The organism is Martinezella rhizogenes (assembly GCF_000799715.1).
Classification (GTDB): Bacteria; Pseudomonadota; Alphaproteobacteria; order Rhizobiales; family Rhizobiaceae; genus Rhizobium; species Rhizobium rhizogenes_C.
Window position 1 is genome coordinate 1,143,207 of record NZ_JUHG01000011.1, and the last position, 55,545, is coordinate 1,198,751.

Sequence of the window (55,545 nt, forward strand, 5' to 3'; positions counted from 1 at the left end):
GAGATATTCGCGGGTACCGAGCGCGTAGACGAGGCCGAGCAGCACGATGCTGGCAATCGCCGGCCGCAGTGGTGCGTAGGCACAAACCCTCTTGAAGGCGGCCGACGCCATATGGGAAATCTCGCTGAAGCAGCGTGCCATCAGCCCGAAGAGCACTCCGGCGATACCGACTTTCAGAAGCAGCAGCGCATCGAGGTGGAAGGTGCTGGACGGCGTGCCCGCCAGATAGGCGATGTGATACTGGATGTGCTCGATCCCCCAGGCATGGCAGGTCCAGTCGGCGGCGATCGCCGCCACAAGAGAAGGGATCAACGCTTCATATTGCATGCGACCGATGGTCAGCACTTCGAGCGCAAAAACTGCACCTGCGATCGGCGTGCCGAACACCGCGCCGAAGCCGGCGGCGATGCCGGCCATCAGCAAGATACGGACCTCCGCATGGCTCAGCCTGAAAAGCCTGGCGAAAGCGCTGGCGATACTGCCGCCGAGCTGCACCGCCGTGCCCTCACGCCCCGCCGAACCGCCAACCAGATGCGTCAATACGGTCGAGACCAGAATGAACGGCGCCATGCGCAGCGGCACGCCACCGCCAGGCTCATGGATCTGCTCGACGATCAGATTATTGCCACCCTCCGCTCCCCGGCCGAAGCGTTGATAAGCCAGCACCATCAGAAAACCTGCTGCCGGCATCAGGAATATCAGCCAGGGATGGTCGAACCGCGCCTGCGTCGCCCGATCGAGGCTCCAGAGAAACAGCGCACAGAGCGACCCGACCACGGCCGCCATCGGCACCACGAGGACGATCCATTTGAATATGCTGCGCAATTGCTGGAAACGATGATGAAAAAACTCGGATGCCGACATCAGTTCGCCCCTCCCGGAAGACCAGCGGCGGTCCTGACGGGGACAAGGATCATAAAACAAAATTGGGATAACAGCAGGATTGCGAGCACGACTCTACTCCTTCGCCCCACCGGGCACGTTGAGTAGGAGTCATCAGCTTCCCTGAAAATTCAGAGCAGCGGTTCGGCCACCATGGCCCGGCAGAAATCCATTACCGTTGGATTTTCCATACAGATAAGGAGGCGCCCCTGTCAATCCGGGCACCATTGATGAGGCCGCCCTTCAAACTGCTTTAGCGATCATTTCGATCGGCGCGATCAGGCCGCTGCCGACCGACATGCCGACATTACCCACGCGCTCCGCCGCCTTCGGCCCCATCAGTGCGCCGAGGCTCAGCGTCTGGCCGCCACCGGCGGCGCTGGCACGCATCTCCTGCGCCAGCCGGATCGCCAGCGCACTGCGATCCTGTTCGGACTCCACCGTGAAGCCGGCCTCCCCGAGCAGCTGGCGATAGGTTTCGGGCGTACAAACGAAGCTCGTCTCCGGCGTCATCGCCCAGGGCATAGGATAGGGCAGCTCGCCAGCGCGCATCTGCATGACCTCATAGACACCGAACCGGGCGCCGGGCTTCAGCACGCGCCGTGCCTCGGCAAACAGCCTCGCCTTATCCTCGATGTTCATGCCGACATGGATGAGCGTGGCGCGCTCGAAGCTTTGATCGGCGAAGGGTAGCGCCAGAGCGCTCGCCTGCCGGAACGACACTTGCATCGCCATGCCACAGCGCTCGGTCAGGACATTGGCAACCTTGACGAATTCATCGGTCAGATCGACCCCGGTGACGACGCAGCCATAGGCGCTGGCGATATAGCGCGCCGGCCCGCCAAGCCCTGACCCGATGTCAAGGAGCCGCATGCCGTCGATCAGGTCGAGATCCCGGGCAAACTCCCGCGTGGCCTCGCGCCGCCCGAGATGGAATTCGTCAACCCCGGCAAGGTCGTCGATGCTGAGATGATCAACATCCTTGCCGCTGGCGGCGAGCGCCGTAAGGATCGTCTCCTCCAGCGAGCCATGCGTATAATGGCTTGCAACCTTTTCCTCGGTGGACATAACCCCTCCTCCCGTGATCCCGTCTCCAGAACATCATGAGGGAATGCTGCGCCTGCCTCGGTACCGCGTCAAGCAATTGCGACAATACACCACCCCCTCAAGGAAACGGCCGCCCGAAGGCGGCCGCTTGAATATCGAAGATGGAGCAGAGGTAGCGTCAAACCTTCAGTTCGCGCCGCTCCGTTTCCGTGACCATGGCAAGATCCAGCACACGCTGCAAATTGGCCGCATGGCGGAAGCTCGGATCCTGCGGACTGCCAGTCATCACGGCGTCAGCGAACCGCTGATAATTGGTCAGCACCGGCGGCACTTCGATGACCTTCCATGTCGCCGTTTCCGTGTCGTCGCCCAAGCAACCGCGCAATTCCGAACCGTTGGGGCTATGATTGATCTCCAGACCGCCGCGCTCGCCATAGATGCGAAGCTTCAGTTCGTTCAGATGCCCCGTCGCCCAGCGGCTCGCATGCACGACGCCAAGCGCACCATTGGCGAAATCGACAGACATGGAGAAGCTGTCGTTGGCGTCGAGCGTATATTCGCCGATGCGCTCATCCGGTGCCTTGTTGAAGGTCTTCAGCCGAGCAAAAACATGGTCGATATCGGTCGCCGCGCCATAAGCGGCGAAATCGAGGATGTGGATACCGATATCGCCAAGGACGCCGTTCGAGCCATGCCCGGTGGAGAGCCGCCACAACCACTTGGATTCGCTGCGCCAATCGCCCCAGGCCCTGGAGACGAGCCAGCTCTGCAGATAGGAGGCCTCGACATGCTTGACCGTGCCGATCTCGCCCGAGATCACCATCTCGCGCGCCTTCTGCAACTGCGCAACATTGCGATAGGTCAGGTTGACCATGTTGACGACACCGGCCCGTTCGGCCGCCTCGGTCATTTCCAGCGCCTTGTCGTAATTCTCCGCCAACGGCTTCTCGCAGAGAACATGCTTGCCGGCGGCAAGCAGCGGCAGGGTCGTCGGATGGTGCGCCCTATCCGGCGTGACATTGGTCGCTGCGTCGAACTCGCCCCAGGCGAGCGCTTCGTCCAGCGACGAGAAACGGTTCTTGATATCGAACACATCGGCGAAGGCGGTCAGCCTCGTCGCATCGGTATCGACGGCGCCGACGATTTCGACACCAGGAATGCGGGCGAAGTGCTCGGCCTGGTTCTTCGCCATGCCGCCCGTACCAACAATGATAAGACGCATTTTATACCTCAGCGATAACCGGCTTCGCCGGCCTGGTGCAGTTTTGGACCACGCTCGACGATCGGCTCCAACGCCTTCTCGACCGGCACATTCGGTGCGTCATGGATACTCGCCTGCGTACCGAGCGGATTGTGCGCCCACTTGACGGAGTTGATCAGCACCTTCTGCACGGTGTCGTTGTGGTAGGTCGGATAAGTCTCATGACCGGGGCGGAAATAGAAGATGTTGCCGGCGCCACGACGCCAGGTCATGCCGGAACGGAAGACTTCACCACCCTGGAACCAGGAGATGAACACCGTTTCCAGCGGCTCGGGAACGGAGAACTGCTCGCCGTACATCTCCTCGTTTTCCAGCTCGAAATGCTCACCCAGGCCGGCGGCAATCGGATGGCGCGGGTTGATGACCCAAAGCCGTTCGCGCTCACCCGCTTCGCGCCATTTCAGCGCGCAGGGCGTGCCCATCAGCCGCTTGAAGATCTTCGAGAAATGGCCGGAATGCAGCACGATGAGACCCATGCCCTCCCAGACGCGCTTGGCGACACGCTCGACGATCTCGTCATTTACGGCGCCGTGGTCCTTGTGGCCCCACCAGAGCAGCACATCGGTGTCCTTCAGCCGGGCTTCGCTCAGGCCGTGTTCCGGCTCCTGCAACGTTGCAGTGGTTGCTTCAATACCGGCATCGGCATTCAGCGCCTTGGCGATCGTCGTATGCATGCCTTCCGGATAGATGTCGGCGACGACCTTGTTTGTCTGTTCATGAATGTTCTCGCCCCAGACGACGGCACGAATAGTCATTACGGCACTCCTCTAATACCATTGAGATTGAACAGGTTATGCGATCCAAAGCGCTTTGGGCAAGCGCCACTTTCGGGCCTCCATCAGCCCTTCCAGCGCAAGAGATAATGCGTCCGAAGCGATTTGACAAAGGCAAAAATCACCATGCGAAACACCTGTGTTTTCAGTGCGACACGGATTTTGAAAACAGGTTGACGACGAGCACGCCGGCGATGATCAGACCAAGCCCGATGATCGCCGCCAGATCGAGTTTCTGGCGAAAAAACACCAGCCCGACGGCGGAGATCAGCACGATGCCGAGCGCACTCCATATGGCGTAGGCAATGCCGACCGGGATCACCCGCAAGGTCACCGACAGACAATAGAAGGACGCGGCATAGCACAGCACGAGCACGATGGAGGGACCGAGCCGGGTGAACTGCTGCGACATCTGCAACGCCGTCGTGCCCATCACCTCCAGCACGATCGCCACCATCAGCACCGCATAGACGGATGCGTTCGCCATCAAACCCTCTCGATATCTCTTAAAGTTGCGTGAGCTCGATCAGTCGCTCGACCAGTTTCTCGCGGGCGCTCTCGTCCATCGCATGGCTGTCGAGCAGATCGGCGAGCCAGAGCCCATCGGTCGCCAGCCGCACGATCGCCGCATCGACTGAGGAGTCCGTGCCGACATATTCCTCGCTGCGTTCGCGCACCCAGTCGCGCCAGCGCTGCCGCAATGGCGGCTCGCTGAGCAGCACCATCGTCACCTGCGCCCAATCCTTCGTTTCCTCCGGCCGGTCGCGCAGCGCCAGGCAGGCGCGAAGATAGCCACGGGTGAAGCGTCCATGCGGCAGCGGATCGGCCCGCATCTCCTCCTCGATCGCCCGGTCCAGGCGCTCGATCAAACTGTCGAACAAGGCCTCCAGCAGCGTATTCTTGTTGGGGAAATGATGCAGCAATCCACCCTTGCTGACACCGGATGCACCCGAAACGGCGTCCAAGGTCACCGCCGTCATGCCCTTCTCCGACGCCAGCCGCGCCGCCACCTCCAGCAACTGCTGGCGGACGAGCAAAGGCTGCTTCTTTCTGTGGTGCGCCGTAGACATGGTGGCATAACATACCAGTTGGACGGTTTCGTCAATGCGCGGCGTGATGAGCGACATCGTTCTGGTCGAAAATCGTCAGCTTCGCCCCATCGACGGCAAAGGCGATCGGCGCGCCGCTGGTGATGGTCGTCATGCCCGGATCGGTGCCGATGATCTTCGAGCCGTCCTTCAGCCGGACGTGAACGAGCGACCGGTCGCCCAACCGTTCCACCGTCTCGACCGTGCCGGCAATATCGCCCTTGTCCGCCGCCGTCGCCACCAGATATTCCGGCCGGATGCCGAGCGTTAGTTCCGAACGCGCCATGCCGTTCAGCGGAACCGACGTCTTGATGATCGAGCCGTCAGCCAAGGTCGCCGTCGCAAAGCCCCCTGCCTCGCTGACATCGGCCACATTGACGAAGTTCATGCCGGGCGAACCGATGAACTGGGCGACATAGCGCGTTGCCGGTCGCGTGTAGATCTCCACCGGCGTCGCCACCTGTTCGATCTTCTTGTTGTTCAGGAGCACGATCCGGTCGGCAAGCGTCATCGCCTCGATCTGGTCGTGGGTGACGAAGACCATCGTTGCCCCCAATCGCTCGTGCAATTGCGCAAGCTCGACGCGGGTGCGATTGCGCAGACCGGCATCGAGGTTGGACAGTGGCTCATCGAACAGGAAGACATCGGGTTCGCGCACGATGGCGCGACCGATAGCGACACGCTGGCGCTGGCCGCCCGAGAGCTCGGACGGCTTACGGTCGAGCAGATGCGGCATCTCCAATATGGTGGCTGCGATGTCGATGCGCTTTGCGATCTCCGCCTTCGGCGTACCGATGTTTCTGAGGCCGAACGACATGTTGTCGCGCACCGTCATGTGCGGGTAGAGCGCGTAGGACTGAAACACCATCGACACGCCGCGTTCGCCGGGCGGAAGCTGATCGACCCGCCGCCCGCCAATCCAGACCTCGCCGCTCGTGATCGCCTCAAGCCCGGCGATCATTCGCAGCAACGTCGATTTACCGCAGCCGGAGCCGCCCAGGAACACGACGAATTCGCCGGGCTCGATCGTGAGATCGATATCGTTGAGAACCTGCACCGCGCCGAAATGCTTGGTGACGGATTTGATGTTGATTCCTGCCATTTTTCCTCCTCCGGAAGAATTGAACTTCGCCAGACCTGCCGTTTCCTGTCTTGTATCCGGCCCTCATGTGAATGGATCACTCGCGTGAGACCGTATGCATTGCGGCATTCGTCTATTTGACAGCACCAGCAGCCACGCCCCGCGTCAGGGTACGTTGGAAAATCAGGAAGAAAATCACCGTCGGCGTTACGCCGAGCAGCGAAGCCGCGGCAACCGCCGTCGGATCCTGCGTATTGGAGCCCGACAGGACACCCATGGCGACCGAGACCGTCTGGTTGTTGTTGGAGACCAGGAACACCAGCGGGATCAGGAACTCGTTCCAGGTCCAGATGAAGAAGAAGGTCGCAAGCACGGCAAGCGTCGGCCTGAGAACCGGCACGATCACCAGCCACAGGATCTGCCAGCGGCTGGCATTGTCGATCTGCGCCGCCTCGATGATCTCACGCGGGAATGTGGTCAGCACCGACGACAGGAGATAGGTACCAAAGGCAGTGTGCAACACGCCGACGATCAGGATTACCGATAGCATGGAATCGAACAAGCCAACCTGCTTGGCCATGTAGTAAAGCGGATAGATCAGGGCCTCCTGCGGCGCCATGATCGAGATCAGCAGGATCACCAGCAACACCCGTCCACCCTTCACTCGACCAATGCCGATGGCATAGGCGTTGAGGAGGCTGAGGACCACCGCGAGAATGGCGGTGCAGCCGCTGATCAGAATGCTGTTGAGGAGCTTGCGGGTGAAGTCGACATTGACCCAGAAGTTCTTGAGCGCCGTCAAGTCGAAGCTATGCGGGAAGGCAAGCGGACCATTGGCGGCATAGTCGGCCGGAGTCTTGATGGCGTTGAACGCCGCCAGGAAGAACGGAAACAGCGTGCCGCCAAGAGAGACGAACAGGATGGCGAGCACGATCCAGCGGGTAATGCCCTTCTTCCGGCGATGATCCGCCGGCGCATCCGATGCGATCGGGGTCGAAAGTGAAGCCGTAGCGGCCATCTCAGTGCCCTCCCTCTGTCTGTTTGGACTGCATGCGCAGGAAGAAGATACCGAGCAAGATGGTCACGACCGTTTGCAGTGTCGCGATTGACGCAGCGTAGCCGACACGGTTCGTGGTGAAGAAATGGTAATAAGAGAGGTAGGACGGCACCGTCGTCGCATTGTCCGGCCCGCCTGATGTCAGAACGTAGATCGGCGCGAACACCTTCAGGGCGGCAATCAGCGTCGTCAGAGCGACCACGAAAATCTCCGGCATCAGCATGGGGATGGTGATGTAGCGAAAGCGGCCGAACCAGCTGGCATTGTCGAGTTCGGCGGCCTCGTAGAGCGAGGGATCGACCCGCGCCAGCCCCGACATGAAGACCACCAGACAGTAGCCGACCTGAATCCAGACGATGACGGCCGAAACGGCCCAGAGTGCATAACTTGCGTCCCCCAGCCAGTTCTGCGCCATGAAATCGAGGCCGATCGCTTTCAGGACCGCGTTGACGATCCCGATCGGATTGAGGATCCACGCCCACAACACGCCGGCCGCGGTCAGCGGCAGGATTTGCGGCAGGTAAAATCCGGCGCGAAAGAAGCTCGACAAGGTCTCGCCAAACTGCGCGCTGATATAGTCAAATAGCACCGCCGCCAGCACCAGACCCAGAATGATCGGCACGATCGTCATCGAAATGATGAACAGGAGCGTATGCTGGATCGATCCCCAGAAGGCGGCATCCACGAGCAATCTCTCGTAGTTCTGAAAGCCGACATATCGCGGCGTCCCGATGCCTTTCCAGGTCGTGAAGCTGATCACGAAATTGGCGATCAGGGGGACAAGCACGATCAGAGCAAATCCCAGCATGCCGGGGAGTATATAAAGATAGTACCCCGCCCTGCCGGAGTTTTTGGACTTCTCCATCGCATTCCTCCAGTTCGAGACAGCGAAACGGCATCAAGCCGTCCCGCCGCTGCGAATTGCACCAGTACAGGGGTTATTGCGCTGCCTGCGCATCGTCATAAGCCGTCTTCAGGCGCTCGGCGAACTGCTCCGGCGTCGTCGAGCCGTTCACCAGACCGGTGGTCGCCTGGATCAGCAGCTCATAATAGCCGGGGACCGGCCAGTCCGGATAGAAACCGAGGCCCCCCTTGCCGGAAATCTCGTTGAAGATCTCGACATTGCGCTTGCCGACTTCGTCGGTGACGGTAGCCGGATCGGCGGCGATGGCGACACCACCGAGATTGGCCTGCAGGTTCTGGTTCTCCTTGCTCAAGATGAGATCGATGAACTCGTAGGAGAGATCCTTGTTCTTGGCGCCCTTGGGCACCATGAACAGGTTGCCGGTCGAAGCCGTGCTATATTTCGGGGTCGGAAAGACGAACTGGCTCCACTTGAAGTTCTTGATCGAGCTCGCGAAGTTGCCATTGTTCCAGGTGCCGCTGACGAACATTGGCGACTTGCCCGACGAGAAGAGGTTATCGGCACCGCCCGTGCCCTTCAAACCCGTCGAATCCTTGGAAATATAACCCTTGGCAACCCAGTCGACGATCTTCTGTGCCGCAAACAGGAAGGGCTTCGTGTCTAGCGGCGCCTTGAGACCCTGATAGTTCTTTACCCAGGTGTCGTCGGCCTGCGTCAGGGCCAGCGTATAGAGTAGGTGCTGTGCGTTGGAATCCACAGTGCCGTAGGCAAGCGGCGTTATGCCCTTCTGCTTGAAGGCGTCGAGCGCTGCTTCGAATTCGTCGAGTGTGGTCGGGACTTTCACGCCGTTGGCCTGAAACATGTCGATATTATAGAAAACCGAAACGAATTCGGCATGGACAGGAATGCCGATGATCGGACCGGAGCCATAGATGCCGTTTGCATCATATTTGCTGAGCTGGCTATTGGTTTCGTTGAGAATCTTATCCCAGCCCCGCGACTTGAATTGATCGTCGAGCGGCGTCAGCAGACCCTGCGAAGCAACGAGGCCTGCCGTGGCATTGCCCTTGTTATATTCCAGAAGATCCGGCGCCTGGTCCGAATTGAGGATGAGGCTGCCTGCCTTCTGCAATTGGTCGAAGGTCTTCTGTTCGAAATTGATCGTGACATCGGGATGCTTGGCTTTTAGCTCTTCGAGCGCCTTGGTCCACGCCTTGGCTTGCGAAGTATCCGGCAGTTCGAACCACCAGACGTTAAATGTCTTGCTCTGCGCTTGCGCGACGCCGGCAGCCAACAAGAGCGACATGCCGGCGGTGACCGCCAGCTTCGAAAACACGTTCATTATATTTTCCTCCACCATGCGAACCGTGACGATATCAATCCGACGGCATGGCTCGCGATGCCCGTCAGCACGTTCCTCTTTACTTTGCCCCTCGTCCGTTCATCGACGATGAGACGAACCGCTTGGATGTCGCAACGCTCCTCCGTTCCGATATCCGGGCCGGCTGGAGCATCGCGCGGCGGCGTGGCTCCAGCTCCCCGAATTAACGCACAACTCCGCCCCTAAATCGATTCAGATTTAGGGAGTGGGCACGCTATTCGACGAATTCGCCACCCCGGCTCTGCTTCAGATAGTTCAGGCCATGGATCTGACCAGTCATTTCAAGTTCATCGCGATAGACCGGATCATGCCAGCCTTCGATGTCGATCGAACCAGACCATCCCGCCAGGCGCAATTCGGAAATGATGTCCGTCCAGTTGCTGTCGCCGAAGCCTGGCGTGCGCATGAAGACGAACTTCTCCTTGCCGAAAATGCCGTGCTCCTTGATGACATCCCAGCGGATCGTCGCGTCCTTGCCGTGAACGTGGAAGATCTTTTTTGCCCATTTGCGGATCTGCGGCAGCGGCTCGATCAGATAGACCATCTGATGGCAAGGTTCCCATTCGAGGCCGATATTGTCGTCCGGCGTCTCGTTGAACATCAGCTCCCAGGCATCCGGATTATGCGCGATGTTCCAGTCGCCGGTCGCCCAGTTGCCGTCCATGGCGCAGTTTTCGAAGGCGATCTTGATGCCCTTGTCGGCGGCACGCTTGGCAAGCTCGCTCCATACTTGCTTGTAGCGCGGCAGGCTTTCGGTCAGCGGCTTGTTGCGGATGCGGCCGGTGAAGCCGGCAACGCAAGTGGCGCCGAAATGATGGGCGTTGTCGATGCAATCCTTCCAGCCCTGCAGCGTCTGCTGGTCCAGGTCGGAGGTTTCCAGCGGATTGCCGAACATTCCGAGCGTGGAGATGGTGATGTCCCGACCGCCGATGGCGTCGAGGCAGCGCTTGCCGAGCTCTGCCAGATTCTGGCCGTTGGTCGTCTGCCAGAAGAAGGGTTCGAAGCTTTCGAAGCCGTGATCGGCGATCCTGGCGATGCCCTTGGCGGCATCCTCGCTGGTCGCCTTGATCATCGTGCCGATGCGGATGGCCTTTGCCGGATTTGTCATGATTTCACTATCCTTATGCTTAGATTTCGATACGCCGGCCCGACTTGGCGCTTTCGATCGCGCCGAGGACCATGGCGAGGCTGTGAATATTATCGCTGCTTTCAGTCTCCGGCCGCTTGCCCGTCTTCACCGCGTCGATGAACGATGCGATGACGCTGGCGTGCCCATGCGTCTCGTCCTCATGCCGGGGGCCAGGAACGTCCACGGGGGTAAAGCCGTGCAGCAGGCCAGGCTCGTTACCAGCGACGGAGGCTTCGAAATGCTCTTCGCCGTCCCAGGTCAGCATGCCCTTGCTGCCTGTGAGCCGCCACTCGCTCTCCCAGCTCGTGCGCTTGCCCTCAGCGCACCAGGACCCGCGATAGCTGAAGACGACATCGTCGGAAAATTCGAACAGCGCATGCGCCGACGCGCCATGCCTGTACCAGGATCCGGCAGGATTCTTCTCGACGCAATAGACCGAAAGCGGCGTCTTGCCGGCAACGAAACGGGCAGCGTCGAAAGTATGGATCGCCATGTCGAGCAAGAGCACATTGTCCATTTCCTCGCGGAAGCCGCCGAAATGCGGGCCGAGGAAGAAATCGCAATGGATGCCAGTGAGCTCGCCGATCGCACCCTCCTCGACGAAACGGCGCAGACGGCGCACGCCGGAGATGAAACGGCGGTTCTGGATGATGGCGTGCACCTTGCCGGTCTTGGCGGCGAGGTCGATGAGGGCCGCCCCCTCCTCAAGCGAGGTCGCCATCGGCTTTTCGCTGAGGACATGGCAGCCGGCCTTCAGCGCCGTCGAGACGACGCCGAAGCGGGCGGCAGGGATGACGACGTCGAACACCAGATCGGCCTTCGTCGCCGCGATGACTTCGGCAAGGTCCGAACCGATGACGGCCTCTTCGAGACCGAACTCTTTCGCAAGACCTTCGGCGGTCGCCCGATTGAGATCGACCAGGCCGACGACCTTGATGGTTTCTGCAAGCGACGGCGTCGAGGCGATGGCCTTGAGCCAGCCTTTGGACATAGCTCCGCACCCGCACAAAATGGCGTTAAATTTCACGATTTCCTCCAGCGAACCGTGTCAAACTCCTCGTGACACATGTTCCGTAAACGTTTACGATCCTATGCGAAAAGATTTTCCTGTGTCAATAGAGGGAAGGCACTGAAATTGCGGCATGAAGGAAAATCGCAGTCGATGAAGGGAATTCGTCAGCTTGCCGACCATCTCGATATCTCCATCGGCACGGTGTCGCGGGCGCTGAACGGCAAGCCCGATGTCAACGAGGAAACCCGCAAGCGCGTGCTCGCCGCCGCCGAGGAACTTGGCTATGTCGCCAATCAATCCGGACGGGCGCTACGGCAAGGCACGACCAATGTCATCGGCCTGATGATCGAATCCAACAAGGACATCGTCGAGGACAGCGACAACTTCTTCCTCGGCGTGACCCGCGGACTACAGAGCGTGTTTGCGCGCCACAAGCTCGACCTAATCATGCTGCCCTGCCCCAGCGACGAAGATCCCTACGAGTATCTGAAACGCATGGTCGCAAGACGCGTCGTCGACGCCATGATCATCTCGGCAACGCAGCGCGTCGACAAGCGAATCGACCTGCTTTCCAAGGTGAAAATCCCCTTCGTATCGCTCGGCCGCAGCCAGTCGAGCGGCAACTCCTCCTGGATCGATCTCGATTTCGACGGCGTCGCCAATGCCGCCGTCGACCGGCTAGTGGCGCACGGGCATCGCCGTATCGCGATCGCCGCGCCATCGAACGATGTCAACCTCGGCTATATCTTTCTCGATGGTTACCGGCGCGCGCTCGACCGGCACGGGATTGCCTACGATCCTTCGCTGGTGATCCGGGCCAAGACCAGCGAACAGGGCGGCTATCAGGTCGGCCACGAGCTGCTGCAACTCGCCGATCGGCCGACGGCGGTGATCCTGATCTACGAGCTGATGGCGATCGGCCTTTACCGCCGGCTGAGCGAGGCCGGCATCGTTCCCGGCCGCGACCTCGCCGTCATCGGCTTTCGCGAGGAACCGCGCGCCAAATTCCTCCAACCGGCGTTAACCTGCTTCCGCATATCGCTGCGCGATCTCGGCGCAGAGCTTGGAGAAACCCTGCTTGCCACAATGCCGGCCTACGGCCATTTCTATCCCAACAGGCCCCGCACCATGATCTGGCCCCTGCAGCTCATTCCTGGCGAAAGCGACAGTTTTCGCCTGAAGGCAGAGTAGCGCCGAAACGCCGCATGGGTGAGATCTGCGATTGCGATTGGCCTTACGAGTTGCCATGTAGAGCATGGCGAACGGGAACCGGCATTTGAGCGAAGAAACCATCACACTTTACGAAGCGATCGGCGGCGACAAAACCGTGCGGGCGCTGACGACGCGCTTCTACGATCTGATGGATACTCTACCGGAAGCGGCCAACTGCCGCGCCGTGCATCCGCCGAGCCTCGAAGGCTCCCGCGAAAAATTCTATGAATATTTGACCGGCTATCTCGGCGGGCCGCAGCTCTATATCGAGAAGCGCGGCCATCCGCGCCTGCGCAGCCGTCATTTCGCTGCCGCCATCGGCCCCGCCGAGCGCGACGAATGGCTGCTCTGCTTCCGCCGCGCCATGTTTGAGACCATCGAAAACGAAAAGCTGCGGGCGATCATCTGGGAGCCCATCGAGCGCCTCGCTTTCCACATGCAGAACCGGGAATAAGAGAAGACATGAGCTTCAGCACGATAATCCGTCCGATCACCCTGTTTGTCGCCGGTATTCTCGGCGCCGCCGGCGTGGCGCTCGCCGCTGCCGCATCCCATGGCGGCGATACGCACTTCCTCGGCTCCGCCTCGACCATGTGCCTGGCGCATGCCCCTGCCCTGCTCGCACTCCACGCCGGCTATGACCGCATCCGTACCGCGCCGATCGCAATCGTGTTGCTCGGATTGGGAACGCTGATCTTCGCGGGCGATCTGGTCAGCCGCCATTTCCTCGGCAGCTCACTATTTCCCCTGGCCGCACCGACCGGAGGAATGGGCATGGTGGCGGGATGGATTGTTGTGGCGCTGGGAGCATTTTTCAGGAAAGGCGCGGCGGGAGCTTGAGGCGCCAAGATCTCCACCCCAGATAACAGGCAACAAGGCAATCGCGCAGAATACCACGCTTATATAGTTCACCTCATTGTAACTGCTCGATCAAGCCATTAACCTTTTCTTCAACCAGACGATCGAGCTTTATTCGGAAGCTATCATAGCGATCTTCGGGCACTCCATTTTCCAAGCATCTCGCCTCGTAAGCCAAAGCGAAATACGGGAACTGCCATATACTCTCCAACAATTGTCTCCGCTCACTACCAGAGTACTGTACGGGGTCAATTTGTCGGAGTGTTTCGAGAAGCCGCATCGCAGCAACCTCATTGAAGTGCATTGATCGAGCAAAATAGAAGAATCCCTCACCTTGCCATTCTCTGCTTAGCGCCTCTACAAGACTATTCATTGGTAGGGCTCTCCAGTTTTGAGATCCACGATCCGCCTCCCTAAGTGTAGATCGCCTCCAGCAATCTCGACCGAGATACAGACATGTTAAAACTGTAGTGTATTAAATTAAAAATACAACCAACGCGAAACCGAAAGTACGTTACGGTCCTAGCGCCGAAATGTCTCGCCTCTGATGAGATTCGTCAAACCCCGGCAACCACATTAAATCCCTCGAACTGTGGCGGCCCCCAGTACAATGCCTTGTTACTGCCGGCGTTGCGGTGCGCCTCGCGAAAATTCTCGGATTTCGTCCAGTTGAGAAAATCCTCTTCGCTGCGCCAGATCGTATGCGAGGAAAACAGCGTATAGCCCTCCTCGACATTGGTGGAACCACGCAGCAGCCGGAACTCCACGAAGCCGGGAACATCTCCCAGCCGGGAATCACGGTCTTTCCAAACAGCTTCGAAAGCAATCTCCGAACCGATGACGACCTTGAAGCGGTTCATGGCGATGTACATGGGTCAAATCTCCCGGGCAATCAGACCTTCTTGCGACGGTCGACAGTTTTGCCCGGTCGAGGTGTAAAGGCAATGACATTCGTGCCATCGCCTGCCGTAATATCCGATTGCTCTCCCGGCAAGCGCATCTGCCAGGACGGAAAGGCTGTTACGTTGGGAGCCTGCCGCTGCTCCTCGGCGCGGCGCATCAGCAATTCATAGAGCTCCGGCACCAGGCCGTCGCCATTCTGCGCGGCCAGCTTGTGCAGGCCGATCATCATGAACCCGTCAGGGCCTTTGTCATTCATCGGGCGGCGTCTCGTTCGTTCATCGTCGTCAGCGCCCGCTCCAGGCTCGACTTGCTGCCGTTGCGCAAGGGTACGAAGGTCTTGCCGAACTTCTTGCAGCCGGTCTTCACCCGCAGGCACGCATCATGGCTGATACAGTCGATCGGGCAGAAGACGCAGTCGACGGACGGCAGCACGGTGTCGATACGCGACACCGCCTCACGCAAGCCGCCATCGTGATGGATCAGCTCGGCGCCGAAATTGCTGGCGATCTGGCGCAGATGCGCCACCTGGCAATCGCGACCACCGACATAGAGGAAGCTACGTCCGTCGAGACTTGATTTTCCGGCTGTCTGCTCCGGCTTTTGCGCCTCGCGACTATCCCGGCCAAAATCCCTCTTCCCCTTACGCGCCATACATCACCCGTTCATTGGTTGCTCTTGCACACCCGACTCCGTCGAGCGCAGGGCGACCATATTAAACATGAGTTTTAGAGTAAAGTATAAAGTTGAGAGTTTTTATCATATTTTGTCGCGACATAATTTCCATGCGCAACAATCAGGCCCAACGACAGTCAAACGACTAAAATCGATACGACGCTTATCGCAGATACCAACACCAACCTACCGCCCGGTCACCTGAACCTCTTGCGTGAACGTCCAGCTTGGCTTGCCCCATTCCGGGGGCAACGGCGGGAATGGCGCAGCCCGCCGGACGCCGTCGGTGACGGCCTCGTCCAGTTCAGGAATACCTGAACTCCGCGCCACCGAAAGGGAAGCCAGTTCGCCACTCGCGCCTATTGTCAGGCGCACGCGCACCGTTATGCCCTTTTCATATTTCGAGGACAGACGGACGGCGCGGCGAATACGAGCCTGGACCTTGCCCGGATAGTTGGCAACGGCCGCACTGCCAGAACCTGTGCGGCGTGCATTCGACAGCGAATTCGTATCGGACTGTGAGGTCTCGGTTCCTTCAACAGAACCCTTCTTCGAATCCTGCTGATTCTCGCCATTGGAACCGGTCTTGACCTTTGCAACCTTTGGCACAGGCTTTTTGACGATTTCCTTCGGCTTCTCCTGGCGAACGGGCTTCTCGACGGGAGTGACGACTTCGGGCGTCGGCTCAACGGGCTGCACGGTCTCCGCCGGCTGCACGACCGTCGTCTCGGCGGGCGCTTGCGTTGCAAGGACCTGCTGCTGCTCGGTCGGCTGAACCACCTCCGCCATTTCGGCCGGCTGCACTTCCGTCTCAGTAGGCTGAACGGCTTCCGCTTCAGCCGGCTGAACCTCCGCCGGCTTGACTTCCGTCGGCTGCACCGTTTCCGGCTGCACAGCCTCCGCCGTTACCTCTTCAGGGGGCTGCTTTGGATTTTCTTCGCCTACCGCCATCTGGTCCGCATCAGAATTGCCGATCATCACGACGCTGACGGCGCTCCCTGCCTCTTCTAGGGCAACGTCTTCCGGCGGCACGACTGCAAACAGCAGCACCGCGGCAACCACCGCGAGGTGAAAGAGGCAGGAACCGATGCAGGCCAAGGTGATACGCTTCTTGCCCGCCGAAAGGACGTGGCTCAGCTTCTCCGCCGACAACATATCCATGAGCGGAGGCTCGGAAGCATCCGGCGCAGGCTCGGTCGGGTGAGCGGGATAGGAGTCGATCTGGGTGAAGCGGCTGTAATGCGATACCGCCTCGGCGGTCGGCGGACGCGGCAGGCCGTCGAGGTCGGTCAACTCGTGACCTGGAAGCACACTCGGATAGTTGTCATTCAAGCCATCGCCGGAGCGGCGGCGTTCGATGGAAACCTTGACCGAGCGGGGTGCCATGGCGTCAGCCTTCGAAGGGAACGGAAAGCTGGGAGCGTGTCGTCAAGGCGGCCTTGCAGGCGCCCGCAGCCGGGCCATCGCAGACCGGCGTATCGTTGACGATGATGCGGCTGACGCTTTCGCACTTCACGCCGGGCATATCGAATTGCCGCACCCGCTTCTTGCCAATCGGCAGGTCGCGGAAGTCGAGAACGGTGACGCGGTCGACAGCATTCTTGTCGTTGAAGAAGGCAAGCTCGAAAGAGATCTTGCTGATCGGTGTCGCCAGCTCGTTTTCCGCGACGAAGGTCATCATGCAGCCCTTCTGGGACGGCGCCAGCGCGTTGAGTTCGACGTTGAGCTTCTGCGTATTCGTTGCTGGAACCGGGGCCGCGACCGCATCCTCGGCGAAGGCCGGGGCACAGGACGCCGTGGCAAACAGCCCGCCGGCGGCAACGGCCAAAATCGTCTTGGTCAGCATCAGCAATCACTCCCGAAATGTCTCTTGGCGAACGCAAAGCGAGCATTGGATGCCAACGCGTGCACCACCTAAAATTTTAAACTTGACTCCAACAGTCTTCTATTGCGTCTTTATGAAACCATGACTATGTGAGTCAAGTTAAATCTGGCCGGAGCACCCCTTCGGTCCCCCATGAATTTTCAGGCAAAACCAAGCAGGATGATTGCTGAGAAGCCCCCAATACAGCGGATGCCGCCAGCGGCCGCACCGCAAATTAGAATGGTCGAGAGCACGGATATTTTCCGGGGCCAGACTGAAATCATGATCAGGCATGAGGGCGTCATCTATCGGATGAAGATCACGCGCCAAGGCAAACTCATTCTCAACAAATAGGCATAGCAGATGACCGAGACGACCCGACCCACCCCCGCCGCCATCCGCGCCTTCCGCGCCGAGAGTTCAAAAATGCGCGAGCGCGATATCGCCGCTCGCCTGGGCGTTTCCGAAGCCGCGCTGGTCGCCGCCGAAGTCGGCATTTCCGCCATTCGCATCGATGCCGACGCCAATCGCTTCCTTGAACGCATCGCCTCGCTCGGAGAAGTCCTGGCGCTATCGCGCAACGAGAGCGCCGTGCACGAGAAGATCGGCGTCTACGAAAACATCAAGTCGGGCGTACAGGCCGCCATCGTGCTCGGCGAGAACATCGACCTGCGCATCTTCCCGAAGCGTTGGGCGCATGGCTTCGCCGTCACCAAGACGGACGGGGACCAGCAGAAGCTCAGCCTGCAATTCTTCGACAAGGCCGGCGACGCCGTACACAAGGTGCATCTGCGCCCCGCCTCCAATGTCGAGGCCTATCACGAGATGGTCGCAGCCCTGCGGCTCGATGACCAGTCACAGGAGCTGATCGAAGACCTCTCTGGTCCCGACAATGGCGCGATCGACGGCGATATCAGCCGCGACGAGTTGCGCGACCATTGGAGCCGCATGACGGATACGCATGAATTCTTCGGCATGCTGAAAAAGCTGAAGATCGGCCGCCAGGCGGCGATCCGCGCCGTCGGCGACGACTACGCCTGGAAGCTCGGGACAGGTGCTGTCGCCGAGATGATGCATGCCTGCGTGCGCGAAGGCCTGCCGATCATGTGTTTCGTCACCAATGAAGGCACCGTGCAGATCCATTCCGGCCCGATCATCAACGTCGCGACCATGGGGCCCTGGATCAACGTCATGGACCCCACCTTCCACCTGCATCTGCGCCAGGACCACATCGCGGAAGCCTGGGCCGTGCGCAAGCCGACCAAGGACGGCCACGTCACCTCGTTCGAAGCCTATAATGCAAAGGGCGAGATGATCATCCAGTTCTTCGGCAAGCGGAAGGAAGGCTTCGACGAACGCCGCGACTGGCGCGCCATCATCGAGAACCTGACACGGGCTGACGCCAGCGTCGCCGCCTGAGGATCGAGCCATGACGATATTGACCAATATCAAGCGCATCAAGCCGTGGGAAATCGCGCTGACCGCCGTGGTGATGATCCTGCCGCTGGTGCCCGTCAGTCCGATCAAGGGTGATTACAGCCTTGTCCAGCGCGCCCATGCGGCCGAGGCGCCGAAGATCGACACGTCACGGCTCGTCTCGGTGGGCGGCGATGTCACCGAGATCATCTACGCGCTCGGCGAGGAAAAGCGGCTCATCGCCCGCGATTCCACCAGCAATTATCCGGAAGCAGCAGTCAAGCTACCCGATGTCGGCTATATGCGCGCGCTGTCGCCGGAGGGCATCCTTGCCGTCAATCCGACCGCCATCATCGCCGTCGAGGGCTCCGGCCCGCCGGAAGCACTCGCCGTGCTGCGCAATGCCAGCCTGCCCTTCGAGACCGTGCCGCAGACCTACGACCGCGACGGCATCCTGAAGAAGATCGATGTCGTCGGCTCGCTGCTCGGCGTGCCGGGCAAGGCAAAGGCGCTGGAAGGCAAGGTCGCCGCCGACCTCGACGCCGCCATCGCCAACTCCGAAAAGCGTCCGGAAGCCGAGCGCAAGCGCGTGCTCTTCATTCTGAGCAATCAGAACGGCAAGATTCTCGCCTCCGGCGATAACACCGCCGCCAATGGCATCATCAAGCTCGCCGGCGCGATCAACGCGGTCGGCGGTTTTTCCGGCTACAAGCCGCTGACGGACGAAGCGATCATCGAGGCCAAGCCAGATGTCATCCTGATCATGGACCGCGAAGGCCCGCTGTCGATGAAGGACGAGGATCTGTTGAAGCAGCCGGCGATTTCGCTGACGCCCGCCGCCAGCCACAGGGCAATCGTCCGCATGGACGGCTTGCACCTGCTCGGCTTCGGGCCGCGCACCGCTAGTGCCGTGCGCGAGTTGAACGCGGCGATCTACGGAGGCTGATGTGGCGCTTAGCGAGGTCGTGTCGGGGTTTAAGCACATATCGCACGGAACAGCGCGCCGGCGCGAGGGTGACCGCACCCTGCTCGCCCTCCTCGTCCTCGCCGGCCTGGCGGTCGGCTCCTTCCTTGCCTTCGCCTTCTCGATCACCATGGGCGCATCGAATGCCTCGATCGTCGATGTCATCTCCACCGTGGTCGGCAGCGGAACGGACAGTGCGCTCAGCAGCCGCGACCGCATCATCATCTTCGACATCCGCCTGCCCCGCGCCATCCTCGGCTTCCTGATCGGCGGCGGCCTTGCCGTTTCCGGTGCGGTCATGCAGGGCCTGTTCCGCAATCCGCTGGCCGATCCCGGCCTGATCGGTATTTCGGCCGGCGCCAGCCTCGGCGCAGTCGGCATGATCGTCCTCGGCGCTGGCGTCCTCGCGCCAGTCGCCCAGCTTTTCGGCATCTTCGCCCTACCGATCGCCGCCTTCATCGGCGGCCTTGTCACGACGATCGTCCTCTACAAGGTGGCCACTAGGCATGGGCAGACGTCGATCGCGACCATGCTTCTGGCCGGCATCGCCATCGGCTCGCTGACGCTGGCGGCAACCGGCCTGCTGATCTACATGGCCGATGACCGGCAGTTGCGCGACCTCACCTTCTGGAGCATGGGCTCGCTCGCTGGTTCGACCTGGAGCAAGGTCGCCTCCGCCGGCCCGATCATCGTCCTTGCCATGCTGCCATTGCCGTTCATGGCGCGCGGCCTTAATGCGCTGACCCTCGGCGAAGCCGCGGCTTTCCATATGGGCATCGGCGTTCAACGCCTGAAGAATATCGCCATCGTCAGCGTTGCCGCTGCGGTCGGCGCATCCGTTGCCGTCAGCGGCGGTATCGGCTTTATCGGCATCATCGTGCCGCATATCCTGCGCATGGCGATCGGCCCGGACCATCGTTTCCTGCTGCCGGCCTCAGCCCTGCTCGGTGGCTCTCTGCTGCTGATCGCCGATGTGGTTGCCCGCACCATCGTCTCACCAGCCGAACTGCCGATCGGCATCATCACCGCCGGTGTCGGCGGGCCGTTCTTCCTGTGGATGCTGCTCCGTCAGCGCTCGCGCCTCAGCCTGTGAGTTCTCGATGATCGACGTCTCCAATCTTTCCGTCCGGCTTGCCGGCAAGACAGTCGTGCAGGACGTCACCTTTACCGCAGAACCTGGCGCGCTGACGGCAATCTGCGGACCGAACGGTTCTGGCAAGACGACGACCATGAAAGCCATTTCCGGCGAACTTGCCTATCAGGGGTCAGTGCGCCTCAATGCAGCGGAGATCGGCAGCCTCCAACCGTGGCAACTGGCGGAAACGCGCGGCGTGTTGCCACAGACGAACGCCATCTCTTTTCCATTCACCGTCCGCGAAATCGTTCGCATGGGCCTGACGACCGGGCGCAACCGTCATCCCGAACAGGCCGACCGCATCGCCGCCGACGCGCTTGGCTCCGTCGACCTCACCGGTTTCGAGGGGCGTTTCTATCAGGAGCTTTCCGGCGGCGAGCAGCAGCGCGTCCAGCTCGCGCGGGTGCTGTGCCAGATCCCTGAGCCGGTCATCGACGGCAAGCCCTGCTGGCTGCTGCTCGACGAACCGGTCTCCAGCCTCGACATCAGCCACCAGTTGACGATCATGACGCTTGCCCGGCATTTCTGTCAGCGCGGCGGCGGCGTCATTGCCGTGATGCACGATCTCAACCTTACCGCGCTTTTCGCCGACCAGATGGTACTGCTCAAGAATGGGCAATTGACGGCAGCCGGCCCGGTAGCCAAGGTGCTGACAGACCGGCATCTGCTGGATGTTTTCGGCTGTGCGCTAAGGGTCAACCGCGTTCCCACCGACGGCGCTCCCTTCGTCCTTGCCCACAGCGCTCTTACCGACTGAACTCGCTTTCGTTGCAACGTCTGGAACCTTTCGTTGCATCGCCGCGTTGTTGACGGGTGACCCGGATCGATTTTCTGCGCGCCTGAGGGCGCAACATGTCTTGCAGCATTCGGTCATCGCAACAGCCAGCGCGTCTTCCAGACGCCAGGGCAAAGACGCAAACGATGCAAGGGAGAAAGACCATGGCCACATCCATCCTCCATTCGGCGAAAACCAAGCGCAATGGCAGCAGCCTGCACGATATGGAAACCAGTATTGAGGACCAGATCACACATCTGCGCGACGAGATTGCCGCCTTTGCCAAGATCGTCGGTGAAAGCAGCGCCAAGCAAGGTGAAACGATGCGCGCCCGCGCGGAGACCGGCTTGGAAGATCTGACGGTACGCGGCGAAGAACTGCTGCGCGAACTCCAGCACGGCTATGCCAAGGGTTCACGCGAAGTGCGCAGAACCGTCCGGCAGCATCCGGTCGCAACCGTCGGGGCCGCCGCTGTTTTCGGTCTCGCAATCGCTCTGCTTCTATCCCGCCGTTAAGGAGCCGCGATGCTCGCTCCAATCCTCAGCCTGTTGATGTCAGGCACACTGAGCCGTACCGTTGCGCGGACCAAGCGCAACGGTATTTTTGTCGCCATCGCCGCGATCCTTCTCCTGACGGCCTATGGCTTCGCGCTGATCGCCGCTGCCATCTGGATGGCAACCATCTATGGCGCCGCCGTTTCGGCACTATTGATCGCGGCCGGTGCATTGCTGCTCGGCCTCATCGTCCTCGTCATCATGGCGATCCTCAACAAGCAGGAAGAGCGCCGCGCCCGTGAACGCCGCGCCTCATTGGAATCCATGGCTTTCGCTGCGCTGGGTCTTGCAAAGACGCAGCCAATGCTCACCGCCGCCATCGCCACGGCACTGGTGTTCGGCAACCTGTTTGGAACGAAGAAACGGGATGATTGAGCGCGGTCCATCCGACCGATAGAGTTCGCAACTACGCACGAACGCTTAAGTAAGCAGCCCGCACCATCATGAGTGATTGTGCGGGCTGCTTGCAATCTCAGAAAGCAAACGCCTTCGAGGTCAACGGCGCGGAGGTGGCGTCTGGGCCAAAATCGGCCTCGCCGGTAATCTGCAGTACTTCTTGCAGGCGCTGGCGGGCGCGATTGACGCGGCTTTTGATGGTGCCGACGGCACAACCACAGATCTCGGCGGCCTCCTCATAGGAAAAACCGGAGGCGCCGACAAGAATGATGGCTTCACGCTGATCAGGCGGAAGCTGATCCAGCGCCTTGCGAAAATCCTGCAGGTCGAGTGCACCATATTGGGAAGGATGCGTCGCCATCGATTCGGTGAAGAAGCCGTCGCTGTCCTGTACCTCGCGGCCGCTCTTGCGCATCTGGCTGTAAAGTTCATTGCGCAGGATGGTGAAGAGCCAGGCCTTCATGTTCGTGCCCATCTCGAAATGATCCTGCTTCGCCCAGGCTTTCATAATGGTGTCCTGCACGAGATCGTCGGCGCGGTCGTGGCGACCGGTCAAGGAGATGGCGAAGGCACGCAGGCTCGGCAGGGCAGCCAGAAGTTCGCGCTTGAAGCTCGGTTGCTGTTCCATGACGCTTCCCCTCAATCGGAGACTTTTGCGGAAGCCAAGCGTTCAACCTGATCCAGTTTCTCGAGCAGGTCGAGAAAGCGATCGGGGATAGCCTCATCCTGCACCGCAGCGTAGAAGGAGCGTAACCGGTTTCCGATCTGATTGTTAGGGTCGAGAATATCGGCGGCGCGTAGATCAGCGCGGTTCCGATCCGCTTCCTCTTGATTCTGGATGGTCATTTGGCCTGCTCGCTTCCGCATTTTCTGGCGTTCATGGGTCGGGTGCGCCTATATGCCCTGGTCGGGATGACCAGTCCGCCTCGCCCGCGTCCGCTTCGAGCCGAAATCGGAGGAGGATGAAACCAACTGTTCGTTCGCAGGGTAATGCCATTGCCTAAAAAAAGTTCCGGTGTAGAGGAACTTTTTTACCAAGCTGGCGTTTCTCTATCATTGCAGCTCGGAGGCTGTGTTTCAATTAGGAATTGATTAAAAGGCGGGAGCCATTAATGACACTTTCCACACGCATTGCGCCGCATCTTCCGTATTTGCGCCGCTACTCCCGCGCGCTCACCGGGACACAGACTTCGGGAGACGCCTATGTCGCGGCGGTCCTTGAGGCGATCATCACCGACCTTTCCATCTTTCCGGAGACGTCCAACGACCGCGTCGCCCTCTATAAACTCTTCACCAAGCTCTTTGGTTCCTCGGCGATCCAGGTTCCCGAACCAACCTCGCCCTATGCCTGGGAACAGCGCGCCTCTGTAAACCTCGCAAAGGTTTCTCCGATTGCCCGCCAGGCCTTCCTTCTTGCTTCCGTCGAAAACTTCCGCCTCGGCGAGATCGCCAACATTCTCGACGTGCCGGAAACCGAAGCCATGAACCTGCTCGACAAGGCGTCGCAGGAGATTTCCCGTCAGGTCGCCACCGATATCATGATCATCGAGGACGAGCCCCTGATCGCGATGGATATCGAACAGATGGTGGAAAGCCTCGGACATCGGGTGACCGGCATTGCCCGCACCCGTGCGGAAGCAGTTGCCCTGCACAACGCCACCAATCCCAAGATGGTGCTTGCCGACATCCAGCTTGCCGACGGCAGCTCCGGTATCGATGCGGTCAACGATATCCTCAAGACATCGAGCATTCCGGTTATCTTCATCACTGCCTTCCCGGAACGTCTGCTGACCGGCGAACGCCCAGAGCCGACCTTCCTTGTCACCAAGCCGTTCAATCCGGACATGGTGAAGGCCCTGATCAGCCAGGCGCTTTTCTTCAACGAAACCACAAAGGTGGCCGCCTGACTCGATTCGACACCCTGTCGCGGAACAAAGATAGCAACCGAGCGTTCCGGCTGCTAAGGGACGCTTTACCGACTATTATGGCGAGTGATTGTATAGACCGGACTGAGTTCTTCCGGTTGAGAATGCCTTGTCGGCAGGCTTCTCGAAATTCGAGTGAAAGGCAAACCGGTGAATACGACTGAACCATTATCCGGCGCGCCTTTGAGTTTTGAGGGCAAGGCCGCTATGATGGAGCGGGCGCTCGGCAGCGCCAGCATATCGATCCTCTTTCAGGATACGACCCTTGCAATCCGCTATGCCGAAAACCTACCCGATCACCTGAAACCATCCCTGATCATCGGCGGAACGGATCTCCATCTCTTCGGCGAAAAGGATGGTGCGCATCTGCTACAGCTGAAGCGTGGCGTGCTGGAAAGCGGCAAGCCCGCCAGCGCGGAAGTGGAGCTTCCGACCGGCGACGGCGTGCGCATCTACGAGTTGAAGATCGAGCGCATAGGCGAGCGCAAGCCGCAGGGTCTGCTCTCCGTCATCTCCGAGATCACCGAAACCCGCCATCGCGAAAAAGTCCTGAAATCGCTGCTGCGCGAGCTCTCGCATCGCTCCAAGAATCTTCTGGCGATTATCCAGGGCATCGCCACCCAGACGGCCCGCCATACGCTGTCGCTCGACAATTTCCTGATCAAGTTCCGTGGTCGCTTGCAGTCGCTGTCGCACTCGCAGGATCTGATCACCGATTCCAGCTGGCGCGGCGCCTATTTATTCGAGCTCGCCGAGAAGCAATTCGCCCCCTACTGGCCCGATGCCGGCGTGCCCATGCCGATCTATGGGATCAACGCGCATCTGACCCCGAACGCCGCCGTGCATCTCGGCCTTGCCCTGCATGAGCTGATCGTCAATTCCGCCTCGCATGGCGCCATTTCGGCCGGCGCCACCAGCATCACGCTGAACTGCAAGGAATCGGAACTCGATGGCAAGAAGGCGATCGAGGTGGCGTGGTTGGAACGCTTCTATTTCCCCGCCGACCATGAGTTCGAGGACAACAGCTTCAGCCGCACCGTGCTCGAACGCGTCGTGCCAAGTTCCATGAACGGCCGCGCCGATTTCTCGATCGGCGACGACAGCATCGGCTACCGCCTGACCATCCCGGAAACCGAATACGAAATCCTCCGCCGCCCTTGAGCGGCACGCATCAAAACCACGAACGAAAACAGCCAGTGCGAGGGCGGCGCACTGGCTGCTTTTCACTCATCGGGAGGGGACCGTGAGTAGATGCCTGATAATGATGTTGGGGCGTACATCGATTAATGCACTCATCACCAAGCACTCTCTAAACGACGACGCCGGGCCTTGGTTCCCATCTTTTCAAAAAAATTTCGATTTTTTTCCCACTCCCCACTGCCGCGATCAAAAGAATCGCAACGGCCGGCCACCGGCTCATTGAAATCTCGTTCGGAATCCCGGGTTTTTCGCGGTCAACTTTTCCGCGAAAGCACGAAAATACACGATGAAAACATGTCGTTAACAGAACATTCGCTTCAACCCCCAATTCAATGCGACCGCAAGGATAATCTCCGTCTCGACAAAATCCAAAATCCCAAAATTTTACCGTTTGATAAATTTTTTATCCTGAGTTACCGTTTGTCCCACTAGCCGTTTACTATAAGAGGGAACTTCAATGGGACGACTGGAAACTGGGATTCATAAAGGCCGGCTGACGCCTGCCGAATATGATGCGAACTTTTCCGATCTTCATCCGCGCCTGAACGATCACGAGGCGCTGGTCGCTGCCGACCGCTGTTATTTCTGTTACGACGCGCCGTGCATGACGGCCTGTCCCACCTCCATCGACATTCCGCTGTTCATCCGGCAGATCTCGACGGGAAATCCGATCGGCTCGGCCAAGACGATCTTCGACCAGAACATCCTGGGCGGCATGTGCGCCCGCGTCTGTCCCACCGAACAGCTCTGCGAGCAGGATTGCGTACGCAATACCGCCGAGGAGCGCCCTGTCGAAATCGGTCGCCTCCAGCGCTACGCGACCGACATAGCCATGGCCGAAAACAAGCAGTTCTATGCCCGCGCCGCTTCGACCGGCAAAAAGATCGCCGTCATTGGCGCCGGCCCTGCCGGCCTTGCCTGCGCCCATCGCCTTGCGGTGAAGGGCCATGAGGTCGTGATCTTTGACGCCCGCGAAAAGGCCGGCGGCCTCAACGAATACGGCATCGCCACCTATAAGGCGGTCGACGATTTCGCGCAGAAGGAAGTCGATTACGTGCTGTCGATTGGCGGCATCGAGGTGAAGAACGGCCAGGCGCTCGGCCGCGATTTCAGCCTCGCCGATCTGTCCTCGCAATATGACGCCGTCTTCCTCGGCCTCGGCCTCGCCGGCGTCAACGCGCTGCGCGCCGAAGGCGAGGATCTCGACGGCGTCGCCGATGCCGTCGCCTATATCGCCGACCTGCGTCAGGCGACCCAGAAGGCCGATATCGCCATCGGCCGCCGCGTCGTCATTCTCGGCGGCGGCATGACCGCCATCGACGCCGCCGTGCAGGCCAAGTTGCTCGGCGCCGAAGAGGTGACGATCTGCTATCGCCGCGGCAAGGAGCATATGAATGCTTCCGAATACGAGCAGGATCTCGCCGCATCCAAGGGCGTCATGATCCGCCATTGGCTGGCGCCGAAGCGCATTCTCGACAAGGACGGCAAGGTCGCCGGCATCGAGGTGGAATACACCGAACTGCGTGACGGCAAGCTGACCGGCACCGGCGACATCGGCGTCATTGCCGCCGACCAGATCTTCAAGGCGATCGGCCAGACCTTCGAAGCCTCCGGCCTCGGCGCATTGCGCATGGAGGCCGGCCGCATCGCCATAGACGGCGAAGGCCGCACTTCGCTCGACGGCGTCTGGGCCGGCGGCGATTGCGTGCTCGGCGGCGACGACCTGACGGTATCAGCCGTCGCTCAGGGCCGTGACGCAGCCGAATCCATCAACCACGCGCTCGCTGCCTCTGCGCAGCCGAACGCCGCCGTCGCTTGAAGGGGAAATCGATATGGCTGATCTCCGCAATAATTTCGTCGGCATCAAATCCCCGAACCCGTTCTGGCTCGCCTCCGCGCCGCCGACCGACAAGGCCTACAACGTCGAGCGCGCCTTCAAGGCCGGCTGGGGCGGCGTCGTCTGGAAGACGCTGGGTGAAGAAGGCCCGCCGGTCGTCAACGTCAACGGACCGCGCTACGGCGCCATCTGGGGCGCCGACCGTCGCCTGCTCGGCTTGAACAATATCGAGCTGATCACCGACCGCGACCTCTACACCAACCTGCGCGAAATGAAGCAGGTGAAGATGAACTGGCCGGATCGCGCCCTGATCGCCTCGATCATGGTTCCCTGCGTCGAGGATGCCTGGAAGGCGATCCTGCCGCTGGTGGAGGAAACTGGCGCTGACGGCATCGAGCTCAATTTCGGCTGTCCGCACGGCATGTCGGAACGCGGCATGGGTGCTGCGGTCGGACAGGTGCCGGAATATATCGAGATGGTCGTGCGCTGGTGCAAGCAGTACACCCGTATGCCCGTCATCACCAAGCTGACGCCGAATATCTCAGACATCCGCAAGCCCGCCCGCGCCGCCAAGGCCGGCGGCACCGATGCCGTGTCGCTGATCAACACGATCAACTCGATCGTCTCCGTCGATCTCGACAATTTCGCCCCGAACCCGACGGTCGGCGGCAAGGGCAGCCATGGCGGCTATTGTGGCCCGGCGGTCAAGCCGATCGCGCTCAACATGGTGGCCGAGATCGCCCGCGATCCGGAAACCTACGGCCTGCCGATCTCCGGCATCGGCGGCATCACCACCTGGCGTGACGCGGCCGAATTCCTGGCGCTCGGCTCCGGCAATGTGCAGGTCTGCACGGCGGCCATGACCTACGGCTTCAAGATCGTCCAGGAGATGATTACCGGTCTCTCCGACTGGATGGATGAAAAGAGCCACCGCAATCTCGACGACATCATCGGCCGCGCCGTGCCAAACGTCTCCGACTGGCAGTATCTCAACCTCAACTATATCGCCAAGGCCAAGATCGACCAGGACGCCTGCATCAAGTGCGGCCGCTGCTACATCGCCTGCGAGGACACCTCGCATCAGGCGATCACCAGCATGGTCGATGGCGCCAGGCATTTCGAGGTGATGGACGAGGAATGCGTTGGCTGCAATCTCTGCGTCAGCGTCTGTCCGGTCGAAAACTGCATCACCATGGAGGAACTGCCGGCCGGCAACCTCGACAAGCGCACCGGCAAGATCGTCGACCCGAATTACGCCAACTGGACGACCCATCCGAACAATCCGATGGCCCGCCAGGCGGCGGAGTAAGACAAGGGCTTTCGCGAGAGATCAACCTTCGCACTTATGTCGACATAAGTGCGAAGGTCGAGGACTACGGCCGCCGAATGCCAAGCCCGTCGACGAAAAGCTTCTCAAGATAGCGCGCCGCATCCTCAAAGCGTCCGGCGCCCGAATGTTCCTGCCCGAGCACGGCACGCACCTGCACATCGAAATCCGCATAATGCTGCGTCGTGGACCAGATGGAGAAGATCAGGTGGTAGGGATCGCATTTGGCGATCTTGCCGGCCTTGGCCCAAACGCGGATGACCTCGGCCTTTTCGTCGACGAGGCTCTTCAGCGGGCCGCGGAGCTCGTCCTCGATATGCGGTGCGCCCTGTAGCATCTCGTTGGCAAACAGACGGCTTTCGCGTGGGAAATCGCGGGCCATTTCGAGCTTGCGGCGGATATAGGAGCGGATCTCGCTTTCGGGATTGCCATTGGCATCGAAGGCACGCAGCGGCTCCAGCCAGGTAAACAGCACGCGGTCGATCAGCGCCCGGTGCATGGCCTCCTTGGTGCGGAAATAATAGAGCACATTGGGCTTCGACATGCCGGCGACATCGGCGATCTGGTCGATGGTCGAGCCGCGGAAACCGTGGACGGAAAATACGTCCAGCGCGGCCTCGAGTATCACTTCCTCTTTTTCTTCCTGGATGCGGGTGCGGCGCTGGGTCCTGGCGGCTCTGGGAATGGCCATGTCTGCTCTGTTTCTCCTTGAAATCCAAGCCCTTCGGCCAAGCTCTCATCTCGCCCTGCCCGCGCTGTAAATTTGGGCAATTGCCTGAAATTTTATCGGGAATTTTCGCGCTTTTCGTCTTGAGCGCCGCCACGGAAGTTGTAATGTTTACCAATCGGTCAAATTATCTGTCAGATGTCTTACAAAGGCAACCGGCGATTTTCCGGGGCAAGAAAAACAAACAAACGCTCTGGGCACGACCATCGGGAACAATTGGGCATGCGCCTTGCATGCGCCAGGATAAACAGGTGAGGATTGCATCATGGTGGCAGCGCCAGGAGAAAACATGCGTATCAACGGCGATCGCCTTTGGGACGCATTGATGGACATGGCGAAGATCGGCCCCGGCATCGCCGGCGGCAATAATCGTCAGACGCTGACCGATGCCGACGCCGAAGGCCGCAGCCTTTTCAGGACATGGTGCGAAGATGCCGGCATGAAGGTCGGCGTCGACAAGATGGGCACGATGTTTGCCACCCGCGCCGGCACCGATCCGGATGCGCTGCCGATCTATGTCGGCTCGCATCTCGACACCCAGCCGACCGGCGGCAAGTATGACGGTGTCCTCGGCGTGCTCGGCGCGCTGGAAGTCGTGCGCACGATGAACGATCTCGGCATCAAGACCAAGCATCCGATCGTGGTCACCAACTGGGCCAATGAAGAGGGCGCGCGCTTCGCCCCCGCCATGCTCGCCTCCGGCGTCTTTGCCGGCATGCACACGCTGGACTATGCCTATGGCCGCAAGGACCCGGAAGGCAAGACCTATGGCGAGGAGCTGAAGCGCATCGGCTGGCTCGGCGACGAAGAGGTCGGCGCCCGCAAGATGCACGCCTATTTCGAATATCACATCGAACAGGGCCCGATCCTCGAAGCCGAGGAAAAGACGATCGGCGTCGTCACGCACTGTCAGGGCCTGTGGTGGCTGGAGTTCACGCTGACCGGCAAGGAAGCTCATACCGGCTCGACGCCGATGAACATGCGTGTCAATGCCGGGCTTGCCATGTCGCGGATCATCGAGATGGTGCAGGCAGTCGCGATGGAAAACCAGCCGGGCGCCGTCGGTGGCGTCGGCCAGGTGTCCTTCTCGCCGAACTCACGCAATGTGCTGCCCGGCAAGGTGGTCTTCACCGTCGACATCCGCACGCCCGACAAGGATAAGCTTGATCGCATGCGCGCCAAGATCGAGGCCGAAGCACCTGTCATCTGCGATGCCCTCGGCGTCGGCTGCTCTGTCGAGGCCATCGGCCATTTCGAGCCGGTGACCTTCGATCCGACGCTGGTAACCGCCGTGCGCAATGCCGCGGAGAAGCTGGGCTACAGCCACATGAACATCATCTCCGGCGCCGGCCACGACGCCTGTTGGGCCGCCAAGGTGGCTCCCGCCACCATGGTCATGTGCCCCTGCGTCGGCGGCCTGTCGCACAACGAGGCGGAAGAGATTTCCAAGGAATGGGCGGCCGCCGGCGCCGATGTCCTGTTCCACGCGGTCGTCGAGACGGCGGAGATCGTGGCGTGACGCCCGTCTTCGCCGAACACCAGAACTTCATACATCGGGAGCAGACACCATGAGCACTGTCATCAAGGGTGGAACCATCGTCACGGCCGATCTGACCTATAAGGCGGACCTCAAGGTCGAAGGCGGGAAGATCGTCGAGATCGGGCAGAATCTGTCCGGCAACGAGGTGCTCGATGCCACGGGCTGTTATGTCATGCCGGGCGGCATCGACCCGCACACCCATCTCGAAATGCCGTTCATGGGCACCTACTCGTCCGACGATTTCGAGAGCGGTACGCGGGCGGCCTTGGCCGGCGGCACGACGATGGTGGTGGATTTTGCGCTCCCCTCGCCCGGCCAGTCGCTGCTTGAGGCGCTGACCATGTGGGACAACAAGTCGACGCGGGCGAACTGCGACTACTCCTTCCACATGGCGATCACCTGGTGGGGCGAGCAGGTCTTCAACGAGATGGAAGCCATCGTCCGCGACAAGGGCATCAACACCTTCAAGCACTTCATGGCCTATAAGGGCGCCCTGATGGTGGATGACGACGAGATGTTCTCGTCCTTCCAGCGCTGCGCCGAGCTTGGCGCGCTGCCGCTCGTCCATGCCGAAAACGGCGACGTGGTGGCACAGATGCAAGCAAAGCTGCTCGCCGAGGGCAATAACGGTCCGGAAGCGCATGCTTATTCCCGCCCCGTCGAAGTCGAGGGCGAAGCGACGAACCGCGCCATCATGATCGCCGACATGGCGGGCAGCCCGGTTTACATCGTCCACACCTCCTGCGAACAGGCCCACGAAGCCATCCGCCGCGCCCGCCAGAAAGGCATGCGCGTCTATGGTGAGCCGCTGATCCAGCACCTGACGCTGGACGAAACCGAATATGCCAATGCCGATTGGGACCATGCCGCTCGCCGTGTCATGTCGCCGCCCTTCCGCAACAAGCAGCATCAGGACAGCCTCTGGGCTGGCCTTGCCTCCGGCTCGCTGCAGGTGGTCGCCACCGACCATTGCGCCTTCACCACCGAACAGAAGCGTTTCGGCCTTGGCGATTTTACCAAGATCCCGAACGGCACCGGCGGGCTCGAAGACCGCTTGCCGATGCTTTGGACCTATGGCGTCAACACCGGCCGCCTGACCATGAACGAATTCGTGGCGGTGACCTCGACCAACATCGCCAAAATCCTCAACTGCTATCCGAAGAAGGGCGCAATCCTCGTCGGCGCCGATGCCGATATCGTCGTCTGGGACCCGAAACGGTCGAAGACCATCGCCGCCAAGACACAGCAGTCGGCGATCGACTACAACGTCTTCGAGGGTAAGGAAGTCACCGGCCTGCCGCGCTATACGCTGACCCGCGGCGTGGTCGCCATCGAGGAAGGCACGGTGAAGACCCAGCAAGGCCACGGCGAGTTCGTCAAGCGCGAGCCTTTCACCGCCATCAACCGCGCGCTTTCGACCTGGAAAGACGTCACCGCGCCGCGCAAGGTTCAGCGCAGCGGCATACCCGCCAGCGGGGTATGATGCCAAACAAAATAACAAGCAATCCGCCGCCGCTGCGCGGCGAAAACATGACTGGCAGGTGTTAATGACGTCGTCCGCTTCTTCCGTCGTCTCCGCGCGGAACCTCTGTCTCACCTACGAGACCAATGACGGGCCGGTGCATGCGCTGAGCAATGTCGATCTCGACGTACGCAAGGGCGATTTCGTCTCTTTCATCGGCCCTTCCGGCTGCGGCAAGACCACGTTCCTGCGCGTTATCGCCGATCTCGAGCGCAAGACCTCCGGCGACATCACCGTCAACGGCATGACACCGGACGAGGCACGCAAGGCACGCGCCTATGGCTATGTCTTTCAGGCGCCCGCCCTCTATCCCTGGCGCACCATCGAAAAGAATATCGCCTTGCCGCTGGAGATCATGGGCTATGCCAGGGCCGAACAGGCCAAGCGCATCGCCCAGACGCTGGATCTGGTCAATCTCACCGGCTTCGAGAAGAAATTTCCCTGGCAGCTTTCGGGCGGCATGCAGCAGCGCGCCTCGATTGCCCGCGCGCTCGCCTTCGATGCCGACCTGCTCCTGATGGACGAACCCTTCGGCGCGCTCGACGAGATCGTTCGCGACCACCTCAACGAACAGCTCTTGAAGCTCTGGAAGCACACGAACAAGACCATCTGTTTTGTGACGCACTCGATCCCGGAGGCGGTCTATCTCTCCACCAAGATCATCGTCATGTCGCCCCGCCCCGGCCGCGTCACCGATGTCATCGAATCCACCCTTCCGCTGGAACGCCCGCTCGGCATTCGCGAAACCCCGGAATTCCTGGAGATTGCTCATCGTGTCCGTGAAGGGCTGAGAGCGGGGCATAGTTATGAGGAATAGGATCACACCATGAACCCGCAATTCCTCCTCTGGCTCGTCGGCGCCATGGCGATCTTCATCGGCGGGGCAACCGCCTCTAGAACCTATATCGCCAACAACAACATCCTGGTCCTAGTATTCGCGCTCATTCTCTATTGCATCGGCAATCTGATGATGATCCGGCTGATGCGTGAGGGTGGGCTGGGGCTGGCGATATCAGCCTCCTCCATCGCCCAGCTCGTGGTCGTCAACATCGTTGCCTTCGTCGTCTTCGGCGAGCGGCTCAGCCTGCCGCAACTGGCTGGCGTCGGGCTTGGCATCGTGGCGATGGCGCTGATGCTGTTTCCCGCGCAAGGGAGGGCGTGAGTATGGAGAAGGAGCAGTTCTTCAAGCACAAGTTCCTGCCGGTGACGGCCATCGTGCTGGCGATCCTCCTATTGTGGTATGTCTTCGCCGTCATCCTTAACGCGCCGTTCCAGCGCGATCTCGACCGCCGTGCCAATGTCACCTCCGGCACGATGGAATTCATCGGCAAGACGCTGGCGCAGCCGAAACCGATCCTGCCGGCGCCGCATCAGGTGGCGCGGAACGTTTTCGAAAACACGTTTCTCAGAGCCCCGACCAGCAATCGCAGCCTCGTCTATAATGCCTGGGTAACACTTGCCCCCACCGCCGTCGGCTTCGCCTTCGGCACCGTGCTCGGTATTCTCTTTGCCGTCGGCATCGTCCATCTCGTGGCGCTTGACCGCAGCCTGATGCCCTGGATCATCGCATCGCAGACAATCCCCATCCTGGCGATCGCGCCGACAATCATCGTCGTCTTCAGCGCGCTCGGCATCGACGGATTGATCCCCAAGGCGCTAATTTCCACCTACCTGTCGTTTTTCCCCGTCACCGTCGGCATGACCAAGGGGCTACGCTCGCCGGAGGTCATGCATCTGGACCTGATGCGCACCTATAATGCCAGTGCGTCGCAGACCTTCTGGAAGCTGCGCGTGCCGGCCTCGATCCCCTTCCTCTTCACGTCGATGAAGGTGGCGATTGCCGCAAGCCTGGTCGGCACCATCGTTGGCGAGCTTCCGACCGGAGCCGTTGCCGGCATTGGCGCCAAGCTGCTTGCAGGCTCCTATTATAGCCAGACGATCGACATCTGGGCCGCACTCGTCGCTGGCTCGGTACTGGCAGCAATCCTCGTGGCCATCGTTGGCATTGCCGCACGCATCGTCAATCACTCGATGGGAGGGCGGCCGGCATGAAACTGATCCAGCTCTCCTGGCAGGGCCTTCTTGCGCTCCTGCTCTGCCTTGCCGCCGCGCTCACGCTACCGCTGTTTGCGGATGGCGCGCCGGAGCCGATCCCGCCGGGCATCGTAGCACTCGTCTTCTTCCTGATCGTCGTTGCTGCAGTCTTTTCCCAGTCCATCCTGCCGGCAGCTATCACCGCGGCCATCCTGTTTCTGGGCGCGCACGAAACCGCCTGGCTGCTACTGTCGCAGATCACCGGCAACGAGGGCAAGGCTCAGCCCTCCTTCTTCCTGCTGATCGCCGCCGGCTGGCTTCTCGCCTGGCGTTGCGTCTCCGTGTTGTCATCGATCCGGCCGCACTCCACCACCAGCAACTATAGCCTGCGGCTGCTGATACCGGCGATTTTCGGTGCCTGGATCCTGATCATCTGGGAGGCGGTAACGCGCGGCGCCGGTGTCTCGCTTGTCCTGCTACCGCCACCGAGCGCCATTGGGGTGAGGATTGCCGGATCGCTTCCAACACTTTGGACCGATATAGAGCAAACCATCTTCAAATCGGTCTTGATCGGCTACATCATTGGCTGCGGTAGCGGCTTCATCGTCGCCATCCTCGCCGACCGCTTCGCCTTCCTGCGTCGTGGCCTGCTGCCGATCGGCAATTTCGTCTCGGCGATGCCGATCATCGGCGTCGCGCCGATCATGGTCATGTGGTTCGGCTTCGACTGGCAATCCAAGGCTGCCGTCGTCGTCATCATGACCTTTTTCCCGATGCTGGTGAACACGGTCGCTGGCCTTGCCGCCGCCGGCAATATCGAGCGTGACCTGATGCGCACCTATGCGTCGAGCTATTGGCAAACGCTGTTCAAACTGCGCCTGCCGGCCGCCGCACCCTTTATTTTCAATGCGCTAAAGATCAACTCGACCTTGGCCATGATCGGTGCCATCGTGGCGGAGTTCTTTGGTACACCCATGTCGGGCATGGGGTTCCGCATCTCGACCGAAAACGGCCGACTGAACCTCGATATGGTCTGGGCGGAAATCGCGGTCGCAGCGATTGCGGGGTCCGTCTTCTACGGCATCGTCGCCATTCTCGAGAGGATGACGACGTTCTGGCATCCGTCTGTCCGAGGTGGAAAGACGTAGACTAAGATCCCAGGCAAGGGATCAGGGCATAACTTCAGAGGGAAAAGGGTGAAGAACATGAAAAGACTGATGCTTACATTGATGGCGAGCGCCATGGCATTGACCATGGCTCAGGCCGCCAACGCCGCCGACAAGGTGACGCTGCAGCTGAAATGGGTGGCGCAGGGCCAGTTCGGCGGCTATTTCGTCGCCAAGGACAAGGGCTTCTACAAGGAAGAAGGCCTCGACGTCGACATCAAGCCGGGCGGCCCGGACATCGCTCCGGAACAGGTGATCGCCGGCGGGGGCGCCGACGTGATCGTCGACTGGATGGGTGGCGCTCTGGTTGCCCGCGAAAAGGGTGTGCCGCTGATCAACATCGCCCAGCCCTTCGAGAAGTCCGGCCTCGAGCTGATCTGCCCGAAGGACGGCCCGGTCAAGACAGAGAAGGATTTCAAGGGCCATACGCTTGGTGTCTGGTTCTTCGGCAACGAATACCCCTTCTTTGCCTGGATGAGCAAACTTGGCCTGAAGACCGATGGCGGCAAGGATGGCGTTACCGTCTTGAAGCAGAGCTTCGACGTCCAGCCGCTGGTCCAGAAGCAGGCCGATTGCATCTCGGTCATGACCTATAATGAATACTGGCAGGCGATCGATGCCGGCTTCAAGGCGGAAGATCTTACCGTCTTCAACTACTCCAAGCTCGGCATCGACCTTCTCGAAGACGGCCTCTATGTCAACGAAGACAAGCTGAAGGACCCGAAGTTCAAGGCCGATATGGTCAAGTTCGTTCGTGCTTCCCTGAAGGGCTGGAAATATGCCGTCGCGCATCCGGATGAAGCCGCCGAAATCGTCATGGACAATGGCGGCCAGGACGAAAATCACCAGAAGCGCATGATGGGCGAAGTCGCCAAGTTGATCGGCAGCGGCAAGCTCGACACGAAGCTCTATGATCGCACTGTCGAGGCCCTTCTCGATCAGAAGATCATCAACAAGAAGCCGACCGGCGCTTACACGCATGAGGTCACCGACGCCGCGCTGAAATAGTCCTGGTGCAACAAATGATCGCAACGCGCGAGTTTCGTTACTCGCGCGTTTTTTTCATTTTGTAACAGCCACCACAAAAAGCTGGCTTTATTCTCGCGCTTGCATGAAAAGCCAGGCATCGATCAAGTATCTGAATGCGGACATCACATTGCCGTGATTGATTCATAGCGTTGCCCGCACTAGAATTATCCGGCGATAGAAATCATTTTCTCGTGATCTTGCGGAATTTGGAAATTGCTCCCATGTATTGGGGCAAATTGAGGATGAGGGACCTTCTGGCATGACAGACGGATGTTGATCCGCCGGACGAAGCCGGCCCGCATGCATAGATCCCCCGTGTTCGCGACGGAAACAGCGAAATCCCGTTACCCAAAATGCCGAACTGGAACCGGACGCATGGCCCTCACGCCGCATAGATTTCTGAGCACGACCGCAATCCTGCTTGCCCTGCTATCAGCGCCCGTGGCCTTTGCGGAAGAGCCCACTGTCGCCGCTCCGAAACAGAATCTGCCGGCCATCGTCGTCACGCAGGCGCAAACGCGAAAGCTGGTCGACAAGGTGGTCGCCACCGGCACTGTGAAAGCCGTGGAAGAGGTCTATATCCAGCCACAGGTTGACGGCCTGTCGGTTCGCTCGCTCAACGCCGATGTCGGCGACAAGGTCGCGGCGGACAGCACGCTCGCCACGCTGAATGACGATGCGCTGATCCTGCAGAAAAGCCAGATGGCGGCGACAAAGGCCAAGGGTCAGGCGACCCTTGCACAGTTGCGTGCTCAGCTCACCGAAGCACATGCCAATGCGGACGAGTCAGAACTGGCGCGAGCCCGCGCCGTCGCCATGGGCGCCAGGGGCACCGTCTCGACTTCGTCCGTCGAGCAGGCAAACGCCACGGCGGCCGCCAACAAAGCGCGCGTGGCCTCGGCCGAACAGGCAATCGCCGTTGCCGAAGCCGACCTCAAGGTCACCGACAGCCAGATCGCCGATACCGATCTGAAACTTGCCCGCACCGGCATCAAGACACCGGTCGCCGGCACCGTCGCATCGCGCAACGCCCGGATCGGCGCCATCGCCAACGGCAGCAACGATCCCCTCTTCACCATCATCCGCGACAGTAAGCTGGAACTGGTGGTCGACGTCTCGGAGAGCGACATCACCAAGATCACTCTGGGGCAGAAGGCTATGATTTCGCTTTCCGGCAGCCGAGAGAAGCTCTCGGGTACCGTCCGCTTGGTTTCGCCGATCGTCGACGCGGTGACCCGCCTGGGCGCGGTTCACATTTCCATTGATGACGGCGACAAGGCCCGCGCTGGTATGTATGGCAGCGCCGAGATCATCATCCGCGAGACGCAAGGTGTCGCCCTGCCGCTCACCGCCGTCAACAGCGATGAAAACGGCTCCTCCGCCCGCAAGGTGGAGAATAACGTCGTCAAATTCATCAATGTCGAGACCGGTATCCAGGACGGCGCCTATGTCGAGATCGTCAAGGGCCTGCAGGCAGGCGAAGAGGTCGTGGCCAAGGCCGGCGCCTATGTCCGCGACGGTGACCACATCACGCCCATGCACGACACGCCGCAAGCGTCCAACTAAGCGAGAACGGCAAGATGAACTTTTCCGCCTGGTCCATCCGAAATCCCGTCGCGCCGCTTTTGGGCTTTTTCCTGCTGATGGTGGTGGGCGCGCACGCCTTCTTCAATCTGCCGATCACCCGCTTCCCGAACATCGACGTACCGGTCGTCAACGTGACCGTGACGCAGAGTGGCGCATCGCCCGCTGAACTTGAGATGCAGGTGACGAAGGAGGTCGAAGACGCCGTCGCCAGCATCAACGGCATCGACGAGATCCAGTCGACCGTCACCGACGGCCAGTCGCAGACCGTCGTCATCTTCCGCCTCGAAGTGCCGACACAGCAGGCCGTTCAGGACACCAAGGACGCGATCGACCGCATTCGCGGCAATCTGCCGTCCACTATCGATGAGCCGATCGTCTCCAAGGTCGATGTCGAGGGTCAGGCCATCCAGAGCTTCGCCGTCTCCTCGCCGAACATGACGCTCGAGGAAATGTCCTGGTTCGTTGACGACGTCGTCAAGCGCGCCCTGCAGGGCCAGGCCGGCATCGGCCGCGTCGATCGCTACGGCGGCGCTGATCGCGAAGTGCGCATCGAGCTCGATCCGAACAAGCTGAATGCCTATGGCATCACCGCGCTTTCAGTCAGCCAACAACTGCGCGGCACCAATATCGATCTCGGTTCGGGCCGCGGCCAGGTGGCGGGCAGCGAGCAGGCAATCCGCGTCCTTGGCGATGCCCGCGAGGTCGCCCAGCTTGCTGACACCACGATTGCATTGACCAACGGCCGCTTCGTCAAGCTCTCCGATCTCGGCGTCATCAAGGACACCTATCAGGAGCCGAAGTCCTTCTCGCGCTTCAACAGCACGCCTGTCGTCACCTTCGGCGTATTCCGCGCCAAGGGCGCCAGCGAAGTCACGGTCGCCAAGACCGTGGGCGACACGCTGGACAAGGTGCGCGCCGAAAACCCGAATGTCTCTATCGAGCTGATCGACGACTCCGTCTACTACACCTACGGCAACTATGAAGCGGCGATGCACACGCTGCTCGAAGGCGCGTTGCTGGCCATTATCGTCGTCTTCCTGTTCCTGAAGAACTGGCGAGCGACACTGATCTCGGCCGTTGCCCTGCCACTCTCGGCGATCCCGACCTTCTGGATCATGAACCAGATCGGCTTTTCGCTGAACCTTGTCAGCTTCCTGGCGCTGACGCTCGCGACCGGTATCCTCGTCGACGACGCCATCGTTGAGATCGAGAACATCGCCCGCCATATCAAGATGGGCAAGACGCCCTATCGCGCCGCGATCGAAGCCGCCGACGAAATCGGCCTTGCCGTCATCGCCACCACCTTCACCATCATCGCCGTTTTCGTTCCGGTCTCCTTCATGCCGGGCATTCCCGGCCAGTATTTCATCCAGTTCGGTCTGACAGTCGCTTTCTCGGTGTTCTTCTCGCTATTGGTCGCGCGACTGATCACCCCGATGATGGCCGCCTATCTGATGCGCGCCGAGGATGCGGTTGACGATCATCACGATAATGACGGCCGCTTCATGCGCGGCTACAGCTGGCTGGTTCGGCTGACGACGAGGAAATGGTATACGCGTTACCCGACCTTGCTCGCGGCCTTCGCATTCTCCATTGCCTCCGTCTTCGCACTGATCATGTTCGTGCCCGGCAGCTTCATCCCCCCGGAAGATGCCTCCCGCATCGTGCTCTCGGCCGAATTACCGCCGAATGCCCGGCTGGATGACACCGAACACGCAACCAACGAAATTTATAGACGCGTCAAGGACATCAATGGCGTTGACAGCGTCTTCGTTCTTGGCGGCGCCTCGCCCAAGGGCGATCTGGAGCTGCGCCGCGCCACAGTCACACTGACGCTCGGAAAGCTCGACCAGTCGCTCGTCAAGAAGCTGGTCAATGATGTGCTCGGCTCGTTGCCCGTCATCGGCCCCTACCTGCCGAAAGTGACCGTCCATGGCCGCGAACGCCCGCAATGGGACATAGAAAAGGAAGTCTTCGCCAAGCTGCGCTCGATCCCCGACGTCCGCATCACCAAACTCAACGACCGTGGCGACCGCGACCTGACCTACAACTTCCTCTCCCGCAATGAGAAGGACCTGAACCAGGCCGTCGGCATTCTCGAAGCCAAGCTGCGCAGCGATCCGGCGCTTGCCAATGTCAGCGCCGATGGCGCGCTGCCCCGGCCCGAGCTGCAAATCTATCCGCGCAAGGACGAGGCCGCCCGCCTCGGCATCACGCCGCAGATGATTTCCGATACGGTACGCGTCGCGACCATCGGCGATATCGACGCCTCGCTTGCCAAAATCTCGCTCGATGATCGACAGATCCCGATCCGGGTGCAGGCGTCGCTCGGCATGCGCCGCGACCTTGCCGCGATCCGGGCGTTGCGCATCAAGACGGCCACCGGCGCCACGGTGCCGATGTCGAGCGTGGCCGATGTCGACTATTCGGAAGGCCTGTCTTCGATCAAGCGCAACAACCGTTTCCGCGTCGTCGCGATCGGCGCGGACCTGCCGCAGGGCGTGGCGCTGGATACGGCCTCGAGCCATTTCCTCGAGATCGTCAACAATGCAAAGATCCCGGCCAGCGTTCATCTGGCGGAAAGCGGCGACACCAAGATCCAGAAGGAGATGCAGACAAGCTTCGGCAATGCCATGCTGCTCGGGCTGTTGCTGGTGCTGACCGTGCTGATCCTGCTGTTCAAGGATGTGATCCAGCCCTTTACCATTCTGCTGTCGCTGCCTCTGGCGATCGGCGGCGTGGCGCTGGCGCTGATCATGACCGGCAACGCGCTCTCCATGCCCGTCATGATCGGCATCCTGATGCTGATGGGCATCGTCACCAAGAACGCCATCCTGCTGGTCGATTTCGCCATCGAAATGATGCATCACGGCATGCCGAGGCTGGAGGCGGTGGTCGAGGCCGGCCGCAAGCGCGCCCGGCCGATCATCATGACCTCGATCGCCATGTCCGCCGGCATGCTGCCATCCGCGCTCGGCGTCGGTGAAGGCGGTTCGTTCCGCGCGCCGATGGCAATCGCTGTGATCGGCGGCATCATCGTCTCCACCGTGCTCAGTCTGGTGGTCGTGCCATCCTTCTTCCTGATCATGGACGACCTGTCGCGCCTGCTGGCCTGGCTCTTCGGCCGCCTCGTCGGCAAGAGGGATACGGATGACGAGGTATTGACCAAGGAAAGTCTGGCCGCCGCCGTCAACGAAAACCGCCAGTCACTGACCGCACTGGAAGAACGCCTCGACGCCGTGGAACACAAAGGCGCGCAGCAGCATGGCAGCGCGCCGGCCAGAACGAATATCCTGAAGCTGCCGCCATTTGCCGCCGAATAACGGCGGCCGACGGTGAAAGTAACGAACGGCGGGGCGGCTTAAAGGCCGCCCTGTTCCTTCAGGAAATCGACGATCGTTCCGATACCTTCGCCACGCTTCATGTCGGAGAAGACGAAAGGACGGGTCTGGCGCATCCGGGTCGCGTCGCGGTCCATGACATCGAGATCGACATCGACGAAGGGTGCCAGATCCTTCTTGTTGATGACGAGAAGGTCGGACTTGGTGATGCCCGGACCGCCCTTGCGCGGAATTTCCTCACCCTGGCAGACCGAGATCACATAGATGGTGATATCGGCAAGATCCGGCGAAAACGTCGCCGCCAGATTGTCGCCGCCGGATTCGATGAAGACGACATCGAGATCGGGAAGCCGCTCGTTGAGCCCGGCAATGGCCTGCAGATTGATCGTCGCATCCTCGCGGATGGCGGTGTGCGGGCAGCCGCCGGTTTCGACGCCGACGATGCGATCCGAGGTCAACGCCTGCATTCGCACCAGCGCTTCGGCATCCTCGGTCGTGTAGATGTCGTTGGTGACGACGGCGACGGAATAATCGTCCCGCATCGCCTTGCACAGCTTCTCCGTCAGCGCCGTCTTGCCCGAACCGACAGGCCCGCCGATCCCGACGCGCAAAGGTCCATGTCTCGATTTCATGCTCAAAACTCCAATGAAAAATCAGGATAGCGAAGCGCGGTCCTGCCGCACAGCGGCGAATGACGTAGGAATGGCTCCGAATATAACATTTCCTCGCGCCGTTTCTTCATGAGCGAAAGAGGCGCGTGCCCTGCGTTTCATGACGAAGGCTCGCTATATCAGCCTGAACCGTCGCGGCGCCGAGATCATCGAGGCTCGAGCGCGCGGCGCGTTTCGCGACGTCCGCGATCACACCCTCCAGCGCCGCCAGCATCGCCACGCCATCCTTCTGCCCACTCACCCCGAGGCGAATGCCGGCAGACATCATCTGCGACGCCAGGGCATGCAGGAAGGCCGCCAGCGCCTCCTCCCTGGCTATCCCATGCGCGCGGGCGACGGCACCGATCGCGACAGGATAGGCCGTCTTTGCGGGCAATATCGAAAAGACCGGATGCGGCCACGCCTCGGCAGCAATAAGGAAGGCTTCGCCGAGCAGCATGGTTTCCTGATGTCGCTCCCTCGAACCGGCCAGCGCCTCGGCAAGCCCGGCAACGTCTGCCAGCCGCGCCGCATCCTCGCCGGCGCCATGCGCCTCGGCAAGCAGGACGGTATCGTTCCAGGCGGAGCCATGGCGGATCAGCGCCGTGATCCAATCCTTGAGGCTTGCCGCGTCCCGCACCAGACCGTCATGCACGGCGCGCTCCAGGCCGCCTGAATAGGCAAAGGAGCCGATGGGAAAAGCCGGAGACAGCCATGCCATCAGCCGCAAGAGCGCCTGCAGATCGCGATTGCCTGTCGCTGGAGTCTCGGTCATCGACGGTCAGTCGTGCGAGTGGTCATGATGATCGTGGTCATGATGATCATGACCGTGCTCGTGACCATGTGAATGACCACCATGCGCGTGATAGGCGCCGCGCGCCGGCTGGAACGGCTCGCTCACTTCCGTCACGGTCGCGCCGAGACCTTCGAGCATCGAGCGGATGACATGATCGCGCAGGATGAGGATGCGCTCCTCCTCGATCTGCGCCGGGAGATGCCGGTTGCCAAGATGCCAGGCAAGCTCGATCAGATGCAGGCGGTTGCGCGGCTTGATCTCGAACAGCTTTTCCGCGGCGGCGACGATCTCAATCAGTTCGCCGTCCTCGCGCACCAGCAGGTCGCCATTGGAGAACAAAACCGGCTCCTTGAGATCCAGCATGACCATCTCGCCGTTTTCGAGATGCAGCAGCTTGCGGCGCAGATGCCGGAGATCATGTGGCAGCTCGACACGATCGATCGGATTGGAGGAAGGGGTGCCGGCCGGCAGATAGGAGGTGACGCGTAGCATGACAGATCCAATTCAAAGCTTTGTCAGACCATGCAAAATAGTCGCTTTCCGCGCAAGGACCAATGCCGGTTTCGCAGACCTATATCCTGTTGCCGTATCGATATTGCTCGACATGATCCAACGCCGCCTCCCGCTCCTCGTCGGTCGGACAGCGATGCCAGGCTTGGTTCATCCATTCGCTCTCATGGACGACGCGATTGCGACCGAGCGCCTTGGCGAGATAAAGCGCCTTGTCGGCGGCGGCATAGGCGGCTTCTTTCCTGCGCGAACCCCATATATCGGCGATCCCCGCTGAAATGGTGATCTTCACCGCACCGCCTTCGACGGCAATGGCGTGGTCAGCGATCAGCGCCTTCACCTCTTCGATGCGGGCGATGCGCTCAGCCATGTCGCGGCCATGAACGATGGCGCCGAACTCCTCGCCGCCGAGACGAGCGACCACATCCCTGCCCTCGAAAATGCTGGAAAAGATCCGCGACACGGCGACGATGACGGCATCACCCGAGGCGTGCCCGTGACGGTCATTGATCGTCTTGAACCGGTCGACATCGAAGATTACCAGCGAGGCGCTATCCTGGACCGCGTCCAGCGCCTCGGTAAAGGCACGACGGTTCAACAGGCCAGACAGCATGTCCGTGCGGCTCAGCCGTTCGAATTCGGCATTGGAGAGGGCAAGCTTGTGAATAGCATGGCCGGCGAGCAAGGCCAGCGCGGCGGAAACAATGCCGCCGATCAACGATGCAAGGAGAATGCAGAGGCGGATGGCTTCCAGCATCGGCAGTGGCAACAGACCAAGCCACTGCACGACTGGCAGCATGGCGAGAATGATGGCAACGGACAGAACGATGGCGGCACAACTCATCTTCAGCGCGAAAAAGTATATCGTACGGCGGCGCTGAAAATCACCCAGCTCGGCCTGCAGCGAAATCCATTGTTTCATGCGATTCACCTTCCTCAGCCCACCGTGCCCATGAGGTGAGATAGGGGCGAAGGCTCTTCGATGTCTTTAATGCAATGATTAAAATGCGTGGCATTTCCCAACTTGTGAACGATTAGAAATAGCCGCCGAGGCCATGGTTGGTACCAGGAGAAATACCGGCTCAAGTGCCTGCTGACGCAAGCCTCTGATAATGCTGCATTAGTTCTACGAACTTATGAAAAACCCCTGAAATCCTAGGGATGCGGCGTTCGGGAACCGATAAAACGTAGCAGCAACGGCACAAGACTGGGGATAAAAAAGGGGCGGCGGCCTGTGAGCGGGTTCGCCGATTAGACGCTTCTTAATTGTAAAGAGCCAGCGACAGCTTCAGCGCCTCCGGAAGAGGATTCCACAGACCGGTTTTGATCCCGGCTGTTCGCAAGGCCGCTGCCGTCCAGGTGTTGCAGCCGAAGAGCAAATTGAAATAACCCTTAGCCTCGAAGAAGCGATCTGTGACACCATAGGCTGCATCGGCGATGGGCGCGACCGCGCCGTTCTGCTCCTTAAAGCTTGCCGCGATGAAGCCTAGTAATGACGTGAATTCACCGGAGCTGACGTCAAATGCCTGAACGGCGGGGTACTGCTCGGGAATATACGCCGCCACGTCGACATGCAGTACCGAGCTGTCCAGCGTCAGCGCCCGCAGCACCGGCATCGGCTTCAAGTCGGCCCAGGTGGGGGTCTCCAGATAAAAGGCGCGGCCGCCCCAGCCGAAGATCAGCCACTCCGCATCGGGTGACGCCAAGGGAATGCCGGCTTGTCCAAGAAGGGAAAACGCCGCCCGGGTCTCGTCGTTGAGCGGCACCGCGATGTCGGTATGGATCGGATTGGAAAGCACCAGAATACGTCGTGGGGCAGCAACGTCGTCAGCCGCCTTGGCAGGCGCGAACAACGGCCTGGGAATAAAGGTTCCGCCCATCACGGCCAGCACAGCCAGCAGTAACAGGCGAAACAACCAGCGGATGGCTCCCCCCATCAGCCGCTCAGAACAGGAAGTAACGCTGCGCCATCGGCAGCACTGTCGCCGGTTCGCAAGTCAGAAGCTCGCCATCCGCGCGCACTTCGTAGGTTTCCGGATCAACCTCGATATGCGGCGTCAGGCTGTTATGGATCATCGACGCCTTGGAGATGCCGCCACGGGTATTCTTCACGGCAAGGAGCTTCTTGGCGACGCCGAGCCTGCCGGCGAGACCGGCGTCGAGCGAGGCCTGCGACACGAAGGTGACCGAGGAATTCGTCAGGCTCTTGCCGAAGGCTGCGAACATCGGACGATAATGCATCGGCTGCGGCGTCGGGATCGAGGCGTTCGGATCGCCCATCGGCGCGGCCGCGATCGAACCACCGAGCAGAACCATCTCCGGCTTGACGCCGAAAAAGGCCGGGTTCCATATCACCAGGTCGGCGCGCTTGCCGACTTCGATAGACCCGACCTCATGGCTGAGGCCCTGAGCGATCGCCGGATTGATCGTGTATTTGGCAATGTAGCGCTTGACGCGGAAATTGTCGTTGTCGCCGGTTTCCTGGGCCAGACGGCCGCGCTGGCGCTTCATCTTGTCGGCGGTCTGCCAGGTGCGGATCGCCACTTCGCCGACGCGGCCCATCGCCTGACTGTCGGAGGAGATGATCGAGAAGGCGCCAATATCGTGGAGAATATCTTCCGCCGCGATCGTCTCCTTGCGGATACGGCTTTCGGCGAAGGCGATGTCTTCGGGGATCGACGGCGACAGGTGATGGCAGACCATCAGCATGTCCAAATGCTCGGCAATGGTGTTAACCGTATAGGGGCGCGTCGGGTTGGTCGAAGACGGGATGACGTTCGACTGGCCGCAGATCTTGATGATGTCGGGCGCATGGCCGCCACCGGCACCTTCGGTGTGAAAAGCGTGGATGGTGCGGCCCTTGATGGCGCCGATCGTATCCTCGACAAAGCCGCTTTCATTCAATGTATCCGTGTGGATCATCACCTGCACATCATACTCGTCAGCGACGCTCAGGCAGCAGTCGATCGCGGCCGGCGTCGTGCCCCAATCTTCGTGGAGCTTCAGCGAGCAGGCGCCGGCAAGTACCATTTCCTCAAGCGCGGCCGGCAGCGAGGCATTCCCCTTGCCGGCAAGCGCGAGGTTCATGGGAAAGGCATCGAAGCTTTCGATCATTCGTTCGATATGCCATGCGCCGGTGCAGGTGGTCGCAAGCGTGCCATGCGCAGGCCCGGAGCCGCCGCCGAGCATCGTCGTCACGCCGCTCATCAGCGCCTCTTCGATCTGTTGCGGGCAGATGAAGTGGATATGCGCATCCATGCCCCCCGCGGTCAGGATCTTGCCTTCGCCAGCAATGATTTCCGTCGAAGGCCCGATGATGATCGTGATCCCTGGCTGAGTGTCCGGATTGCCGGCCTTGCCGATCGCGGCGATGCGGCCGTTCTTCAAACCGACATCCGCTTTGACGATCCCCCAGGTATCGACGATCAGCGCATTGGTGATGACGGTATCGACAGCACCGTTCGCCCGCGTCACCTGGCTCTGCCCCATGCCGTCGCGAATGACCTTGCCGCCGCCGAACTTCACCTCTTCGCCATAGGTGGTGAAATCCTTCTCCACCTCGATGAAGAGCTCGGTATCGGCAAGCCGCACCTTGTCGCCGGTGGTCGGCCCAAACATGTTGGCATAGGCGGCGCGGGAGATTTTGTAGGACATGAATCAGGCTCCTTGGGAGGAAAGAATGGGTGTTGTGCTGGCCAAGCGCCGGACGCGGCCAAGGGAAACATAAAGGTCGACCAATCGCTTCTCCGCCGCGAAGGGGTGGCCGTCCCAGCCGGTATGGCTGAAGCCGGTAATGGCGATGTCGTCGTCGGGGTGGAGTAAAAGCAGCGCGCCGATTACAACCAGCCCGCTGCTCGGCACGATGTAAGAACCCGGTTCATGCGCCGAAAGCGCCTCATCGACGCGCTCATGAACGGACTGGTCGATCACCACATGGCGCTTGCCGGTTGCGCGGCAGAAGGCGGTGAACTGATCGGTATAATCGTCGCAGAAATCGTTGAGTTCCGGATGCGATTGCGCAAGCTCCGCACGCAGGGCCGCGAACTTGCGGGGATCACGCACGCTCCAGATCTCCGATGCGGCGGCGACAGGCGGGCTCTTGCGCCACTCGGCGGAGCCAAGCATGGCGCGCGCCGGCCTGCCGGTATTGCAGACAGCCACGACATCGGTGCGGCTGCCGCCTGCCCCGAAAGAGCGGCAATCGTTGAAACGCACGACCATGTCGGCGGCGTCGATCTCTGTCGCCGCCCCCTCAGCTATTTCGCCGTTGCCGACGACCATGATCCTGCGTTTCGCGCTCACTGTGCGCCCTCCCCGGCAAGCCTCAGAGCTTGCCCATGACCTGCTGGCGGAAGCCATAGACCTCTCGCTTGCCGGACAGCGGAATCAGCGTCACCGAGCGCGTCTGGCCCGGCTCGAAACGTACGGCGGTGCCCGCCGGAATATCCAGCCGCATGCCCCTCGCCTTGTCGCGATCAAAGGCAAGGCCGCCATTGGTTTCGGCAAAATGATAGTGGCTGCCGACCTGCACCGGCCGGTCGCCGGTGTTGGAGACCTCCAGCGTCACGGTCGGCGCGCCGACGTTGAGTTCGATATCGCCGCTTGCGGCAATGATTTCGCCTGGGATCATGGTCTTTCTCCTCTGCCGTCGCTCAGCGGATCGGCTCGTGCACGGTCACCAGCTTCGTTCCATCCGGAAACGTCGCCTCGACCTGCACGTCATGGATCATCTCGGCAATCCCCTCCATCACCTGATCGCGGGTGATGACATGGGCGCCGGCCTCCATTAGCTCGGCGACCGGGCGGCCGTCGCGGGCGCCCTCAACGACGAAATCGGAGATCAACGCGATGGCTTCGGGATAGTTGAGCTTGACGCCGCGCTCCAGCCGCCGCCGCGCCACCATCGCCGCCATGGAAATCAACAGCTTGTCTTTTTCTCTCGGAGTGAGATTCATCGCCTACCTATGTGCTCGTTTGATTTTGCATGATCTTGCCCAAAAACCGCTTCACACTTTTTGGGATCATGCCGGAACTACAGATTCCAGACTTTCGGCACAGGCGCTCCGTTGCGCAAGGCGGAAATGATCGGGATCAGGATTTTTCTGAGTGCGAAGCCATCGGACGCCGCCAGCCGCACCACCAGCTTGTCGCGCCATTGGCTGGCACCGCCCATGTGCCCCTCGACAAGCGGGCGAACCTGGGCAAGATAAGTCTCTGCCAGCGGCCCGGCATAAAGCAGCGTCGCAAAGGCAACCTGTCCGCTCAACACAGCATGTTCGGCGGTCAGGGCCGCGACGTCGCCATCGAACCGCAATTCCTCGGCATGGATCAGCCGCCCGGCGCGACGGACGCGCCAACGGTCGCGAAACAGCCCCTGCTTCATCGCCTCGCCCATGGCCTTGCGCCCCAAAAGGATCGCCTCGACAGCCAGGAATTCAGCCGTTTCGTCGAGATCGACATCCAGTCTGCGGGAGAGCGAAGCGCGATCGAACAGAATGGTCTCCTGCGGCAACCAGTCGACGCGCGCGCCGGCGCCAACCCTGATCGAGGTCGCGACTTCGGCGGTGCTGGCGGATGCCTTGTAGATTTTCTCGCAAGCTTGCGTGGTCACGTCGATGCGTGTGCCCGGTCCAGCAACGACGCTCCAATCCATGCGGTCGCCGCCGGTCAGACCACCGGCGGTGTTGATGATGACCGCTTCCATGGAGCTGTCGAACGTTGCCGGCAAGCGGATCTTCGCCGACCCCTCCTGGAAAAGCTCGGCAAGACGCGTACGCCCGTCAAGCGCCTTGGCCGCCAGATGGCCGCGCCCGCGCGCCCTCTGCGGTCTCGTGCTCGCCGCTGCCACCGTCATCCCGCTTCTCCACTTGACCCATCATGCCGTCGCAGGTCATTGAAACCCGCCAAGCAACAAACGCAAGCAATTTCTGTGCCTTATGCAATCGCCCGGAACCCGGCCCGGAGCAAGCCGGCAGCCGCTGCATTTTTCGCCAGACGATGAAAAGAGCGGCAACGGCCTCAGACCGTCAGATGCCGGCGCGCCTCGGGCGTATCCAGCGTCTCCGCCAGTCCCTCATGGACGATCTCACCACGGTCCATGATGTAAACGTAGTCGGCAAGCTCGCGGCAGAAATCGAGATATTGCTCGACCAGCAGGATTGCCATGCCGGTGGAATCCCGGAGATAGCGGATCGCCCGGCCGATATCCTTGATGATCGACGGCTGGATGCCCTCGGTCGGCTCGTCCAGCACCAAGATCCTCGGCCGTGTCACCATCGCCCGGCCGATCGCCAATTGCTGCTGCTGGCCACCTGAGAGATCGCCGCCACGCCGCGACAGCATGGATTTCAGTACCGGAAACAGGCTGTAGATGTCATCGGGAATGTTACGGTCGCGGCGAGGCACCGGTGCGAACCCAGTTTCTAGGTTTTCCTTGACCGTCAGCAGCGGAAAGATCTCGCGGCCCTGCGGCACGTAACCGATGCCCTGCTTGGCGCGGGCAAACGGCGCCATGCCGTTCAGCGTCACGCCGTTGAAGGCGACCGTGCCCGCCGACAGCGCATGCTGACCGGTGACGGCGCGCAGCAACGAACTCTTGCCGACACCGTTGCGCCCGAGCACGCAGGTGATCTTGCCCATCTCGGCCTTGATCGAGATACCGCGCAGCGCCTGCGCGGCGCCATAATGCAGATTTGCGTTTTCGACTGTCAGCATCTCATCGCCCCAGATAATTCTCGATCACCTTTGGATCGCTACTAACAAAATCGATCGATCCCTCAGCCAACACCGAACCTTCCGCCAGGCAGGTCACCTTGACCCCAAGGTCGCGGATAAAACCCATGTCGTGCTCCACCACCACCACCGACCGCGTCTTGGCGATTTCCTTCAGCAGCACTGCCGTCTCCGCCGTCTCGGCATCCGTCATGCCGGCAACGGGCTCGTCGACCAGAAGCAACTTCGGCTCCTGGGCAAGCAGCATGCCGATCTCCAGCCATTGCTTCTGCCCATGCGAGAGATTGGCGGCCAGTTCGTCTCGGCGATGCGAAAGCCGCACCGTGTCGAGGATTTCGTGGATGCGGTCGCTATCGGCTGGCGTCAGGCGATAGAATAGCGTCGAGAAAACGCCGCGCTTGCGGTTGAGAGCCAGCTCGAGATTGTCCCAGACCGTATGGCTTTCAAAGACGGTCGGCTTCTGGAATTTACGGCCGATGCCGAGCTGGGCGATATCGGCCTCGTCCTTCTTGGTGAGATCGATCTGGCCGTTGAAGAACACCTCGCCCTCATCGGGCCGTGTCTTGCCGGTGATGATGTCCATCATCGTCGTTTTGCCGGCGCCGTTCGGGCCGATGATGGCGCGAAGCTCCCCCGGTTCGATAACGATCGACAGCGAATTTAGCGCCTTGAAGCCGTCGAAGGAGACGGAGACGTTGTTGAGATAGAGCATGCTGTTGGGTTTGATGTCCGGGATCATGCTCTTACTCCGCCGCCTGAATGGTCTTGCTGGCTTCGTCTTCCTCGGCCTTCGGCTTCGGGCTGACAGGCTTGCGGCCTCGGCCCGTATACTGCGCCACCGCACCGACAATGCCCTTGGGCAGGAACAGCGTCACCGCGACGAAGAGGCCGCCCAGCGCAAAGAGCCAGAAACTCGGGAACAGACCGGTAAAGATCGTCTTGCCGCCATTGACGAGGATGGCGCCGATGATCGGCCCGATCAGCGTTGCCCGACCGCCGACCGCCGTCCAGATGACCACTTCGATGGAATTGGCGGGCGCGAATTCGCCGGGGTTGATGATGCCGATCTGCGGCACATAGAGAGCGCCGGCGACGCCCGCCATCATCGCCGACACGACGAAAACAAAGAGCTTCATATGCTCGACGCGATAGCCGAGGAAACGCGTCCGGCTCTCCGCGTCACGCACCCCGACCAGCACCTTACCGAACTTCGAGCGTACAATGGCTGAGGACAGCATCAGCGCCAGCGCCAGCAGCAGCGCCGTGATGCTAAAGAGCGTGGCGCGTGTACCGTCGGCCTGGATGTTGAAGCCGAGAATATCCTTGAAATCGGTGAGGCCATTATTGCCGCCAAAGCCCATATCATTGCGGAAGAAGGCAAGCAGCAGCGCGTAGGTCATGGCCTGCGTGATGATGGAGAGATAGACGCCGTTGACGCGGGAGCGGAAGGCGAACCAGCCGAAGACGAAGGCGAGCAGGCCGGGAGCCACGAGCACCATGATCATCGCGAACCAGAAATGATCGAAACCGTACCAGAACCAGGGCAGCTCCTTCCAGTTCAGAAAGACCATGAAGTCCGGCAGGATGGGATTGCCATAGGTGCCGCGCGTGCCGATCTGCCGCATCAGATACATGCCCATCGCATAGCCGCCGAGCGCGAAGAAGGCGCCGTGACCGAGCGAAAGAATGCCGCAATAGCCCCAGACGAGATCGAGCGCCAGGGCGAGCAGCGCGTAGGTCAGATATTTGCCGAACAGCGACATCAGATAGGTCGGCACATGCAGGGCGCTGGTTTCCGGAAGCAGCAGGTTGGACAGCGGCACAAGGAAGGCGACGGCGATCAATATCGCAATGGCGATGCTGATGCGGCGGTCGAGCGAGCGGAGGATAAACGCCGTGATCATGCTTCCACCGCCCTGCCCTTGAGGGCGAAGAGCCCGCGCGGACGTTTCTGAATAAAGAGGATGATGAGGACGAGAACCAGGATCTTGCCGAGCACCGCCCCCGCATAGGGCTCAAGAAACTTGTTGAGAATGCCGAGCGAGAAGGCGCCGACCAGCGTGCCCCAGAGATTGCCGACGCCGCCGAACACCACGACCATGAAGCTGTCGATGATGTAGCTCTGCCCAAGATTGGGCGAGACGTTGTCGATCTGCGAAAGCGCGACGCCTGCCATGCCGGCAATGCCCGACCCCAAAGCAAAGGTGAAGGCATCGACCCAGGGCGTGCGAATGCCCATCGAGGAGGCCATGCGCCTATTCTGCGTCACCGCCCGCATCTGCAAGCCGAAGGCGGACCGCTTGAGCAGCAGCAGCAAGGTAACGAAGACAGCGAGCGAGAAGACGATGATCCAGAGGCGGTTCCAGGTGAACGAGAGATAGCCGATATCGAAAGAGCCCGACATCCAGGAGGGATTGCCGACTTCCTGATTGGTCGGCCCGAAGATCGAGCGTACCGCCTGCTGCAGGATCAGCGAAATGCCCCAGGTGGCAAGCAGCGTTTCCAGCGGCCGGCCATAGAGAAAGCGGATGACACCGCGCTCGATGACGAGACCGACGGCACCCGTCACCACGAATGCGACGGGCAAGGCAATCGCCAGCGACCAGTCGAAGAGTTCAGGATAAGACGTGCGGATGACGCTTTGGACCATGAAGGTGGAATAGGCCCCGATCATCACCATCTCGCCATGCGCCATGTTGATGATGCCCATGACCCCGAAAGTGATGGCAAGGCCGATAGCGGCCAAAAGCAGCACCGAAGCGAGCGACAGTCCGTACCAGACATTCTGCACCACATCCCAGATCTGCAATTGATCCTGAATGCCGGCAATGGCGGCGGCAACGTCGGGCTTCAGGCTGTCATCGACGGAGACCGAGGAAAGGATGCCGATGGCGTCGCGTCCGCCTTCAGTCTTGATAGTCTCAATCGCCGCTTTCTTTTGCTCCAGCGGACGATCGGAGCCGAGCACGGCAACCGCGCGCGCCTTTTCCAGCACGCCGCGAATTTCGCCATCCTTCTCGTTCTGAAGGGCTGCCTCCAGCACCTCCAGCGAATCCGGGCTAGGCGATTTCAGCACCGATTGCGCCGCCTCAAGCCGGACGCCACGGTCCGGGCTCATCAGCGTCAAGCCGCCAAGCGCCGCGCGGACCGAGCGACGGAGAGTGTTGTTGATCTTGATTTTCGTGAGGTTGCCCTTGGCCTCTTCGCCAGCCGCCTGCCCCGTAACCGGATCGATCAAGCCCATGGCATCGCCGGACGATTTGGCGATGAAGACCTGATTATCGGATTTGCGTATATAAAGGTCGCCATCCGAGAAAGCTTGCAAGGCCGGCACCATCTTAGGATCGCCGGTCTTGGCCAGGCTCTTGACGATCTCGTCGGCTTGCTGGAAGTTCGCCGGACCAAGCGCATTGATAAGGCTGTGCGCATCCTCTTGGGCGCGCAGCGCGGTGGCCATCAGCACCAGAACCAGACAAAAGCCGGTGACGAGCACCAAGGCTATGCGGTAAGCGAATTTGTCAAACATCGCGCTTTTCCCCTCAAGCTGTCGCGGGCAGAAAAGCCTGCCCGCGACGGTCTCACTTCAGCGGGCGGAACTCAGGAACCCTTGCCGCCGCACTTGCCAGTGGCAACGTTGAAGTTGCCGCAGTTCATTGGCAGGCGCCAATCCGAGATCAGATCCTTGCTGTCGGGCAGAAAGTCGGACCATTCGTCGCCGACGACTTCCGGGGTCTGCGAGACGATGTCGAACTGGCCGTTATCCTGCACTTCGCCGATTAGCACCGGCTTGGTGATGTAATGGTTCGGCATCATGGTCGCGTAGCCGCCCGAGAGGTTCGGAACCGAGACGCCGACGAGCGCGTCGATCACCTTGTCCGGATCGGTCGTGCCGGCCTTTTCGACAGCCTTCACCCACATGTTGAAGCCGATATAGGCGGCCTCCATCGGGTCATTGGTGACTCGCTTTTCGTCCTTGGTGTAGACGTGCCATTCCTTGATGAAGGCGGCATTGGCAGGCGTGTCGACAGACTGGAAATAGTTCCAGGCGGCGAGATGGCCGACCAGCGGCTTGGTGTCGACGCCGGCCAGTTCCTCTTCGCCGACCGAGAAGGCGACGACCGGAATGTCTTCCGCCTTGACGCCCTGGTTGCCGAGTTCCTTATAGAAGGGAACGTTGGCATCGCCGTTGATGGTGGAGACGACAGCGGTCTTCTTGCCGGCGGCGCCGAAGGCCTTGATCTTCGAGACTTCCGTCTGCCAGTCGGAGAAACCGAACGGCGTGTAGTTGGTGATGATGTCCTCGTCCTTGACGCCCTTGGACTTCAGATAGGCTTCGAGGACCTTATTGGTGGTGCGCGGATAGACGTAGTCGGTGCCTTCGAGCACCCAGCGCTGCACGCCTTCGTTTTTCATCAGGTAGTCGACGGCGGGGATCGCCTGCTGGTTCGGAGCAGCGCCCGTGTAGAAGACATTGCGCTCGGACTCTTCGCCTTCGAACTGGACGGGATAGAACAGGATCGAGTCCAGTTCCTTGAACACCGGCAACACGGACTTGCGCGACACCGAGGTCCAGCAGCCGAATACGGCCGATACCTTGTCCTTCTGGATAAGCTCGCGCGCCTTTTCGGCAAACAGCGGCCAATCGGAGGCCGGATCGACGACGACGGGCTCGAGCTTCTTGCCGAGAACGCCGCCCTTCTTGTTCTGCTCGTCGATGAGCATCAGCATGGCGTCTTTCAGCGTCGTTTCCGAAATCGCCATGGTGCCCGAAAGCGAATGGAGAACACCGACCTTGATGGTGTCGTCGGCAGCAAAGGCTCCATGGAATGCCGTTGTCGACATGATGGCGCCCAAAAGTGCGCCGGAGACGAGAGTCTTCAATTTCATCTGTAGTTCCCCTCTTTTTATCTGCCGCAACGGCTCGTAAATGAAGATTAACCGTTGCCTGCCCGGAATATCCGGCAGCACCGGGGGAAACCACATACGTAATATGACGTAGACGCCGGGGCGAAATGTGCAGTTTATGCCACTCTCATCCCCTTAAGCGCCGTATCGATCCGTGTTACGACATCTCTGGGCCGCCGGAATACTGTGGCGGAACTGCTGAAGGGTAAGCATGGCAGCGCGGCAACGCATCATTCCGGTAAGACGCGAATATAACCGCTGGGTCGCGAACCAGACGCTGGAAGACTATGCCCTGCGCTTCACCGCCAAGAGCGCCCGGCAATTCTCCTCGCAGCGCATCTCGCAGACGGCGATCGGCGCCATTTCGTTCCTGGCGCTGGAGGCGATCGGCG

At 60.6% G+C, this 55,545-nt stretch carries 60 protein-coding genes and 1 riboswitch (2 of these 61 running past the window's edge); of the genes, 24 read left to right on the forward strand and 36 right to left on the reverse strand.

The window, feature by feature from the left end; genetic code table 11:
• The 12 genes from EX00_RS09420 to EX00_RS09475 form a co-directional block, all read right to left on the reverse strand.
• Positions 1–864, reverse strand: partial view of a voltage-gated chloride channel family protein gene (locus EX00_RS09420; protein WP_047456606.1) — the 5' portion only. 483 nt of this gene lie to the left of the window's left edge; 864 of the gene's 1,347 nt are visible here — the first part of the coding sequence; its start codon is at positions 862–864; the stop codon falls past the left edge of the window.
• 116 nt (positions 865–980) lie between these two features.
• Positions 981–1,068, reverse strand: a riboswitch (Fluoride riboswitch).
• 57 nt (positions 1,069–1,125) lie between these two features.
• On the reverse strand, positions 1,126–1,950 hold the full coding sequence (locus tag EX00_RS09425) for a class I SAM-dependent methyltransferase (RefSeq protein ID WP_047456609.1): 825 nt from the start codon (positions 1,948–1,950) through the stop codon (positions 1,126–1,128).
• A gap of 157 nt (positions 1,951–2,107) precedes the next feature.
• Complete coding sequence (locus tag EX00_RS09430; RefSeq protein ID WP_047456611.1) at positions 2,108–3,151, reverse strand: Gfo/Idh/MocA family protein; 1,044 nt, start codon at positions 3,149–3,151, stop codon at positions 2,108–2,110.
• 8 nt (positions 3,152–3,159) lie between these two features.
• Positions 3,160–3,945 (reverse strand): ThuA domain-containing protein, encoded by a 786-nt coding sequence (locus tag EX00_RS09435; RefSeq protein WP_047456612.1) that lies wholly within the window; start codon positions 3,943–3,945, stop codon positions 3,160–3,162.
• Between the two features lie 163 nt (positions 3,946–4,108).
• Positions 4,109–4,450: an SMR family transporter gene (locus tag EX00_RS09440; RefSeq protein WP_047456614.1), complete on the reverse strand. Its 342-nt coding sequence runs from the start codon at positions 4,448–4,450 to the stop codon at positions 4,109–4,111.
• 19 nt (positions 4,451–4,469) lie between these two features.
• Positions 4,470–5,033 carry a TetR/AcrR family transcriptional regulator gene (locus EX00_RS09445; protein WP_047457652.1) on the reverse strand — a complete coding sequence of 188 codons (564 nt, stop codon included), beginning with the start codon at positions 5,031–5,033 and terminating at the stop codon, positions 4,470–4,472.
• Positions 5,034–5,064: 31 nt separating this feature from the next.
• Positions 5,065–6,153: an ABC transporter ATP-binding protein gene (locus tag EX00_RS09450; protein ID WP_047456616.1), complete on the reverse strand. Its 1,089-nt coding sequence runs from the start codon at positions 6,151–6,153 to the stop codon at positions 5,065–5,067.
• 112 nt (positions 6,154–6,265) lie between these two features.
• Entirely contained in the window at positions 6,266–7,150 is an 885-nt protein-coding gene (locus EX00_RS09455; RefSeq protein WP_047456617.1) for a carbohydrate ABC transporter permease, read from the reverse strand.
• Between the two features lies 1 nt (position 7,151).
• On the reverse strand, positions 7,152–8,054 hold the full coding sequence (locus tag EX00_RS09460; RefSeq protein WP_047456618.1) for a carbohydrate ABC transporter permease: 903 nt from the start codon (positions 8,052–8,054) through the stop codon (positions 7,152–7,154).
• 73 nt (positions 8,055–8,127) lie between these two features.
• The gene (locus EX00_RS09465; RefSeq protein WP_047456619.1) at positions 8,128–9,396 is read right to left on the reverse strand and encodes an ABC transporter substrate-binding protein; all 1,269 of its coding nucleotides are present in this window, start codon (positions 9,394–9,396) and stop codon (positions 8,128–8,130) included.
• A 253-nt stretch (positions 9,397–9,649) separates the two neighbouring features.
• Positions 9,650–10,543, reverse strand: coding sequence for a sugar phosphate isomerase/epimerase family protein (locus EX00_RS09470; RefSeq protein ID WP_047456620.1), 894 nt, complete (start codon positions 10,541–10,543; stop codon positions 9,650–9,652).
• Positions 10,544–10,562: 19 nt separating this feature from the next.
• Complete coding sequence (locus tag EX00_RS09475) at positions 10,563–11,591, reverse strand: Gfo/Idh/MocA family protein (protein ID WP_047456621.1); 1,029 nt, start codon at positions 11,589–11,591, stop codon at positions 10,563–10,565.
• Between the two features lie 135 nt (positions 11,592–11,726).
• Between EX00_RS09475 and EX00_RS09480 the strand changes: the two genes are divergently transcribed.
• The 3 genes from EX00_RS09480 (at position 11,727) to EX00_RS09490 (ending at position 13,628) form a co-directional block, all read left to right on the forward strand.
• Positions 11,727–12,767 carry a substrate-binding domain-containing protein gene (locus EX00_RS09480; RefSeq protein WP_047456622.1) on the forward strand — a complete coding sequence of 347 codons (1,041 nt, stop codon included), beginning with the start codon at positions 11,727–11,729 and terminating at the stop codon, positions 12,765–12,767.
• An 85-nt stretch (positions 12,768–12,852) separates the two neighbouring features.
• On the forward strand, positions 12,853–13,242 hold the full coding sequence (locus tag EX00_RS09485; RefSeq protein WP_047456623.1) for a group II truncated hemoglobin: 390 nt from the start codon (positions 12,853–12,855) through the stop codon (positions 13,240–13,242).
• 8 nt (positions 13,243–13,250) lie between these two features.
• The gene (locus tag EX00_RS09490) at positions 13,251–13,628 is read left to right on the forward strand and encodes a DUF423 domain-containing protein (RefSeq protein WP_047456624.1); all 378 of its coding nucleotides are present in this window, start codon (positions 13,251–13,253) and stop codon (positions 13,626–13,628) included.
• Positions 13,629–13,701: 73 nt separating this feature from the next.
• On the opposite strand, the gene EX00_RS09495 is transcribed toward EX00_RS09490, so the two are convergent.
• The 6 genes from EX00_RS09495 to EX00_RS09520 form a co-directional block, all read right to left on the reverse strand.
• Positions 13,702–14,019, reverse strand: a complete 318-nt coding sequence (locus tag EX00_RS09495) for a hypothetical protein (RefSeq protein WP_047456625.1) — start codon at positions 14,017–14,019, stop codon at positions 13,702–13,704.
• 184 nt (positions 14,020–14,203) lie between these two features.
• Positions 14,204–14,518, reverse strand: coding sequence for a heme-degrading protein HmuQ (gene hmuQ / locus EX00_RS09500; protein ID WP_047456626.1), 315 nt, complete (start codon positions 14,516–14,518; stop codon positions 14,204–14,206).
• 20 nt (positions 14,519–14,538) lie between these two features.
• Positions 14,539–14,805: a hypothetical protein gene (locus tag EX00_RS09505; protein ID WP_047456627.1), complete on the reverse strand. Its 267-nt coding sequence runs from the start codon at positions 14,803–14,805 to the stop codon at positions 14,539–14,541.
• Entirely contained in the window at positions 14,802–15,200 is a 399-nt protein-coding gene (locus EX00_RS09510; RefSeq protein WP_047456628.1) for a DUF2325 domain-containing protein, read from the reverse strand. Before EX00_RS09510 ends, EX00_RS09505 begins: the two co-directional genes overlap by 4 nt.
• Positions 15,201–15,407: 207 nt before the next feature.
• The gene (tolA, locus tag EX00_RS09515) at positions 15,408–16,607 is read right to left on the reverse strand and encodes a cell envelope integrity protein TolA (protein ID WP_047456629.1); all 1,200 of its coding nucleotides are present in this window, start codon (positions 16,605–16,607) and stop codon (positions 15,408–15,410) included.
• 4 nt (positions 16,608–16,611) lie between these two features.
• Complete coding sequence (locus EX00_RS09520) at positions 16,612–17,067, reverse strand: hypothetical protein (RefSeq protein WP_047456630.1); 456 nt, start codon at positions 17,065–17,067, stop codon at positions 16,612–16,614.
• 198 nt (positions 17,068–17,265) lie between these two features.
• Between EX00_RS09520 and hemP the strand changes: the two genes are divergently transcribed.
• From hemP to EX00_RS09555, 7 genes are all read left to right on the forward strand, one after another.
• Positions 17,266–17,439 carry a hemin uptake protein HemP gene (hemP, locus tag EX00_RS09525; RefSeq protein ID WP_047457654.1) on the forward strand — a complete coding sequence of 58 codons (174 nt, stop codon included), beginning with the start codon at positions 17,266–17,268 and terminating at the stop codon, positions 17,437–17,439.
• 9 nt (positions 17,440–17,448) lie between these two features.
• Positions 17,449–18,504 carry a hemin-degrading factor gene (locus EX00_RS09530; RefSeq protein ID WP_047456631.1) on the forward strand — a complete coding sequence of 352 codons (1,056 nt, stop codon included), beginning with the start codon at positions 17,449–17,451 and terminating at the stop codon, positions 18,502–18,504.
• Between the two features lie 10 nt (positions 18,505–18,514).
• Complete coding sequence (locus tag EX00_RS09535) at positions 18,515–19,447, forward strand: heme/hemin ABC transporter substrate-binding protein (RefSeq protein ID WP_047456632.1); 933 nt, start codon at positions 18,515–18,517, stop codon at positions 19,445–19,447.
• A 1-nt stretch (position 19,448) separates the two neighbouring features.
• The gene (locus EX00_RS09540; RefSeq protein ID WP_047456633.1) at positions 19,449–20,558 is read left to right on the forward strand and encodes a FecCD family ABC transporter permease; all 1,110 of its coding nucleotides are present in this window, start codon (positions 19,449–19,451) and stop codon (positions 20,556–20,558) included.
• Between the two features lie 7 nt (positions 20,559–20,565).
• Entirely contained in the window at positions 20,566–21,357 is a 792-nt protein-coding gene (locus EX00_RS09545) for a heme ABC transporter ATP-binding protein (RefSeq protein ID WP_047456634.1), read from the forward strand.
• A gap of 182 nt (positions 21,358–21,539) precedes the next feature.
• Positions 21,540–21,890, forward strand: a complete 351-nt coding sequence (locus EX00_RS09550) for an ElaB/YgaM/YqjD family protein (protein WP_047456635.1) — start codon at positions 21,540–21,542, stop codon at positions 21,888–21,890.
• Between the two features lie 9 nt (positions 21,891–21,899).
• The gene (locus EX00_RS09555) at positions 21,900–22,304 is read left to right on the forward strand and encodes a hypothetical protein (protein WP_047456636.1); all 405 of its coding nucleotides are present in this window, start codon (positions 21,900–21,902) and stop codon (positions 22,302–22,304) included.
• A gap of 97 nt (positions 22,305–22,401) precedes the next feature.
• Here EX00_RS09555 and EX00_RS09560 read toward each other — a convergent pair whose 3' ends face one another.
• Entirely contained in the window at positions 22,402–22,953 is a 552-nt protein-coding gene (locus EX00_RS09560; RefSeq protein WP_047456637.1) for an RNA polymerase sigma factor, read from the reverse strand.
• 11 nt (positions 22,954–22,964) lie between these two features.
• The gene (locus tag EX00_RS09565; protein ID WP_047456638.1) at positions 22,965–23,171 is read right to left on the reverse strand and encodes a NepR family anti-sigma factor; all 207 of its coding nucleotides are present in this window, start codon (positions 23,169–23,171) and stop codon (positions 22,965–22,967) included.
• Between the two features lie 266 nt (positions 23,172–23,437).
• Between EX00_RS09565 and EX00_RS09570 the strand changes: the two genes are divergently transcribed.
• From EX00_RS09570 to preA, 4 genes are all read left to right on the forward strand, one after another.
• Positions 23,438–24,232 carry a response regulator gene (locus tag EX00_RS09570; RefSeq protein WP_047456639.1) on the forward strand — a complete coding sequence of 265 codons (795 nt, stop codon included), beginning with the start codon at positions 23,438–23,440 and terminating at the stop codon, positions 24,230–24,232.
• 225 nt (positions 24,233–24,457) lie between these two features.
• Complete coding sequence (locus EX00_RS09575) at positions 24,458–25,411, forward strand: sensor histidine kinase (RefSeq protein WP_202903707.1); 954 nt, start codon at positions 24,458–24,460, stop codon at positions 25,409–25,411.
• Between the two features lie 496 nt (positions 25,412–25,907).
• A complete protein-coding gene (locus EX00_RS09580) occupies positions 25,908–27,269 on the forward strand; it encodes an NAD(P)-dependent oxidoreductase (RefSeq protein ID WP_047456641.1) in 1,362 nt (453 codons plus the stop codon).
• A gap of 13 nt (positions 27,270–27,282) precedes the next feature.
• Positions 27,283–28,596, forward strand: coding sequence for an NAD-dependent dihydropyrimidine dehydrogenase subunit PreA (gene preA / locus EX00_RS09585; RefSeq protein WP_047456642.1), 1,314 nt, complete (start codon positions 27,283–27,285; stop codon positions 28,594–28,596).
• Between the two features lie 64 nt (positions 28,597–28,660).
• On the opposite strand, the gene EX00_RS09590 is transcribed toward preA, so the two are convergent.
• Positions 28,661–29,305, reverse strand: a complete 645-nt coding sequence (locus tag EX00_RS09590) for a TetR family transcriptional regulator C-terminal domain-containing protein (protein ID WP_047456643.1) — start codon at positions 29,303–29,305, stop codon at positions 28,661–28,663.
• 301 nt (positions 29,306–29,606) lie between these two features.
• On the opposite strand from EX00_RS09590, the gene EX00_RS09595 reads away from it, so the two are divergent.
• From EX00_RS09595 to EX00_RS09635, 9 genes are all read left to right on the forward strand, one after another.
• Positions 29,607–30,860 (forward strand): Zn-dependent hydrolase, encoded by a 1,254-nt coding sequence (locus tag EX00_RS09595; RefSeq protein WP_047456644.1) that lies wholly within the window; start codon positions 29,607–29,609, stop codon positions 30,858–30,860.
• 49 nt (positions 30,861–30,909) lie between these two features.
• Positions 30,910–32,364 (forward strand): dihydropyrimidinase, encoded by a 1,455-nt coding sequence (gene hydA / locus EX00_RS09600; RefSeq protein ID WP_047456645.1) that lies wholly within the window; start codon positions 30,910–30,912, stop codon positions 32,362–32,364.
• Positions 32,365–32,428: 64 nt separating this feature from the next.
• Positions 32,429–33,220: an ABC transporter ATP-binding protein gene (locus EX00_RS09605; RefSeq protein WP_047456646.1), complete on the forward strand. Its 792-nt coding sequence runs from the start codon at positions 32,429–32,431 to the stop codon at positions 33,218–33,220.
• Positions 33,221–33,229: 9 nt separating this feature from the next.
• Positions 33,230–33,565, forward strand: a complete 336-nt coding sequence (locus EX00_RS09610) for a membrane protein (RefSeq protein WP_047456647.1) — start codon at positions 33,230–33,232, stop codon at positions 33,563–33,565.
• Positions 33,566–33,567: 2 nt separating this feature from the next.
• On the forward strand, positions 33,568–34,455 hold the full coding sequence (locus tag EX00_RS09615; protein ID WP_047456648.1) for an ABC transporter permease: 888 nt from the start codon (positions 33,568–33,570) through the stop codon (positions 34,453–34,455).
• Entirely contained in the window at positions 34,452–35,585 is a 1,134-nt protein-coding gene (locus tag EX00_RS09620; protein ID WP_047456649.1) for an ABC transporter permease, read from the forward strand. Before EX00_RS09615 ends, EX00_RS09620 begins: the two co-directional genes overlap by 4 nt.
• Before the next feature lie 57 nt (positions 35,586–35,642).
• Complete coding sequence (locus tag EX00_RS09625) at positions 35,643–36,611, forward strand: ABC transporter substrate-binding protein (protein ID WP_047456650.1); 969 nt, start codon at positions 35,643–35,645, stop codon at positions 36,609–36,611.
• Positions 36,612–37,007: 396 nt separating this feature from the next.
• The gene (locus EX00_RS09630) at positions 37,008–38,198 is read left to right on the forward strand and encodes an efflux RND transporter periplasmic adaptor subunit (RefSeq protein WP_047456651.1); all 1,191 of its coding nucleotides are present in this window, start codon (positions 37,008–37,010) and stop codon (positions 38,196–38,198) included.
• Between the two features lie 14 nt (positions 38,199–38,212).
• Complete coding sequence (locus tag EX00_RS09635) at positions 38,213–41,542, forward strand: efflux RND transporter permease subunit (protein WP_047456652.1); 3,330 nt, start codon at positions 38,213–38,215, stop codon at positions 41,540–41,542.
• Between the two features lie 38 nt (positions 41,543–41,580).
• On the opposite strand, the gene ureG is transcribed toward EX00_RS09635, so the two are convergent.
• From ureG to urtA, 15 genes are all read right to left on the reverse strand, one after another.
• Complete coding sequence (gene ureG, locus EX00_RS09640; protein WP_047456653.1) at positions 41,581–42,192, reverse strand: urease accessory protein UreG; 612 nt, start codon at positions 42,190–42,192, stop codon at positions 41,581–41,583.
• A 106-nt stretch (positions 42,193–42,298) separates the two neighbouring features.
• The gene (locus EX00_RS09645; RefSeq protein ID WP_047456654.1) at positions 42,299–42,985 is read right to left on the reverse strand and encodes an urease accessory protein UreF; all 687 of its coding nucleotides are present in this window, start codon (positions 42,983–42,985) and stop codon (positions 42,299–42,301) included.
• Positions 42,986–42,991: 6 nt separating this feature from the next.
• On the reverse strand, positions 42,992–43,498 hold the full coding sequence (ureE, locus tag EX00_RS09650) for an urease accessory protein UreE (RefSeq protein WP_047456655.1): 507 nt from the start codon (positions 43,496–43,498) through the stop codon (positions 42,992–42,994).
• Positions 43,499–43,577: 79 nt separating this feature from the next.
• Entirely contained in the window at positions 43,578–44,438 is an 861-nt protein-coding gene (locus EX00_RS09655; protein WP_047456656.1) for a GGDEF domain-containing protein, read from the reverse strand.
• Between the two features lie 340 nt (positions 44,439–44,778).
• Positions 44,779–45,453, reverse strand: a complete 675-nt coding sequence (locus EX00_RS09660) for a TIGR02117 family protein (protein ID WP_047456657.1) — start codon at positions 45,451–45,453, stop codon at positions 44,779–44,781.
• A gap of 7 nt (positions 45,454–45,460) precedes the next feature.
• Positions 45,461–47,170 (reverse strand): urease subunit alpha, encoded by a 1,710-nt coding sequence (gene ureC / locus EX00_RS09665; RefSeq protein WP_047456658.1) that lies wholly within the window; start codon positions 47,168–47,170, stop codon positions 45,461–45,463.
• A 3-nt stretch (positions 47,171–47,173) separates the two neighbouring features.
• Positions 47,174–47,797 (reverse strand): glycosyltransferase family 29 protein, encoded by a 624-nt coding sequence (locus EX00_RS09670; RefSeq protein WP_047456659.1) that lies wholly within the window; start codon positions 47,795–47,797, stop codon positions 47,174–47,176.
• A gap of 43 nt (positions 47,798–47,840) precedes the next feature.
• Positions 47,841–48,146: an urease subunit beta gene (locus EX00_RS09675; RefSeq protein ID WP_047456660.1), complete on the reverse strand. Its 306-nt coding sequence runs from the start codon at positions 48,144–48,146 to the stop codon at positions 47,841–47,843.
• Between the two features lie 22 nt (positions 48,147–48,168).
• Positions 48,169–48,471 (reverse strand): urease subunit gamma, encoded by a 303-nt coding sequence (locus tag EX00_RS09680; protein WP_007689920.1) that lies wholly within the window; start codon positions 48,469–48,471, stop codon positions 48,169–48,171.
• Positions 48,472–48,548: 77 nt separating this feature from the next.
• Complete coding sequence (locus EX00_RS09685) at positions 48,549–49,370, reverse strand: urease accessory protein UreD (RefSeq protein WP_047456661.1); 822 nt, start codon at positions 49,368–49,370, stop codon at positions 48,549–48,551.
• A gap of 164 nt (positions 49,371–49,534) precedes the next feature.
• Positions 49,535–50,230 (reverse strand): urea ABC transporter ATP-binding subunit UrtE, encoded by a 696-nt coding sequence (gene urtE, locus EX00_RS09690; protein WP_047456662.1) that lies wholly within the window; start codon positions 50,228–50,230, stop codon positions 49,535–49,537.
• Between the two features lies 1 nt (position 50,231).
• Complete coding sequence (urtD, locus tag EX00_RS09695; RefSeq protein WP_047456663.1) at positions 50,232–50,987, reverse strand: urea ABC transporter ATP-binding protein UrtD; 756 nt, start codon at positions 50,985–50,987, stop codon at positions 50,232–50,234.
• A 4-nt stretch (positions 50,988–50,991) separates the two neighbouring features.
• A complete protein-coding gene (gene urtC, locus EX00_RS09700; protein ID WP_047456664.1) occupies positions 50,992–52,152 on the reverse strand; it encodes an urea ABC transporter permease subunit UrtC in 1,161 nt (386 codons plus the stop codon).
• Positions 52,149–53,774 carry an urea ABC transporter permease subunit UrtB gene (gene urtB / locus EX00_RS09705; protein WP_052210696.1) on the reverse strand — a complete coding sequence of 542 codons (1,626 nt, stop codon included), beginning with the start codon at positions 53,772–53,774 and terminating at the stop codon, positions 52,149–52,151. The genes urtC and urtB overlap by 4 nt, the downstream gene beginning before the upstream one ends.
• 71 nt (positions 53,775–53,845) lie before the next feature.
• On the reverse strand, positions 53,846–55,135 hold the full coding sequence (gene urtA / locus EX00_RS09710) for an urea ABC transporter substrate-binding protein (RefSeq protein ID WP_047456665.1): 1,290 nt from the start codon (positions 55,133–55,135) through the stop codon (positions 53,846–53,848).
• A 229-nt stretch (positions 55,136–55,364) separates the two neighbouring features.
• Between urtA and EX00_RS09715 the strand changes: the two genes are divergently transcribed.
• Positions 55,365–55,545, forward strand: partial view of a hybrid sensor histidine kinase/response regulator gene (locus tag EX00_RS09715; protein ID WP_047456666.1) — the start only. Its footprint extends 3,209 nt past the window's final position; 181 of the gene's 3,390 nt are visible here — the first part of the coding sequence; it begins with the start codon at positions 55,365–55,367; its stop codon lies off the right edge, out of view.

Bases quoted from the DNA above. Each gene is read 5' to 3' on its own strand.
- EX00_RS09425 (WP_047456609.1), bottom strand. From the start codon at position 1,950: ATGTCCACCGAGGAAAAGGTTGCAAGCCATTATACGCATGGCTCGCTG.
- EX00_RS09430 (WP_047456611.1), bottom strand. From the start codon at position 3,151: ATGCGTCTTATCATTGTTGGTACGGGCGGCATGGCGAAGAACCAGGCC.
- EX00_RS09435 (WP_047456612.1), bottom strand. From the start codon at position 3,945: ATGACTATTCGTGCCGTCGTCTGGGGCGAGAACATTCATGAACAGACA.
- EX00_RS09440 (WP_047456614.1), bottom strand. From the start codon at position 4,450: ATGGCGAACGCATCCGTCTATGCGGTGCTGATGGTGGCGATCGTGCTG.
- EX00_RS09445 (WP_047457652.1), bottom strand. From the start codon at position 5,033: ATGTCTACGGCGCACCACAGAAAGAAGCAGCCTTTGCTCGTCCGCCAG.
- EX00_RS09450 (WP_047456616.1), bottom strand. From the start codon at position 6,153: ATGGCAGGAATCAACATCAAATCCGTCACCAAGCATTTCGGCGCGGTG.
- EX00_RS09455 (WP_047456617.1), bottom strand. From the start codon at position 7,150: ATGGCCGCTACGGCTTCACTTTCGACCCCGATCGCATCGGATGCGCCG.
- EX00_RS09460 (WP_047456618.1), bottom strand. From the start codon at position 8,054: ATGGAGAAGTCCAAAAACTCCGGCAGGGCGGGGTACTATCTTTATATA.
- EX00_RS09465 (WP_047456619.1), bottom strand. From the start codon at position 9,396: ATGAACGTGTTTTCGAAGCTGGCGGTCACCGCCGGCATGTCGCTCTTG.
- EX00_RS09470 (WP_047456620.1), bottom strand. From the start codon at position 10,543: ATGACAAATCCGGCAAAGGCCATCCGCATCGGCACGATGATCAAGGCG.
- EX00_RS09480 (WP_047456622.1), top strand. From the start codon at position 11,727: ATGAAGGGAATTCGTCAGCTTGCCGACCATCTCGATATCTCCATCGGC.
- EX00_RS09490 (WP_047456624.1), top strand. From the start codon at position 13,251: ATGAGCTTCAGCACGATAATCCGTCCGATCACCCTGTTTGTCGCCGGT.
- EX00_RS09495 (WP_047456625.1), bottom strand. From the start codon at position 14,019: ATGAATAGTCTTGTAGAGGCGCTAAGCAGAGAATGGCAAGGTGAGGGA.
- hmuQ (WP_047456626.1), bottom strand. From the start codon at position 14,518: ATGTACATCGCCATGAACCGCTTCAAGGTCGTCATCGGTTCGGAGATT.
- EX00_RS09505 (WP_047456627.1), bottom strand. From the start codon at position 14,805: ATGAATGACAAAGGCCCTGACGGGTTCATGATGATCGGCCTGCACAAG.
- EX00_RS09510 (WP_047456628.1), bottom strand. From the start codon at position 15,200: ATGGCGCGTAAGGGGAAGAGGGATTTTGGCCGGGATAGTCGCGAGGCG.
- tolA (WP_047456629.1), bottom strand. From the start codon at position 16,607: ATGGCACCCCGCTCGGTCAAGGTTTCCATCGAACGCCGCCGCTCCGGC.
- EX00_RS09520 (WP_047456630.1), bottom strand. From the start codon at position 17,067: ATGCTGACCAAGACGATTTTGGCCGTTGCCGCCGGCGGGCTGTTTGCC.
- hemP (WP_047457654.1), top strand. From the start codon at position 17,266: ATGATTGCTGAGAAGCCCCCAATACAGCGGATGCCGCCAGCGGCCGCA.
- EX00_RS09530 (WP_047456631.1), top strand. From the start codon at position 17,449: ATGACCGAGACGACCCGACCCACCCCCGCCGCCATCCGCGCCTTCCGC.
- EX00_RS09535 (WP_047456632.1), top strand. From the start codon at position 18,515: ATGACGATATTGACCAATATCAAGCGCATCAAGCCGTGGGAAATCGCG.
- EX00_RS09545 (WP_047456634.1), top strand. From the start codon at position 20,566: ATGATCGACGTCTCCAATCTTTCCGTCCGGCTTGCCGGCAAGACAGTC.
- EX00_RS09550 (WP_047456635.1), top strand. From the start codon at position 21,540: ATGGCCACATCCATCCTCCATTCGGCGAAAACCAAGCGCAATGGCAGC.
- EX00_RS09555 (WP_047456636.1), top strand. From the start codon at position 21,900: ATGCTCGCTCCAATCCTCAGCCTGTTGATGTCAGGCACACTGAGCCGT.
- EX00_RS09560 (WP_047456637.1), bottom strand. From the start codon at position 22,953: ATGGAACAGCAACCGAGCTTCAAGCGCGAACTTCTGGCTGCCCTGCCG.
- EX00_RS09565 (WP_047456638.1), bottom strand. From the start codon at position 23,171: ATGACCATCCAGAATCAAGAGGAAGCGGATCGGAACCGCGCTGATCTA.
- EX00_RS09570 (WP_047456639.1), top strand. From the start codon at position 23,438: ATGACACTTTCCACACGCATTGCGCCGCATCTTCCGTATTTGCGCCGC.
- EX00_RS09575 (WP_202903707.1), top strand. From the start codon at position 24,458: ATGATGGAGCGGGCGCTCGGCAGCGCCAGCATATCGATCCTCTTTCAG.
- EX00_RS09580 (WP_047456641.1), top strand. From the start codon at position 25,908: ATGGGACGACTGGAAACTGGGATTCATAAAGGCCGGCTGACGCCTGCC.
- preA (WP_047456642.1), top strand. From the start codon at position 27,283: ATGGCTGATCTCCGCAATAATTTCGTCGGCATCAAATCCCCGAACCCG.
- EX00_RS09590 (WP_047456643.1), bottom strand. From the start codon at position 29,305: ATGGCCATTCCCAGAGCCGCCAGGACCCAGCGCCGCACCCGCATCCAG.
- EX00_RS09595 (WP_047456644.1), top strand. From the start codon at position 29,607: ATGGTGGCAGCGCCAGGAGAAAACATGCGTATCAACGGCGATCGCCTT.
- hydA (WP_047456645.1), top strand. From the start codon at position 30,910: ATGAGCACTGTCATCAAGGGTGGAACCATCGTCACGGCCGATCTGACC.
- EX00_RS09605 (WP_047456646.1), top strand. From the start codon at position 32,429: ATGACGTCGTCCGCTTCTTCCGTCGTCTCCGCGCGGAACCTCTGTCTC.
- EX00_RS09610 (WP_047456647.1), top strand. From the start codon at position 33,230: ATGAACCCGCAATTCCTCCTCTGGCTCGTCGGCGCCATGGCGATCTTC.
- EX00_RS09615 (WP_047456648.1), top strand. From the start codon at position 33,568: ATGGAGAAGGAGCAGTTCTTCAAGCACAAGTTCCTGCCGGTGACGGCC.
- EX00_RS09620 (WP_047456649.1), top strand. From the start codon at position 34,452: ATGAAACTGATCCAGCTCTCCTGGCAGGGCCTTCTTGCGCTCCTGCTC.
- EX00_RS09625 (WP_047456650.1), top strand. From the start codon at position 35,643: ATGAAAAGACTGATGCTTACATTGATGGCGAGCGCCATGGCATTGACC.
- EX00_RS09630 (WP_047456651.1), top strand. From the start codon at position 37,008: ATGGCCCTCACGCCGCATAGATTTCTGAGCACGACCGCAATCCTGCTT.
- EX00_RS09635 (WP_047456652.1), top strand. From the start codon at position 38,213: ATGAACTTTTCCGCCTGGTCCATCCGAAATCCCGTCGCGCCGCTTTTG.
- ureG (WP_047456653.1), bottom strand. From the start codon at position 42,192: ATGAAATCGAGACATGGACCTTTGCGCGTCGGGATCGGCGGGCCTGTC.
- EX00_RS09645 (WP_047456654.1), bottom strand. From the start codon at position 42,985: ATGACCGAGACTCCAGCGACAGGCAATCGCGATCTGCAGGCGCTCTTG.
- ureE (WP_047456655.1), bottom strand. From the start codon at position 43,498: ATGCTACGCGTCACCTCCTATCTGCCGGCCGGCACCCCTTCCTCCAAT.
- EX00_RS09655 (WP_047456656.1), bottom strand. From the start codon at position 44,438: ATGAAACAATGGATTTCGCTGCAGGCCGAGCTGGGTGATTTTCAGCGC.
- EX00_RS09660 (WP_047456657.1), bottom strand. From the start codon at position 45,453: ATGGGGGGAGCCATCCGCTGGTTGTTTCGCCTGTTACTGCTGGCTGTG.
- ureC (WP_047456658.1), bottom strand. From the start codon at position 47,170: ATGTCCTACAAAATCTCCCGCGCCGCCTATGCCAACATGTTTGGGCCG.
- EX00_RS09670 (WP_047456659.1), bottom strand. From the start codon at position 47,797: ATGGTCGTCGGCAACGGCGAAATAGCTGAGGGGGCGGCGACAGAGATC.
- EX00_RS09675 (WP_047456660.1), bottom strand. From the start codon at position 48,146: ATGATCCCAGGCGAAATCATTGCCGCAAGCGGCGATATCGAACTCAAC.
- EX00_RS09680 (WP_007689920.1), bottom strand. From the start codon at position 48,471: ATGAATCTCACTCCGAGAGAAAAAGACAAGCTGTTGATTTCCATGGCG.
- EX00_RS09685 (WP_047456661.1), bottom strand. From the start codon at position 49,370: ATGACGGTGGCAGCGGCGAGCACGAGACCGCAGAGGGCGCGCGGGCGC.
- urtE (WP_047456662.1), bottom strand. From the start codon at position 50,230: ATGCTGACAGTCGAAAACGCAAATCTGCATTATGGCGCCGCGCAGGCG.
- urtD (WP_047456663.1), bottom strand. From the start codon at position 50,987: ATGATCCCGGACATCAAACCCAACAGCATGCTCTATCTCAACAACGTC.
- urtC (WP_047456664.1), bottom strand. From the start codon at position 52,152: ATGATCACGGCGTTTATCCTCCGCTCGCTCGACCGCCGCATCAGCATC.
- urtB (WP_052210696.1), bottom strand. From the start codon at position 53,774: ATGTTTGACAAATTCGCTTACCGCATAGCCTTGGTGCTCGTCACCGGC.
- urtA (WP_047456665.1), bottom strand. From the start codon at position 55,135: ATGAAATTGAAGACTCTCGTCTCCGGCGCACTTTTGGGCGCCATCATG.